Origin of the sequence: Marinomonas alcarazii (assembly GCF_003208215.1) — a bacterium.
In the GTDB taxonomy this organism is placed as follows: domain Bacteria; phylum Pseudomonadota; class Gammaproteobacteria; order Pseudomonadales; family Marinomonadaceae; genus Marinomonas; species Marinomonas alcarazii.
Genome location: NZ_QKLW01000013.1, coordinates 1 through 56,545 on the forward strand (window position 1 = coordinate 1; position 56,545 = coordinate 56,545).

The following is a 56,545-nucleotide window of genomic DNA, read 5'->3' on the forward strand; positions in this document are numbered from 1 at the left end:
GCTTGCGCCTGTCTCATTCTTCGACGCGTCTGCGCGGGTCATCAAAAGAGAACGCCTTATATCGTTTATCTGAGCGCGTCATCAAAAGAGAACGCTTTATATCGTCTATCTGATTTGCCCGAGCTATGAGCTACGCAGCAATGGCTTACCCTCTCGTACTCAGTTTGCGGTTGTCTCATCCTTTGATGTGCTAGTGCGCGTCATTAAAAGAGTGCGCCTTGTATCGTCTATCTGGGCGCTACTTGTGTCATTCGTTTGCGCCAGTTCTGCGTTAGCGTGAATCCACTACGAATATTGTTTAACCTGCTTTACATTATGAACGATCTAATTGCTAATATTGTTAGGTCTTAGATTTGATGAAAAGTTTGTCTAGTCACTAAAGGCTTTTAGCTTTTAGGAAGGGAATGTCGCAATGACATATCGCTACTGTTATTTCAGCGAAGGCGGGAAGCCATTAAAGATGGGAAGTATGCGAAAGCAGTCTATCTTCTGGTATTTCTTAATTGATCTTCTGCTGAGGTTGTTGTGGCATTTTATTTACTTGGTTTATCTATTTTACTGGTTTTTTTACCATTTAAACCTTCCATTATAAAAATCCCTGTATGGTGTGTATCCTTCTTAATCGCTGTGCTTTTGGGAGTCATTGAGGGGATTTTGAGTATCCAAGGGTTAGCGGTGATCTTTGTTTATTCAGTATTGTTATTGGCTTCTTTAGGGCTGCGCGTGGTTTGGCTCCGCAGAGTCGCTGTAGGCATTTTTGGGGTGTTCTCTCTTGCATTAGCGATGCATCTACTGCCGGGCTTCAGCAACTATGCCGTGCTGGTTAGAGAGCCAGTGAGTAGTGATGGAATCCCCTTTAGCTTGTATGCCAACTTTGATAAAGGCTTGGTTGGCTTATTCCTACTAGGCTACTTTTTTAGAGGACAAGCTAGAGTAGGTTACTTTATGGCTTTGCAGAATCCCAAGAAAGCGTTAGTGATATTCTTTGCTACGCCGTGTTTGGCTTTGGGGTTGGCTCTGTTATTCGGTTTGATTCACCTTGATGTTAAGCTGCCTCACTTTTGGTTGGCTTTTCTTGGTATTAATTTGCTTTTCACTTGTGTGGCCGAAGAAGCTTTCTTTCGTGGCTTTATTCAAAGAGGGTTATCTAATTGGTTGGAGGGGAAGCTATCTTTGTTTGTTGCCCCACTGATTACCGCTTTGCTTTTTGGTGTTGCCCATATTGGAGGAGGCGTTGAATATGCCGTCGTAGCGGGGGTGGCAGGTTTAGGTTATGGCTATCTATATTATCTGACCAAAAGAATTGAGTGGTCTATCCTGTGTCACTTTATCGTGAATATTTTGCATTTATTATTATTCACTTATCCCATGCTGGCTTAAAAAGCACTCCGGTGTCGTTAGCTTGATCATTAGTATAAAAAACGGTCCCAATAGGGACCGTTTTAGTTTGAAGCGTTTCTATTATCTAGAGTTATTCTTCCATTTGAGCGTTATCAACAATGTGGTTGTCGCCGATGTCTTTTGGCAGAATAAGGTTGAGAGTAATCGCTACGATACCGCATAGACTGATACCTTGAAGGCTGAACTCACCAATACCAAATGCCATGCCTCCGATGCCAAATACTAAGGTTACTCCGACAATGATTAGGTTGCGTGATTTGTGCAGGTCGACCTGATTTTTGATGAGAGTGTTTAGACCCACAGCAGCAATAGAGCCAAATAGTAAGATCATGATCCCGCCCATAACGGGTAATGGAATAGTTTGTAAAGCGGCGCCTAATTTACCAACCCAAGCGAGGATAATTGCAGCCACGGCGGCCCAAGTCATGATGACTGGGTTAAATGCTTTGGTCAGCATAACAGCGCCGGTAACTTCACTGTAAGTTGTATTTGGTGGTGCGCCGACCATAGCGGCTGCCATTGTGGCGACACCATCACCAGTGATTGTGCGGTGCAGGCCTGGTTTCTTAAGGTAATTTTTACCGGTGACATTGGAGATAGAAAGAATATCACCTACGTGCTCGACGGCAGGCGCGATAGCAACAGGCAGCATAAACAAGATGGCATTAATGTTGAATTCTGGTGCGGTGAAGTTAGGCATAGAAAACCATGCGGCACTGTATACCGGATCAAAATTGACGATGCCAAAGAATAGGCTCAAAACATAACCAACCAGAATACCACCCAATACTGGGAGAAGTTTGAACAAGCCTTTTGCGAAAACGCTTATTAATATGGTTGTTAATAAAGAGGCGATCGCAATGATGATCGAAATGTTCGGGTCAACAGCCTGTACATCGCCCGCTTTTCCAAGAGCCATATTCACTGCTGTTGGTGCTAAGCCTAGTCCGATAACCATGATGATGGGGCCAATAACGACGGGCGGTAAAAGCGTGTGGATGAAGCCTGCTCCTTTTAGTCTGATGGCACCACCTAAGATGACGTAAACAAATCCTGCTGCCATCAATCCACCCATCGTGGCGGGAATGCCCCATGTTTGCACGCCAAACATAATAGGTGCGATAAAGGCAAAGGAAGAAGCAAGAAAAATAGGTACAGTGCGGCGTGTAGTCAGCTGAAATAAAAGTGTACCGACACCTGCACCAAAGAGAGCAACGCTAGGATCAAGTCCTGTTAATAGTGGTACGAGTACCAAAGCGCCAAATGCAACAAATAGCATTTGAATGCCTACAATGGCATTTTTCATATTGTGAGTCCTATTAGGTGGGTTAGTAGATGGAATTTTATAGAGAACCGGTTTCAAGTACCAGACTTTGCTATTTTCGAGGCTAGAATGGGTAAAATCGTTAAGTTAGAAGCAAATGTTGTCTGTTTAAATGTTAAATGTTTACTCTATCTGAACACTCGCTGACATTGTTATTCGATAAGATAAGACGTAATTGTTCATAACTAGTAGAGTCGATAATATGCATCATCATTGTTTTTCAGAATCCATGACGGATTCAAACTTGGTCGGGGCGCAGGCTATGCGGAAATCCCGAAAAACAAAGGCATCTAGTCATTTTCAACGTTTAGCAAGTCGTTCTTTATTGGCCGTTGGCGTATTGTTCAGTCTTACTGCGTGTGCGGCTCCGTCATCTGACCTGGCATCCTCGTCTTCTGCGGCTCAACCGCAAAAGGGTGAAAAGTTTAGCTATGCCTGGTTAAAGGGTTACGCGCGCCAATTAGCGACTAAGCCTTATGAAAGCCACCAAGGCGAAATGCCAGAAAGCCTAAAAGGTTTGGACTGGGACGATTATCAGGAAATTCAATTTAATAAAGATGCCGCGCTATGGAAAGACGAAAATTCGGAATTCCGTACAGGGCTTTTCCATCTTGGTTTAGGGTTTGATACGCCTATCCATATGAATGAATTGGAGAATGGTCAATCTACTCCGATTGCTTATATGCCATCTGAATTTAATTACGGTAAGTCTAAGGTAAAAGGTGAAGACCTACCTAAAGACCTTGGCTTTGCTGGCTTTAGAATGCAGTTCGCAACAGATTGGCAGCGTGATGTTGTTGCGTTTTTAGGTGCGAGTTATTTCCGAGCAGTGGGTAGTGAGATGCAATATGGTCTTTCTGCGCGTGGCTTGGCTATTGATACGGCGATGCCTCATCCAGAAGAGTTTCCCGTATTTACAGATTTTTGGTTAGAGAAACCTAAGCCAGGTTCTGATGTGGTAACTGTTTACGCTTTAATGGATTCGCCTAGTGTAACAGGGGCTTATCGTTTTGATATGTCACCAGGCGAACCGTTCAAGATGAAAGTGGATTCTGCTATTTATCCACGTAAATCGGTTGAGCGTTTAGGGGTTGCACCAATGACGAGTATGTTTATGGTGGGTGAAAATGATCGCCGAACAAACTATGACTGGCGTGCAGAAATCCACGACTCTGATGGTCTAGCAATGCAAACAGGTAATGGCGAATGGATTTGGCGCCCGCTGAGTAATCCTGCCAATTTGCAGTTTAATGCTTACAGCGACGAAAATCCAAAAGGCTTTGGTTTGCTACAACGTGACCGTAATTTCGATCATTATCAAGATGATGGTGTCTTTTATGAGAAGCGTCCAAGTTTATGGATCGAGCCAATCGGTAATTGGGGTAAAGGTTCTGTGCAGTTGGTAGAGATTCCAACTTTGGATGAAACTTTCGATAACATCGTGGCATTCTGGAACCCAGAAGCGCCAGTTAAAGCCGGCCAAGAGCTGCTTTATAGCTATAACATGTATTGGGGAAGTCATCCTCCTGTGCAGTCTAACCGCGCTCGAGTGGTTGATACCTTCACAGGTATTGGCGGAGTAATTGGTAAGAAACGTCAATATTACAGCAAGCGCTTTGTGGTTGATTTTGCTGGAGGTTCTTTAGCTATGCTAGGTCAGGATACGAAAGTAAAAGCGGTAATTACTTCCTCTGACGGGCGAGTGGAGATTGAATCTGCACGACCACTTCATTCGATTGATGGCTATCGTGCGATGTTTGATTTAGTTCCGCCAAGTGGGAAAGATGCCACTAAGCCAATTAATCTACGCGTCTATTTGGAAGCGAACGGACAGCCTCTGAGTGAGACTTGGCAGTACCAATGGACGCCGCCAGCAGAAGAAGATAGAGAGCTTCACAATGCAGGTCACTTAAAGTAATTCGTAAAGTGATTTGTTTGCCAAGCTAACAAAAAACGCCTGATGTTATGCATCAGGCGTTTTTTTTTGCTTTATTAATATGACGTACAATATTAGCTTTTGCGGCTGTTCAAAAAGTCGCGGTAGGCATAACCACTACGTTTAATGGTTCTTTCCTGAGTTTGATAGTCTACGTAAGTTAGACCAAAACGTTTGCTGTAGCCTTCCGCCCATTCAAAGTTATCCATTAGGCTCCAGGCAAAGTAGCCACGAATATCCACGCCTTCCTCAATGGCTTGATGTAGGGCATTTAGGTGGTCATTTAAATACCGTACGCGTTGATCATCGTTTATGCCCCCATCGATAATATTATCGGCGCAGGCAATGCCGTTCTCAGTGATGTACATTGGCGGTAGGGTGTATTGTTTGTGTAGATTCACTAACAGTTCGGTAAAGGCGTGTGGCGCAACTTCCCAACCAATATCAGTGTATTCGACGGTTTTGCTGTTCTTTACATCTTTGAACATCTTTTCAGAGTCGAAGGCGTTGTGGTTGCAGGTATAGAAATTCATACCTAAGAAGTCCATCGGCTGACATATGATCTCCATATCACCCGGCAAAATGGTCGGCAAATACTGTGGCGCTACGGTTTTTAGAATCTGTGGGTACTGGCCTTTCATCAATGGCTCAATGAAAAATTGGTTGTCTAACGTTTCGCGCATTAAACCAGCAAATTGATCTTCGGCTTTTTCGCTGGCTGCGTAGGAGCGATTCATATTAAGCACAATACCCACTTGAGATTTTGGCGCGTTTTTACGAATTATCGGCAGTGCTAAACCATGTGCGAGTAAAATGTGGTGGGCGGCTTGTCTGCCATATTCTGGCTTGGTTAGCCCAGGTGCATGAATCCCTAATTCATAACCGAGTATGGCGGCACAAAAAGGTTCGTTAAAAGTCGCCCAGCTATCGACCCATTCGGCCAACTCTTTAGTTACTAAGTCTGCATATTGTTTAAATTGATACGCCGTTTCTCGATTAAGCCAGCCGCCTTTGTCCTCTAGATGTTGTGGTAGATCCCAATGATACAGGGTGACAAATACTGTTAGGCCTTCCGCTTTGAGTGTTTTGAGTAAGTTGCGGTAAAAATCCAATCCGGCTTGATTGGCTTCACCTTTCTCATTCATGACACGAGGCCATGCAATAGATAGTCGATAAGCGTCTACACTAAGGTCTTTGATGAGTTTGATGTCTTGTTCCCATAGATGATAATGGTCACAAGCGATTTCGCCATTGTCGGCGCCTTTCACTTTGCCTGGCGTGGCGCAGAACGTATCCCAAATGGAAGGGAGGCGGTTATCTGCCGTTGTTGCTCCTTCTATTTGAAAGGAGGCCGTTGCCACACCAAAGATAAAATCTGAGGTAAGCATTTTTGAATGTGGTGGTAAGGTGATTGACATGATGTCCTCAGTCTTTTTATTTATTGTCTTCACAAAGATAGGTAAGGTGATCAAAGGTACTGGAGGAAGCGGAAAAGCGTCAATAAAGGCGTGTCAGTTTTAGTAATTTAAGTGTTTTTAAGTGCATTTTAAGTGCATTTTAGCTGCGGATGTAACGCATTGGCGTCAGCTCTCGACCCTGTGCGGTATAAGCACGAAAGCGACTTGCGAGTTCTTCTGGTAACATTTCTGCTTCGATGGTCGTAAAATGATTCGCATTATAAAAGGGCACTAGGTGAGTAAAGGCGAAGCAGTAGGTCGGCATTGCATTAAGTGCTGGGTGTATGTCGTTGATAAGGTGGCTGCCGAGACCAAGGTTGCGGTGATTCGGCTCGGTGACCATGCTGGTGAGTAGCTGATTGTCGGCAATACGTTTGAGCCTAACCGCACAAAGAATAATGCCATTGTCTTTTATTACCCAAATAGGGTCTGCTTTGTTTGGTTTTCCACTTGGGTAATGAGCTTGATAAAACTTTTTTACCAAGGGAAACCAAAGAGAAGGGACTTGTTCTGCGTCGGGGTAAGGTTTTTTCATGATGGCGTATCAGACAAGGGAAGTGTTTAATAATAACATGATCTTGGGGGCTCCTAGGATGTTAGTTCAATTCAATTACTTACAACGAGAGGATTTATTTTGCAGCAGAAAATAGCGTTGTGGTGTTTTTTGGTATTGTCCTTACCTTTGTCTGAGACAGTCAATGCTATGCAGGATCAGATAGAGTTAATCTATGAGCCAGACGAGCCTTTTGCCCAATATATCGCTCGTGCAGAGCAGTATGTCAGTGAGAGAAAGGTATGGGTTAATGCCGATGATCAAGCGAGAGAGCTGTCTGCCGTTTTGCCTTTTGAGTTATTACCTGATGCGAAAAATTGTACCGGAGAAGCACGTATCGGTGTGTTGTTATCGCATGGTTTGTCGGATTCTCCTTTTTCGATGCGAGACCCAGCCAAAGCAATGCAAGCGGCTTGCTATCAAGTAAGGGTCGTTTTATTGCCTGGCCATGGTACGAAAGCAGAAGACCTGATTGATGTCTCCCGAGAGGATTGGCGTACCACGTTCCAAAATGCGGCGGATACATTCAGTAAAGAAGTGGATGTGATGTATGTTGGGGGCTTTTCTACTGGTGGCGCTTTAGCAGCGGAGTACGCATGGCAGCATTCAGATAGTGTCGCTGGTGCGGTATTGTTCTCGCCTGTCTTTAAAGTGAACAGTAGTATCGACTGGCTTTCTCCATGGTTGGCGATGTTCAAAGATTGGTTGGATAACTACCCAAGTGACGACTTCGCTAAATATGCCTCGATTCCTGTGCCTGCTATCGCTGAGGTGTATAAGCTTTCGAAAGAAGTGCGTAACTTAATTCTTGAAACCCCGAAAACATTACCGGTATTCATGGCGTTATCGGAAGATGATGGGACTGTTGATTCTACAGTGTCAGAAAAAGTATTTGATGCGGGTATGATTGGGTCAAAAAGTCAGATGGTGTTGTATAGCAAAGATCAAATGAGTGCCAATACGGATCGAATTAAAGTTTATAATACCCACTGGCCAGAGGATAGAATATTAGGTTTGTCGCACATGGCGGTTCACGGAAACCCAGAGAACCCTTATTACGGGGTGTCTGGGGAGTATAGGATTTGCGGTTGGCACCAAGCAGATGAGTCCTTGTATGAAGCGTGCCGAACGGATGATGAAAATTGGTATGGTGAAAATTTATCTGCCTTAACGGAAAGTAGCCCTCATGCGGCGCGCGTGTCTTGGAATCCAAACTTCAATGCATTGATGCAGGAAGTGGCTTATTTCATGAAGGCGAATGCAAACAGCAATAGATAAGGAAAGTGCATGTCAGAAAATATAGAGCTTAGTCTTGGGTCGATTAAAATCACGCAATCACAAATAGACCAGTATCATAATGATGGCTATTTGGTATTGGAGTCGATTGTTCCGGAGGCTATCTGTGATGCTCTTAAGTCGAGAATGACAGAGCTAATGGCGACCTTCGATCCCGCCTCTGTACGTTCAATTTTTACCACCAATGAGCAGTCTCGTCATACTGATAGTTACTTCATTGAGTCAGCTAACAAAGTGTCTTTCTTCTTTGAGGAGGAAGCCTTTAATGAGGTGGGTGATCTTAAACAACCACTAGAGCTGTCTATTAACAAGGTAGGGCACAGTCTTCATTTTCAGGATGCGGTCTTTGAGGCTTTTTCGTTGTCTCCTGCATGGGGAGAGTTATTGCAGCAGTTGGGTATGGTTGAGCCACGGGCTGCACAATCTATGTATATTTTTAAACAGCCTGGCATTGGAGGAGAGGTGAATTGTCATCAAGACAGTACTTTTCTTTACACCACGCCAATGAGCGTTATCGGTTTGTGGTTTGCCATTGAGGATGCAACGCTTGAAAATGGTTGTCTTTGGGGAGTGCCAGAAGGGCATCGTCATGGCTTGCTAAAGCGTTTTGAGCGTCATGCACCAGGTTCGATAGAAACAAGAATGGTGACATTAAAAGAGCATGCTTGGCACCAAAGTGAGCTGGTGGCTATGCCTGTGCCGAAAGGTTCTTTAGTTATCTTGAATGGTGAGTTCCCCCACCTTAGTTATGCTAATCGCTCTGCACGCTCGCGTCATGCGTATGCCATTCACGCTGTAGACAATACTTGTGATTACCCTGAATTAAATTGGCTTCAAGCGGCGAAAGGTCAATCCTTTGTGCCGTTTCGGGCAAAGTGAAAAATGAAATTGGAGAGCGTTGATGCAAGCTGTTTTGGCCCTGCTTAGTGATAATGAATTTCACTCTGGTGAAGAGTTAGGAGCCGCACTGGGGGTGACCCGCGCAGCGGTCTGGAAAAAGCTTAAGAAACTAGAGTCCATTGGTATGACTGTGCACTCTGTTAAAGGTCGTGGCTATCGTTTACCAACGCCTATTGAGTTGTTATCGGAAGAGAAGCTACGTGACAGTGGTGTGCCAAGTGATGTGACGGTCAAATTGACGTTCGAGACGGAGTCGACTAATGGTGATGCAAAACAATATATATCCGCTTGCCAGCCTTTGCCTGTATTGATTGCAACTGAACGTCAGACTAAGGGGAAAGGACGTCGGGGACGTCAGTGGGAGTCCGGCGTTGCGAAAAACCTTACTTTCTCATTCGCTTGGCGTTTTGATAATGGGCCGAGTGTAGTGGAAGGGTTGAGTCTTGCTGTGGGGGTTGCCGTCGCCCGTGTTTTGAAAAATGCAGGTATTCCTAATCCAGGTCTGAAGTGGCCCAATGATGTTCAAATTGATGGGCAAAAGGTGTGTGGCATTTTATTAGAAATGGTGGCGGATCAGGATGTTTGTCATGTGATTATTGGTGTGGGGCTAAATGTCGAGATGGATGATGGCTTTATGACCCATGTCGATCAGCCATGGACTGATTTGGTTTCACGTCTTCAATCTCGTCCGAGCCGAAATGTTATCTTGGCTGAATTAACCAAAGAGTTAATTGATATTTGTCAATTATTTGAAGATGGCAACGGTATGAAGCATTTCCAGCACCAGTGGCAAGCTTATGATGTGCTGTTTAATCAATCCGTTACCGTTAGTACGGTTTCCCAGCAACGCCAAGGGGTTGCCCGAGGCATTGATCAAAAAGGCGCTTTGTTGCTAGAAGAAAATGGAGAGCTGGTGGCTCTGCATGGGGGGGAGATAAGTGTCCGTCGCAACTAAGGTTTTGGTGGTTGATGCTGGTAATACCAGTATCAAGTTCACAGCATTCGAAGACGAGTCTGTGTTGTGGGTTCATCGTGGTGATCATTGCCCAACGGATAACGGGTTTGTGCCTGATGTGATTTACTTTGCTAGCGTGCGCTCTAAAGAGCAAAGTGCATTGATGCATGCGGATATTCAAGCCGAGTACCCGAATAGCAGATGGATGACGCTAACAAGTCAAGCGACAGCTTGTGGGGTTCATAACGCCTATTTTGAGCCAGAGAGATTGGGTGTGGATCGATGGCTTGGTGTCATTGCAGCGCATCATATCGAAGGGGGTGGTGTTGTTGTGGTGGATGCGGGTACCGCTATCAAGGTTGATGTGGTTGATAAGGCTGGGGTTCACCTTGGCGGATATATCACTCCAGGGCTTGCAATGATGGAAGAGTCATTACTTGTTAATACGGCGCGTATTCGTTACGACTCGAATGAAGTGGTTGTTGGGGAAGGTCTGCCTAACTCGACGGCGCGAGCTGTTACAGAAGGGTGTTATGAAATGGCTTTGGGCTTTTTGGAACGCATTTATCAGCAATACAAAGAGTACAAGTGGATTGCCACAGGTGGCGATGCCGAATCTTTGTTAAAGCGTTTGGGCGTGCCAGTTGAGCGAAAGCCGAATTTAGTGGCGATAGGTGCAAAGTTAGTGGGTGACGAGCAGTTAAGAGGCAATAAATGAAGTGGCTTTTTCTTTTTGTTGTGTTGTTAAATGCTGCCTTTTTAAGTTGGCATAGTTTTGTCCAAGATACGCCGGAAAAAAGCCGAGAGTCTATTTATGGGCCGCCTGTCAGTGAAAAAATTTATCTTTTGTCTGAGGCGCCAATTGAGCAATACCCTCAGGTCGATGAGGTCTCTAACGAAAGTCTTGAAAACGCACTTAACAAAGTGATTGAGCAAGCGACAGTCGATGCGCCGGAGTTGTTTTGTCCACGTCTTGAGACAGAGCGCAGTGAAGACAAGAAGCAAATTGTTCGAGTGTTGAAAGATTTCGGTTGGGGTTACCAAGATAGAGAGGTGACGGGCAAAAGACCTAAGTTCTGGCTTTATATAGCCGCGCCAGAAACGCCTGCGATAGCTGCGCGTATTGTAAAAGAGCTTGCCGCCAAGTCGATCGACAGCTTTGTAATCAATCGAGCTGAAATGAAGAACAGAATATCCTTGGGTTTGTATTCTTCCCAGGAGAGGGCGGATCAGGCAAGGCAGCGCATTCAAAGCGCCTCGGGCTATCCTGTTGATGTTTATGAACATATGCGAAATGTTCCACTCCAGCAGTTAGATATAGCCCAACCTGTTGATGAAAAAGACTGGGAACAGTTTATGTCACGTTTCGATCTGACAAAGATGATGATAAAAGTCGAAAAAAATCCTTGCTAGTGCTTGCAATTGGCAAGACGATTCATATAATGGCTCCCACCTTTTGGGGTGATGCGTTGTAGCGCTGAGTACGTGGAGGGGTTCCCGAGTGGCCAAAGGGAGCAGATTGTAAATCTGCCACGAAAGTTTCGGTGGTTCGAATCCACCTCCCTCCACCAATTGCGGGTATGGTATAGTGGCTATTACCTCAGCCTTCCAAGCTGAAGAGGCGGGTTCGATTCCCGCTACCCGCTCCAATGCTCATGTAGCTCAGTTGGTAGAGCACACCCTTGGTAAGGGTGAGGTCGGCAGTTCAAATCTGCTCATGAGCTCCAGCTTTCCAATGCAAAAGATAGGTGGTTAAGCCGCCTTTTTTATTGTCTGTTTTTTGGGCAGATACCCTTGCTAAACTTAGCTTGTTTAGGTATCATCCTCCGCCCATACGATTGTAGGCCAATAGTTCAATTGGTAGAGCACCGGTTTCCAAAACCGGCTGTTGGGGGTTCGAGTCCCTCTTGGCCTGCCATATTTCGTATCCTATTTCTTAGTTAGGGATTACCTAAAGTATGAGTTCGAGTACTGAAGCTCAAGCGTCTCGCGGAGACGTGTTTAAGTGGGCAATTGTTGTTCTACTAGTTGCGGTAGGCGTGATTGGTAATAACTTTTATTCTGCTGAGTCACCATTGTATCGCTTGATTGCTATTTTGGTGTTAGCTGGTGTTGCTGGCTTTGTTGCGTTGCAAACTGCGAAAGGTAAAGCTTTTTTCACTTTGGCAAAAGAGGCCAAAACTGAAATTCGTAGAGTTGTATGGCCAACTAGGCAAGAAACCACGCAAACAACTTTGATAGTGTTAGCGGTTGTTGTTTTTATGTCTCTCGTGCTATGGGGGGTGGATTCGTTCCTTGGTTGGATCGTTTCCTCGGTAATTAGTTAGGAGTTGCTCGTGACCAAACGATGGTATGTAGTACAGGCGTACTCAGGGTACGAAAAGCACGTAATGCGTTCGCTTATTGAGCGAGTGCAGGTTATGGGGCAGGAAGAGAATTTTGGTGACATCTTGGTTCCAACTGAAGAAGTGGTTGAAATCCGAGATGGCAAAAAGCGCAAGAGTGAAAGAAAGTTCTATCCAGGCTATGTATTGGTTCAAATGGATATGAATGACGCCTCTTGGCATTTGGTTAAAGGCACTTCTCGTGTATTAGGTTTTATCGGTGGTACGGCTGACAAGCCTTCTCCGATCACGAGTCGTGAAGCTGACGCTATTTTGCAACGTGTTAGTGATGGGGTTGATAAGCCGCGTCCTAAGACTTTATTTGAAGTGGGTGAAGTGGTTCGTGTTAACGAAGGTCCATTTGCTGACTTTAATGGCGTTGTAGAAGAAGTTGACTACGATAAAAGTCGAATCAAAGTGGCGGTGCTTATTTTTGGGCGCTCGACACCAGTTGATTTGGAATTTAGTCAGGTTGAGAAAGCCTGATTTTGTTGAACGGGTAGCCTTCGGGCGGTGACCCATTTGGAGTTGAAAATGGCTAAGAAAGTCCAAGCTTATATCAAGCTACAAGTTAAAGCGGGTCAAGCGAACCCAAGTCCACCAGTTGGTCCAGCACTTGGTCAACACGGTGTGAACATCATGGAATTCTGTAAAGCGTTTAATGCGAAAACTCAAGGTGTAGAGCCTGGTCTTCCAACGCCAGTAATCATTACTGTATACAGTGACCGTAGTTTTACATTTGAAACTAAATCTACTCCTGCCTCTGTTTTGCTTAAAAAAGCAGCTGGTTTGAAGAGTGGTTCTCCACGTCCAAATACTCAGAAAGTTGGTACGGTTACTCGTGCACAGCTAGAAGAGATTGTTGTTGCGAAGCAAGCTGATTTGACTGCTTCTGACATGGATGCAGCAGTTCGTACGATTGCTGGTAGCGCACGCGCTATGGGTCTAGAAGTTGAGGGTGTAAACTAATGGCTAAATTAACTAAACGCGCTCGTTTGATCGCTGAAAAAGTAGAAGCAACTAAGTTGTACACTGTAGAAGAAGCAGTTGCTCTATTGTCTGAGCTTTCTACTGTTAAGTTCAAAGAGTCTGTTGATGTATCTGTTAACCTAGGCGTTGACCCACGTAAATCTGATCAGGTTGTTCGTGGTTCTACTGTATTGCCTCACGGTGCTGGTAAAGATGTTCGCGTTGCTGTATTCGCACAAGGTGCAAATGCTGAAGCGGCGAAAGAAGCTGGTGCAGATGTTGTTGGTTTCGAAGATTTGGCTGAACAAGTTAAAGCTGGTAACCTAGATTTTGACGTTGTTATCGCATCTCCTGATGCAATGCGCATCGTTGGTCAACTAGGTCAGGTTCTAGGTCCTCGTGGTCTAATGCCTAACCCTAAAGTTGGCACAGTAACACCTGACGTTGCAACTGCAGTTAAAAATGCAAAAGCAGGTCAAGCTCGTTACCGTACAGATAAAAATGGTATCATCCACGCGGCTGTAGGCTCTATTGAGTTCGCTGCTGATGCTATCAAAGGAAACGTTGAAGCGCTTTTGGCTGACTTGCGTCGTGCTAAACCAGCATCTTCAAAAGGCGTTTACCTTAAGAAAGTGACTTTGTCCTCTACAATGGGACCTGGTCTACAAATTGATCTAGGCGCGCTTAACGCTACTAAGTAAGCATGTTTAGATCATGAGCTTTGGGGTCTGCCTTCATTTATTTGTTGAGCAGGCCGTCAAAGACCGCAGGAACCCAGAGGGTTTAATAATAACGTTGAAAAATGTTTGTCCTGCGCAGATGGTGTGGCCCGATTCAGATATACTGGATCTAACTCACCAGCAAGTACTTCGAGTAATCGAAGAGTTGGTAAAAATAAGAGAGTGATTCACTCTCTGCTAATCCAGGAGAAAACCAGTGGCATTAGGTCTAGAAGACAAAAAAGCCATTGTCGCCGAAGTTAGCGAAGTTGCTAAAACTGCATTGTCTGCAGTAGTTGCTGATTCTCGCGGTGTTACCGTGGGTAATATGACAGCACTACGTAAAGAAGCGCGTGAAGCAGGTGTTTATGTACGTGTAGTACGTAACACATTGGCTCGCCGTGCAGTTGAAGGTACTGACTTCGAGTGTCTAACTGAGAGCTTTGTTGGTCCTACGTTAATTGCTTTTTCTAACGAACACCCGGGTGCGGCTGCTCGTTTGTTGAAAGCTTTTGCTAAAACTAACACTAAGTTTGAAGTGAAGGCGTTGGCGTTCAACGGTGAGTTGATCCCAGCTGGCGACATTGATCGTTTGGCAACACTGCCTACATACGAAGAAGCGATTGCGAAACTGATGAGTGTTATTCAGGGCGCAACAAGCAAGTTTGTACGTACTCTTGCAGCGGTTCGCGATCAAAAAGAGCAAGAAGCGGCTTAATACGGTTTACCGTATCCCTTCTTGATAAATATTTTGTTTTATTACCTTCGGGTAATTATAAAGAATGCTAGGAATCTGAGTCATGGCTCTAACTAAAGAAGATATCATCAATGCAGTAGCAGAAATGTCTGTGATGGACGTTGTTGAACTAATTTCTGCAATGGAAGAAAAATTCGGCGTATCTGCAGCTGCTGCTGTAGCTGCAGGTCCTGCTGCTGAAGCTGGCGCTGCTGCTGAAGAACAAACTGAATTTGACGTTGTTCTTACTGCTGCTGGCGATAAGAAAGTAAACGTAATCAAAGCTGTACGTGCAGCGACTGGCCTAGGCTTGAAAGAAGCTAAAGCTATCGTTGACGGCGCTCCAATGACTGTTAAAGAAGGCGCTTCTAAAGATGACGCTGCCGCTCTTAAAGCAGCTCTTGAAGAAGCTGGTGCATCTGTCGAAATCAAGTAATGATACTTGTATTTCCAGATTTCGGCCAATAGTCGAAATGGCTGGTGACATTATTGTCACCGGCCTTTTTGGGTTTCTAAAACTCAAATAAAACCTTAGAAGAATTTTCAAATGGGAGATAATGCTCCCATATATGGTAAGGCCTGATTTGGGCCTTTTGCGTCAATGTGCACAAGCTGGGGAATGCTGATGGCTTACTCATACACTGAGAAAAAACGTATCCGTAAGGATTTCGGTAAACTGCCGCCCGTTTTGGATGTGCCATACTTGCTGGCAATTCAGCTTGAATCCTACCGTAATTTTCTGCAAGAAGGTAAAAGCCTTGCGGAGCGTGGGGAATTAGGTCTGCATGGGGCCTTTAAATCTGTCTTTCCAATGGTCAGCTTTTCCGGCAATGCGGCGCTAGAATACGTCGATTACCGTTTAGGCAAACCAGTCTTTGATGTTAAAGAGTGTCAGTTGCGTGGTGTTACTTACGCGGCACCTTTACGTGTTCGTGTGCGACTTATCATTTACGATAAAGAGTCATCGAATAAAGCAATCAAAGACATTCGCGAGCAAGAAGTCTACATGGGTGAAATTCCACTCATGACAGACAATGGTACCTTTGTAATTAACGGGACAGAGCGTGTTATCGTCTCTCAATTACACCGTTCTCCTGGTGTGTTTTTTGATCACGATCGTGGCAAAACTCACTCTTCAGGTAAATTACTGCATTCTGCTCGAGTTATTCCTTACCGTGGTTCTTGGTTGGACTTCGAGTTTGATCCAAAGGATTGCGTATTTGTTCGTATCGACCGTCGTCGTAAGCTGCCAGCAACGATTTTGCTGCGTGCTTTGGGTTATGGTACAGAACAAATTTTAGATACTTTCTTTGAAACGACACGTTTCTATTTGAAGCGCGATGGTTTTGAGATGGATCTAGTTGCTAATCGCCTACGTGGTGATACAGCGCTATTTAATATTGCTGATGCGAATGGCGAACTTATCGTTGAAGAAGGTCGTCGTATTACCGCTAAGCATATTCGTGTAATGGAAAAAGCAGGTCTAGAGCGTCTATCTGTGCCGCTTGAATACATGCTTGGTAAAGTGACTGCTAAGAATTTGGTTCACCCTTCAACGGGCGAATTGATTGCTGAAGCGAACACAGAACTTTCTGTTGATTTGTTGGAGGCGCTAGTTGCTTCAGGCATCACAGAAGTGGATACGCTTTACACGAATGATCTGGACCATGGTCCATTTATTTCTGACACACTTCGTATTGATCCGACCAGCAACCAGTTGGAAGCATTGGTTGAGATCTACCGCATGATGCGTCCTGGCGAGCCACCAACCAAAGAATCAGCAGAAGGCTTGTTCCAAGGTTTGTTCTTCTCAGAAGATCGTTATGACTTGTCTGGTGTTGGTCGAATGAAATTCAACCGTCGCTTGGGTCGTGAAGAAGATACAGGTGCTGGCGTTCTTGATCATGATGACATTGTTGATGTTCTAAAAACTTTGCTTGATATCCGTAACGGTAACGGCATGGTTGATGATATCGATCACTTGGGTAACCGTCGAGTTCGTTCTGTTGGTGAAATGGCCGAGAACCAATTCCGTGTTGGCCTTGTTCGTGTAGAACGAGCTGTAAAAGAACGTTTGTCAATGGCGGAAGCCGATGGCCTTATGCCACAAGATCTTTTGAATGCGAAGCCTGTTGCTGCCGCAATCAAAGAGTTCTTTGGTTCAAGCCAATTGTCTCAGTTCATGGACCAAAACAACCCGCTATCTGAAGTAACGCATAAGCGTCGTGTTTCAGCGTTAGGGCCTGGTGGTCTTACTCGTGAGCGTGCAGGCTTTGAAGTACGTGACGTACACGCTACTCACTATGGCCGTGTTTGTCCTATCGAAACGCCTGAGGGGCCAAACATCGGTTTGATCAACTCGCTATCTACTTATGCGCGTACTAACAGCTACGGCTTCTTAGAAACGCCATATCGTAAGATTATCGATGGCAAGATGACTGATGAAACAGTTTATATCTCTGCGATTGATGAAGCGAAATATGTTATTGCCCAGGCGTCAGCAAACGTTGATGCGGAAGGCCGTTTGGTTGATGAGTTGGTTCAGGTGCGTCATATGCACGAAACCACTTTGATTCCAAAAGAAAAAGTAAACCTAATGGACGTGTCACCTCGTCAGGTTGTTTCTGTTGCGGCATCTTTGATCCCGTTCCTAGAGCACGATGACGCTAACCGTGCATTGATGGGTTCCAACATGCAACGTCAAGCGGTACCTACGCTTAAGGCTGATAAGCCTGTAGTGGGTACTGGTATGGAAAAAAATGTAGCAAAAGACTCTGGTGTTTGTATCGTTGCGAATCGTGGCGGTGTGATTGAGTCTGTTGATGCAAGCCGTATCGTTGTACGTGTGAATTCGGAAGAGACTATTGCTGGTGAAGCGGGTGTGGATATCTACAACCTGACTAAATACGTACGTTCTAACCAGAACACATGTATTAACCAGCGTACATTGGTAATGAAAGGTGAGAGAGTTGCTTCTGGCGACATTATGGCCGATGGCCCTTCTGTTGATATGGGTGATTTGGCGCTTGGCCAAAACATGCGTATTGCTTTCATGCCTTGGAATGGTTTCAACTTCGAAGACTCGATTTTGGTTTCAGAGCGTGTTGTAGAGGAAGATCGATTTACTTCTATCCACATTCAAGAGTTAACGTGTGTTGCACGTGATACTAAGCTTGGGCCTGAAGAGATCACTGCCGATATCCCTAACGTGGGTGAGGGTGCACTTTCTAAGTTGGATCAATCCGGTATCGTTTATATCGGTGCAGAAGTTGAGCCGGGCGATATTCTAGTTGGTAAAGTGACACCAAAAGGTGAAACACAACTTACGCCTGAAGAGAAACTTTTGCGCGCTATTTTCGGTGAGAAAGCGTCTGACGTAAAAGATACGTCTCAACGTGTTAAAACTGGCACACGCGGTACTGTTATCGATGTGCAAGTGTTCACTCGTGATGGTATCGAAAAAGATGACCGTGCTAAGTTCATCGAGAAATCGCAGCTTGATCAAGTTCGTAAAGACTTGAACGAAGAGTTCCGTATTGTTGAGAAGGCAACGTTTGAACGTCTAGCTGAGGCCTTAATTGGTCAGCAAGCAGAAGGTGGTCCGGGTCTAGCTCGTAATGCGATTATTACGGAAGAATACTTGGCAAATCTGGATCACCCAGAATGGTTCAAGATTCGTGTTGCAAATGAAGAAGCCAGTGAGCAGCTTGAGAAAGCGCAAGCGGCTTTGATTGAGCGCCGTAAAGAGCTTGATGCGAAATTCGAAGATAAGAAACGTAAGTTACAAACAGGTGATGATCTAGCGCCTGGCGTTCTTAAAATCGTTAAGGTTTATGTTGCCATCAAACGTCGTATCCAGCCAGGTGATAAAATGGCCGGTCGTCATGGTAACAAGGGTGTAATTTCTAAAATTATGCCAGTTGAAGACATGCCGTACGATGAAAACGGTGATCCAGTTGATATCGTATTGAACCCGCTAGGTGTTCCTTCGCGTATGAACGTTGGTCAGGTTTTGGAGACTCACTTAGGTGCAGCATCTAAAGGCTTGGGTCGTAAGATCAACGAAATGCTTGTTGCAGAGCGTGAGAAAGCTGAAGCGGTTGCAGAACTGCGTAGCTTCCTTGATGAAATCTACAACGGCTACGAAGGCGACTTGCGTTGTGCTCGTACAGAAGATCTAGACAGCTTTACAGACGAAGAAATTTTAACCTTGGCATCCAACCTAACGGGTGGTGTTCCAATGGCGTCTGGTGCCTTTGATGGTGCGAAAGAAGCTGAGATCAAACGTATGTTGCGCCTAGCTGGAATCAACGAAAGCGGTCAAGTTAAATTGTTTAACGGCCGTACTGGTGATGCTTTTGAACGTCCTGTAACCGTTGGTTACATGTACATGCTTAAGTTGAACCACTTGGTTGATGACAAAATGCACGCACGTTCTACCGGCTCGTACAGCTTGGTTACTCAGCAGCCGCTGGGTGGTAAAGCTCAATTCGGTGGTCAGCGTTTCGGGGAGATGGAGGTATGGGCACTAGAAGCATACGGTGCTGCTTACACACTTCAAGAAATGTTGACTGTGAAGTCCGATGACGTGAATGGCCGTACTAAGATGTATAAAAACATCGTAGACGGTGACCACCGTATGGAACCTGGCATGCCTGAGTCCTTCAACGTGTTGGTGAAAGAGATTCGTTCTCTTGGTATCGATATCGAGCTGGAAAACGAATAAGCACGAATCACATTTGACCTGCTGGGGAGCAAGACTCCCCGGCCTTACGAGTGGGGCGAATATCCATGAAAGACTTATTAGGTCTTCTAAAATCACAGGGACAATCTGACGAGTTTGATGCGATCCGCATTGGCTTGGCATCACCAGATATGATTCGTTCATGGTCTTATGGTGAAGTTAAAAAGCCAGAGACCATCAACTACCGTACGTTCAAACCAGAACGTGACGGTTTGTTCTGTGCAAAAATCTTTGGTCCTATCAAGGACTACGAATGCTTGTGTGGTAAATACAAGCGTTTGAAACACCGCGGTGTTATCTGTGAGAAGTGTGGCGTTGAAGTGGCTCTGTCTAAAGTGCGCCGTGAACGCATGGGTCACATTGAGCTTGCATCGCCTGTTGCTCATATTTGGTTCTTGAAATCTCTACCATCACGTATCGGTCTTATCATGGATATGACACTGCGTGATATTGAGCGTGTTTTGTATTTTGAATCTTTCATCGTGATTGATCCAGGTATGACGACGCTTGAAAAGGGACAGTTGCTAAATGACGAGCAGTATTTTGAAGCGCTAGAAGAATTCGGTGACGAGTTTGATGCCCGCATGGGTGCGGAAGCGGTTCAGATGTTGCTTCGCGATTTAGACATGCCTGTAGAAATTAACAGCATGCGTGAAGAGCTAAACAGCACGAATTCTGAAACTCGTATTAAGAAGCTTTCTAAGCGTCTTAAGCTTGTTGAGGCATTCTATCATTCTGGCAACAACCCAGAGTGGATGGTGCTAGATGTGTTGCCAGTTCTTCCGCCAGATCTTCGTCCATTGGTACCTCTAGAAGGTGGCCGTTTTGCGACGTCTGATTTGAACGACCTTTACCGTCGTGTGATTAACCGTAACAACCGTCTGAAACGACTGCTAGAGCTGTCTGCTCCAGATATCATCGTACGCAACGAAAAGCGTATGTTGCAAGAATCTGTTGATGCTTTGCTTGATAATGGCCGTCGTGGTCGCGCTATTACGGGTTCTAACAAGCGTCCTCTGAAATCTTTGGCTGACATGATCAAAGGTAAGCAGGGTCGTTTCCGTCAGAACTTGCTAGGTAAGCGTGTTGACTATTCTGGTCGTTCTGTAATCACAGTAGGTCCATCACTGCGTCTACATCAGTGTGGTCTGCCTAAGAAAATGGCACTTGAGCTATTCAAGCCATTCATTTTCTCTAAGCTTGAACTTCGTGGCATGGCGACGACGATCAAAGCTGCTAAGAAAATGGTTGAGCGTGAAACGCCTGAAGTGTGGGATATCCTTGATGAGGTTATCCGCGAACATCCTGTGATGTTGAACCGTGCACCAACACTTCACCGTTTGGGTATCCAAGCGTTTGAGCCAATGTTGATCGAAGGTAAAGCGATTCAGTTGCACCCATTAGTGTGTGCGGCATACAACGCCGACTTCGATGGTGACCAAATGGCGGTTCACGTTCCGTTGACGATTGAAGCTCAGCTTGAAGCTCGTGCTTTGATGATGTCTACGAACAACATCCTATCGCCTGCAAATGGTGAGCCTATCATCGTTCCTTCTCAGGACGTTGTATTGGGTCTGTACTACATGACTCGTGAGAAAATCAATGCCAAAGGCGAAGGCATGGCATTTTCTGACATCAAAGAAGTACACCGTGCGTATGGCGCTAAACAAGTTGAATTGCATGCGAAAGTAAAAGTACGTATCAGCCAAGTTGATACGACGCTTGAAGGCGAAAAGGTTCCTTCTACTTTTATTGCAGACACAACGGTTGGTCGCGCTTTGTTGTTTGATATTGTTCCTGATGGCCTACCGTTCTCTGTGGTTAACCAAACCATGAAGAAGAAGGCGATCTCTAACTTGATCAACGAGTGTTACCGTAAAGTAGGCTTGAAAGAGAGCTGTATCTTTGCTGACCAATTGATGTACACAGGTTTTGCTTATGCAACTGCGTCTGGTTCTTCTGTTGGTGTTGATGACTTTGTTATCCCACCAGAGAAAGCCGCGATCATTGCGAAAGCGGAAGCGGAAGTTAAAGAAATCGAATATCAATACGCTGATGGTCTTGTAACCCAAGGCGAGAAGTACAACAAAGTAATCGATTTATGGTCTCGTACTAACGAAACCGTAACTGAAGCCATGATGAAAAACTTGGCAAAAGAGATGACAATCAATAAAGCGGGCGAAGAGGTTGAACAGCAATCTTTTAACTCGGTTTACATGATGGCTGACTCTGGTGCCCGTGGTAGTGTGGCTCAGATGCGTCAGTTGGGTGGTATGCGTGGTCTGATGGCGAAACCAGATGGTTCCATCATCGAGACACCGATCACTGCGAACTTCCGTGAAGGTCTATCAGTACTTCAGTACTTTACCTCTACACACGGTGCTCGTAAGGGTCTAGCCGATACGGCATTGAAAACAGCAAACTCTGGTTACTTGACTCGTCGTCTAGTAGACGTAGCGCAGGATTTGGTTATCACTGAAGTGGATTGTGGTTCTACAAACGGTATTTCCGTTGCGGCCATGATTGAAGGTGGTGACGTGGTTGTACCTCTTGGTCATCGTGTATTGGGTCGTGTTGTAGCTCAAGATGTGATTGATGCGAAAGGCAATCAGGTTCTAGCAGCGGGTACTTTGATCGATGAGCACGATGTTCGTACTATCGAAGCCGCTGGTGTGGATGAGATGATTATTCGCTCTGTTATCACTTGTAATACGCGTCATGGTGTATGTGCTAAGTGTTACGGACGTGATCTTGCTCGTGGTCATCAGGTTAATATTGGTGAAGCCATTGGTGTTGTAGCTGCGCAATCTATCGGTGAGCCAGGTACACAGTTAACAATGCGTACCTTCCACATCGGTGGTGCGGCATCTCGAGCATCGGCAATTGACAGTGTTCAAGTGAAGAGTGCAGGTACGGTACGTTTCAATAAGATGAAGAGTATCGAGCGCCACACTGGGCATCTAGTTGTTGCATCGCGTTCTTCTGAGTTGGCAATTGCTGATGAAGCGGGTCGTGAGAAAGAGCGTTATAAGCTTCCTTACGGTGCTGTATTGAGCGTGCGTGAAGGTGATCAGGTTACGGCAGGTCAAATCGTTGCTAACTGGGATCCACATACACACCCAATCGTATCGGAAATGGAAGGTCGCCTTGAATTTAGTGGTATGGAAGAGAACGTTACTATTCGTCGCCAATCTGACGAAATGACGGGTCTTACTACTATTGAGGTTATGGAAATTCGTGATCGTCCAGCGGCAGGTAAAGACCTTCGTCCGATGATTTCTGTTGTTGATGCAGAGGGTAACCCTGTGTTGATTCCAGGTACCGAATCGCCAGTACAGTATATGCTTCCTGAGAAAGCTTTGTTGAGCTTGGATCATGGTGCAACTGTGAAATCTGGTGAGGTTCTTGCGCGTATCCCACAAGAATCTATTGGTAACAAAGATATTACCGGTGGTTTGCCACGAGTGGCTGACCTATTTGAAGCGCGTCGCCCGAAAGATCCAGCTGTTATGGCTGAAACTAGCGGTGTGGTTAGCTTTGGTAAAGAGACAAAAGGTAAGATCCGTCTGGTTATCACACCACAAAATGGTGATGATCCAGTTGAGACTTTGATTCCTAAATGGCGTCAGATCAACATCTTTGATGGTGAAGAAGTGGCTAAAGGTGAGATTATCGCCGATGGTCCTTTAAGCCCTCATGACATTTTGCGTCTTCAAGGTGTAGAGGCTTTGGCTGATTACATCACTAACGAAGTGCAAGAAGTTTACCGCTTACAAGGCGTTGTGATTAACGATAAGCATATCGAAGTTATCGTTAACCAAATGTTGCGTAAAGTAGAGGTTGGTGAGTCTGGTGATACAGATCTTATCCAAGGTGATCAGGTTGAGTATACTCAACTTCTAGATGCTAACGAAAAAGCGGAAGCAGAAGGTAAATTCCCTGCTAAGTTTGAGCGTGTGCTACTAGGTATCACGAAGGCTTCCTTGGCTACTGAGTCCTTTATATCAGCAGCATCTTTCCAAGAGACTACTCGAGTTCTTACGGAAGGTGCGGTAACTGGTAAAAAAGATCACTTGCGTGGCTTGAAGGAAAACGTTGTTGTAGGTCGCTTGATACCAGCTGGTACAGGTTTGGCATACCACAATGAACGTAAGCGTAAGAAAGAGCTTGCGTTAGCAGCAAAAGAAGGAAGTTCTTCAGTAAGTGCCTCAGATGTTGAAGAAGCATTGAGTGCAGCACTGAAAGACTAGTTATTTGCTGTAAAATCGCGAGGGAGGTGATTTTTTAGTCGCCTCCCTATTGACTGTTTTATAGGCGCAAATTAAACTTGCGCCTCCTTAATTTTGGCGATTTCCGCCATAAGAATTGGATTTGTGGAGCTTGTCTAATGGCAACCGTTAACCAGTTGGTTCGTAAACCACGTAAACGTAAAGTGGCAAAGAGTGACGTTCCTGCGTTACAAGCTTGTCCGCAACGCCGCGGTGTCTGCACTCGCGTATATACTACTACACCTAAAAAGCCTAACTCGGCTTTGCGTAAAGTATGTCGTGTTCGCTTGACTAACGGCTTCGAAGTTACTTCCTACATCGGTGGTGAAGGTCACAACCTGCAAGAACACAGCGTAGTGCTGATTCGCGGCGGTCGTGTAAAAGACCTTCCAGGTGTTCGTTACCACACAGTACGTGGTAGCTTGGATACTTCAGGCGTACAAAATCGTAAGCAAGGCCGTTCTAAGTACGGTACTAAACGTCCTAAGTAAGCTAACGCTACTTAATTCATCGTTTAGACATAATTTTTTAATACAGTAAGGCCGAGCGATAATTATATTGTCTCGGACGAACCTGAAGAGGATATAGATATGCCTAGAAGACGCGTCGTCGCTAAGCGTGAGATCCTTCCGGATCCTAAACACGGAAGCCAACTTCTTGCGAAATTCATTAACCACGTAATGGTTAGTGGTAAAAAATCTGTAGCAGAAAGCATTGTTTACAATGCGCTAAACACTGTAGCAGCGCGTGCTAAAACTGAAGAGCCAATGGCTATCTTTGAAAAAGCACTAGAATCAATCCAACCAATGGTTGAGGTTAAATCTCGCCGTGTTGGTGGTGCGACTTACCAAGTACCTGTTGAAGTTCGTCCAGCTCGCCGCGCAGCACTATCTATGCGTTGGTTGGTTGATGCTTCTCGTAAGCGTGGTGAAAAATCCATGGCTTTGCGTCTAGCAGGTGAAATTCTAGATGCTGCTGAAAATAAAGGTTCTGCTGTTAAGAAACGTGAAGACGTTCATCGCATGGCAGAAGCTAACAAAGCATTCTCTCACTACCGTTTCTAATCATCCGGAGAAGGATACACAGTGGCACGTAAAACACCTATCAACCGCTACCGTAACATCGGTATTTGTGCGCATGTTGATGCAGGTAAGACAACGACAACTGAGCGCGTTCTTTTCTATACTGGTCTGTCTCACAAAATAGGGGAGGTGCACGATGGTGCTGCCACTATGGATTGGATGGAGCAAGAGCAAGAGCGTGGTATTACCATCACTTCAGCAGCGACAACATGCTTCTGGAGTGGGATGAATAAACAGTTTGACGAGCATCGTGTCAATATTATTGATACGCCTGGACACGTAGATTTTACTATTGAAGTAGAGCGTTCTCTGCGTGTTCTGGATGGTGCCGTTGTTGTGCTTTGTGGTTCTTCGGGTGTGCAGCCTCAGACTGAAACAGTTTGGCGTCAAGCAAATAAATATGAAGTTCCTCGTATGGTGTTCGTCAATAAGATGGACCGTACAGGGGCGGATTACTTTTCTGTTGTGCGTCAGCTGAAAACGCGACTAGGTGCTAATGCTGTGCCGATTCAAATCAATGTTGGCGCTGAAGAAGATTTCAGAGGCGTAGTAGACTTGGTTTTGATGAAAGTCATAATGTGGAATGAAGAAGATCAAGGTATGACATTCTCTTTGGAGGATATTCCTGCTGATCTACTTGATGACGCATTAGAGTGGCGTGAACTAATGGTTGAGGCGGCCGCTGAAGCGAGTGAGGAATTGATGGACAAGTACCTTGAAGAAGGTGAGTTGTCTATTGAGGATATAAAAAGCGGTCTGCGAGCCCGTACGCTTTCAAATGAAATAGTTTTGGTGACGTGTGGTTCTGCCTTTAAAAATAAAGGTGTGCAGGCTGTTTTGGATGCTGTTGTTGAATATTTACCTTCACCGCTTGAAGTTAAAGCGATAGAGGGTACGCTTGAAGATGGTGAGACTGTTGTGACACGAACAGCTGATGATGAGGCTAAGTTCTCTTCGTTGGCGTTTAAGATAGCGACAGACCCATTTGTAGGTACCTTGACGTTCATTCGTGTGTATTCTGGTGTGTTGCGTTCAGGTGATGCCGTTTATAATTCTGTTAAGCAGAAGCGTGAACGTGTTGGTCGAATGGTTCAGATGCACGCTAACAATCGCGAAGAGATCAAAGAAGTCTTGGCGGGTGATATTGCCGCCATCGTGGGTATGAAGTATGTAACCACGGGAGATACGCTTTGCGATATGAATGATGTTGTTGTGCTGGAGCGTATGGAGTTTCCAGAGCCTGTTATATCTGTTGCAGTGGAGCCTAAGTCTCAAGCTGATCAGGATAAAATGGCTGTTGCGCTGGGTAAATTGGCGCAAGAAGATCCATCTTTTCGAGTGGAGACGCATGAAGAGACGGGTCAAACAATTATTTCCGGTATGGGTGAGTTACACCTTGATATTCTTGTTGACCGTATGCGTCGCGAGTTTAAGGTGGAGGCAAACATTGGTAAGCCTCAAGTGTCCTACCGGGAGAAAATTCGCAAAGAAGTGGTGGTTAATCACAAATTTGTGCGTCAATCCGGTGGTCGTGGTCAATACGGTCACGTCGTAATGAAGTTAATCCCTACTGATAAAGATGGGCTTGAGTTTGTTAACGAGATTGTTGGTGGTGCTATTCCTAAAGAATACATCCCTGCGGTAGAAAAGGGCATTTCAGAGCAAATGAAGAATGGTGTGATCGGCGGCTTCCCTTTGTTGGGGCTGAAGGTTGTGTTGTTTGATGGTTCATTCCATGATGTTGACTCTAATGAAATGGCCTTTAAAATTGCAGCTTCTCAGGGATTAAGAAAAGGGGCAGTTGATGCTGATCCTTGTATTCTTGAACCTGTAATGAAAGTGGAAGTTGTGACTCCTGAGGAGTACATGGGTGACGTGATGGGAGACTTGAATCGTCGTCGTGGACTTGTTCAGGGGATGGACGATTCCCCGTCAGGGAAAATTATTCGTGCTGAAGTTCCTCTTGGGGAGATGTTCGGATATGCAACTGACGTGCGTAGCTTGTCGCAAGGGCGTGCAAGTTATGCGATGGAGTTTGAGAAATACGCTGAAGCACCGGCTAGTGTGGCAGACGCGATCATCAAAAATGAAGATTAATCATCATACTTACTAATTCTTAAGGTGTATGTATCATGGCAAAGAGTAAATTTGAACGTAGTAAACCGCACGTTAACGTTGGCACAATCGGTCACGTTGACCATGGTAAAACAACTTTAACTGCAGCATTGACTCGTGTATGTGCAGAAGTATTTGGCGGTACTGCCGTTGCTTTTGACGGTATCGATAACGCTCCTGAAGAGCGTGAGCGTGGTATCACTATCTCTACTTCTCACGTAGAGTATGATTCTCCAACTCGTCACTACGCACACGTAGACTGTCCTGGACACGCCGATTATGTTAAAAACATGATCACTGGTGCTGCTCAAATGGATGGCGCGATCCTTGTTTGTGGTGCAACTGACGGCCCTATGCCTCAGACTCGTGAGCACATCCTTCTTTCTCGTCAAGTAGGTGTACCTTACATCGTAGTTTTCCTAAACAAAGCTGACTTGTTGGCTGAAGACTGTGGCGGTGCGGATTCTGAAGAATACGCAGAAATGCTAGAGTTGGTTGAAATGGAATTGCGTGACCTTCTTTCTGAATACGACTTCCCAGGTGATGATACTCCAATCATCCCAGGTTCTGCTTTGATGGCATTGAACGGCGAAGACGACAACGAAATGGGTACTACAGCTGTTAAGAAGCTTGTAGAGACTCTTGATGCCTACATTCCTGAGCCAGAGCGTGCTATCGATGGTGCATTCTTGATGCCTATCGAGGACGTATTCTCTATCCAAGGTCGTGGTACGGTTGTTACTGGTCGTGTTGAGCGCGGTATCATCAAAATCCAGGAAGAAGTTGAGATCGTTGGTATCGTTGATACTACTAAAACAACTTGTACTGGTGTAGAGATGTTCCGTAAGCTTCTAGACGAAGGTCGTGCTGGTGAGAACTGTGGTATCCTTCTACGTGGTACTAAGCGTGAAGACGTACAGCGTGGTCAAGTATTGGCTAAGCCTGGTACTATCACTCCTCACACTGAGTTCGAAGCAGAAGTATACGTTCTAGGTAAAGATGAAGGTGGTCGTCACACTCCATTCTTCAAAGGCTACCGTCCACAGTTCTACTTCCGTACAACTGACGTAACTGGTGCTTGTTCTTTGCCTGAAGGTGTAGAAATGGTTATGCCTGGCGACAACGTTCAAATGACTGTTGAACTAATTCACCCAATCGCGATGGACGAAGGTCTACGTTTCGCGATCCGTGAAGGTGGTCGTACAGTTGGTGCTGGTGTTGTAGCTAAAATCCTTAAGTAATTAGATAGTAATATCTGATTGCTTTTGATTTAGAGAAAGGCCACTCGCATATCGGGTGGCCTTTTTATTTTATGGTTTATTTTGTTTGTTCAGAAATTGGTTACTTGACAACCAGTTTTTGAATGGCTAATATTCGCCGTCCTTAAAAAAGGATTGTGGCTTAATAAATGTACAGTTAAGTCATTACAACATTGTATTTGGAGTTGGAAATGCAAAGCCAAAAAATCCGTATTCGTCTGAAAGCATTTGATCATCGTCTGATTGATGCTTCAACACAAGAAATTGTGGATACAGCGAAACGTACAGGTGCGCAAGTGCGTGGACCGATTCCACTTCCTACTCGCAAAGAGCGTTATACAGTATTGATTTCTCCACACGTAAACAAAGATGCGCGTGATCAGTATGAAATCCGTACACACAAACGTGTTCTAGACATCGTTGAGCCAACTGAGAAAACTGTTGATGCTCTAATGAAGCTAGATCTTGCGGCAGGCGTGGAAGTACAAATTTCTTTGGGTTAATAGCTCAAAGTTTGGGGTGCGAGAACCGACTGGTTATCAGTCGGCTTATGCACATTAGTGGAATGATCTGGAATGGTCAGCCGTAGCGGGTGATAGCCCCATACACAACTGGCAAATGAGGTAAAAAATGGCTATTCAATTAGTCGGACGCAAAGCCGGAATGACACGTATCTTTAATGAAGATGGTGTATCCGTGCCAGTAACCGTCATCGAGGTTGAACCGAACCGCGTTACTCAGGTGAAAACAGCAGAAACTGACGGCTACCAAGCTGTTCAAGTGACTGTAGGTTCTCGCCGTTCGAGCCGCGTTAACAAAGCTGCTGCGGGTCATTATGCAAAAGCGAACGTTGAAGCAGGTCGTGGTTTGTGGGAGTTCCGCCTGGCAGGTGACGAAAAAGAAATCAATGTTGGTGATGAGCTAACTGTTGCTGATTTCGAATCTATCCAAATGGTTGATGTAACTGGTCAATCAAAGGGTAAAGGGTTTCAAGGTGCCATCAAGCGTCATAATTTCCGTACGCAAGATGCTACGCATGGTAACTCATTGTCTCACCGTGCACCTGGCTCCATCGGCCAATGTCAAACACCTGGTCGTGTTTGGAAAGGCAAGAAGATGGCTGGCCATATGGGTGCTGCACAAGTCACTACACAATCACTAGAAGTGGTTCGCGTAGATGCAGAACGTAACCTTATCCTTGTGAAAGGTGCCGTACCTGGTGCAGTAAATGGTGATGTTATTCTTCAATCAGCTGTTAAAGCTCGCTAAGAGGGGTAGACAATGAACTTGAATCTTACAGGCGCAGAAGGGACGGTAGAAGTTTCTGATGTAGCCTTTGCTCGTGAATACAACGAAGCGTTGGTACACCAAGTAGTTACATCTTACTTGGCTGGCGCTCGTCAAGGCTCACGCGCTCAAAAAACTCGCTCTGAAGTAGCAGGTGGTGGACGCAAACCTTGGAAACAAAAAGGTTCTGGTCGTGCACGCGCAGGTACTATCCGTAGCCCTCTATGGCGCTCTGGTGGTGTTACTTTCGCTGCGAAACCACAAGATCACTCTCAGAAAGTGAACAAGAAGATGTATCGTGCAGCAATGCGCACCATCTGGTCTGAATTAGTACGTCAAGACCGTCTTGTTGTGGTTGAAGATCTTAAATTGGAAGCTCCAAAAACTAAGCTCTTCATAGCAAAAATGACAGAATTGAATATTGAGAACGCTTTGATTGTTTCCGATAACTTGGATGACAATCTGTTTTTAGCAGCTCGTAATATTCCTAACGTAGATGTGCGTGATGCAGCGTCTATCGACCCTGTTAGCTTGATTGCTTACGACAAAGTGTTGGTGACAGTTGGTGCTCTGAAACAAGTTGAGGAGGCACTAGCATGATCGGCGAACGTATTTATAAAGTTCTGTTGGGTCCACACATTTCCGAAAAAGCTACTATCGTTGCCGAAGGTAATGGTCAGTACGTATTTCGTGTAACTGGTGATGCAACTAAACCTGAAATCAAACAAGCTATCGAAGCGCTTTTTGAAGTCAAAGTTGAGTCTGTTCGCACGTTGAACCATAAAGGTAAAACTAAGCGTACAGTTCGTGGTCTAGGTAAGCGTAAAGACGTGAAAAAAGCGTACGTACGTTTGGCTGAAGGTCAAGACATTGATTTCATGGTCGCTGAATAAGGGGAGATAGGTCAATGGCTGTTGTAAAAAGTAAGCCAACGTCTGCAGGCCGTCGTCACGTTGTTAAAGTTACTAACAACGATTTGCACAAAGGCGCACCATATGCACCTTTGCTTGATAAGAAAAGCAAATCGGGTGGACGTAATAATAACGGACGCATCACTACGCGTCACGTAGGTGGTGGTCATAAGCAGCATTATCGTATGGTTGATTTTCGTCGCAATAAAGATGGAATCCCAGCGGTAGTTGAGCGTTTGGAATATGATCCAAACCGTTCTGCAAATATTGCACTGATTAAATTTGCTGATGGTGAGCGTCGTTACATTATCGCTTCCAAAGGTATGGCTGCAGGCAATGTTGTTTTAAGTGGTGCAGATGCGCCTATCAAAGCGGGTAATACTTTGCCTCTGCAAAATATCCCAGTTGGTAGTACCGTACACTGTGTCGAGCTTAAGCCAGGTAAAGGTGCACAAGTTGCACGTTCAGCCGGTGCTTCTGCTCAGCTAGTTGCTCGTGAAGGTCGCTACGTTACTCTTCGCCTACGTTCAGGTGAAATGCGTAAAGTATTGACAGAATGTCGCGCTACTTTAGGTGAAGTATCAAACTCTGAGCACAGCTTAAGAGTTCTTGGTAAAGCTGGTGCTACGCGTTGGCGTGGTGTTCGTCCTACCGTTCGCGGTGCGGCGATGAACCCAGTGGATCACCCACATGGTGGTGGTGAAGGTCGTAGCAAAGGTGGTCGTCACCCAGTTACACCATGGGGTGTGCCTACTAAAGGTTACAAAACGCGCAGCAACAAGCGTACTGATAAACTTATTGTACGTCGCCGTACTAAGTAATAAGAGGAAACGACTGTGCCACGTTCACTAAAAAAAGGTCCTTTTATCGACCTTCATTTGTTGAAAAAGGTAGAGGCTGCGGTAGAGAAAAACGATCGTCGTCCAATTAAAACTTGGTCGCGCCGTTCTACTATCTTCCCTGATTTTGTAGGGTTGACTATCGCTGTCCATAATGGTCGCCAGCATGTTCCAGTTCTAGTAACTGAAGATATGGTCGGTCATAAATTGGGTGAGTTCGCTCCGACCCGTACATATCGTGGTCATGCTGCGGACAAGAAAGCCAAACGGTAATAAGGGGTATTAACATGAGTGAAGTAAGCGCTTCATTGAAGGGTGCTCGCCTCTCAGCGCAGAAGGCCCGTTTGGTTGTAGATCAAATCCGCGGCAAATCTGTTAGCGAAGCACTGAACATTTTAACGTTCAGTCCTAAAAAGGCGGCAGTAATTGTCAAGAAAGTACTAGAGTCTGCTATAGCTAACGCTGAGCATAACGAAGGTGCTGATGTAGATGACTTGCGTGTGTCTACGGCTTACGTTGATGAGGCTATGACTCTGAAACGTATTATGCCACGTGCCAAAGGCCGTGCTGACCGTATTCTAAAACGCGGTTGCCATATTACAGTTAAAGTCGCTGACTAATTAGGAGAAACCCAATGGGTCAGAAGGTTCATCCAACTGGTATACGCCTAGGGATAGTTAAAGATCATACTTCTACTTGGTATGCTAATAATCAAAACTACTCTAAGCTGTTATTAAACGATCTTCAGGTTCGTGAGTACTTGGAGAAAAAATTGGTCCAGGCTTCTGTTTCTCGTATCGAGATTCAGCGTCCTGCTCAGACAGCCCGTATTACAATTCACACTGCCCGTCCGGGTATCGTGATCGGTAAGAAAGGTGAAGATGTTGAGAAACTACGTAACGCAGTTTCTGAAATGATGGGCGTACCTGTCCACATTAACATCGAAGAAATTCGTAAGCCTGAAATGGATGCGAAATTGGTTGCGCAAAATATTGCAAGCCAACTTGAGCGTCGTGTTATGTTCCGTCGTGCTATGAAGCGCGCAGTACAGAATGCTATGCGTGCAGGCGCGAAAGGTATCAAGGTTCAGGTAAGTGGTCGTTTGGGCGGTGCAGAAATTGCACGTGCTGAGTGGTACCGTGAAGGTCGTGTACCTCTACACACTCTACGCGCTGACATTGACTACGCTACTTATGAAGCAGCTACAACTTACGGCATCATTGGCGTAAAAGTGTGGATCTTCAAAGGCGAAATCTTGGGCGGTATTGAACAAGTGCGAGCTGATAAAGGCGCACAAAAGAAGAAGTCTAAGTAGGGGGTAAGTCATGTTACAACCGAAACGTACTAAGTTCCGCAAAATGCAGAAAGGCCGTAACCGCGGTCTTGCTCTTCGCGGAAACCAAGTTAGCTTTGGTGAATTCGGATTGAAGTCCACTGAACGTGGTCGTCTTACTGCTCGTCAAATTGAAGCGGCGCGTCGTGCAATGACTCGTCACATCAAACGTGGTGGTAAAATCTGGATTCGTGTGTTCCCTGATAAGCCGATTACCCAAAAACCTCTTGAGGTTCGTCAGGGTAAAGGTAAGGGTAGCGTAGAATACTGGGTTGCACAGATTCAACCTGGAAAAATGCTTTATGAAGTTGAGGGTGTATCAGAACAGCTAGCTCGCGAAGCGTTCGCGTTGGCTGCTGCTAAGCTTCCTCTGTCCACAACTTTCGTAACGCGTACGGTGATGTAGATGAAAGCAAAAGAACTGCAAGAAAAGTCTGTAGCAGAGCTACAAGCGACCTTGATTGAACTACTACGTGAGCAATTTACTCTGCGCATGCAGAAAGCCACTGGTCAGTTAGCGCAAACTCATTTGCTCTCGCAAGTTCGCCGCAATATCGCACGTGTTAAAACCGTGCTAAATGATAAGGCAGGTAACTAAGATGGCAGAAACAAAAGCGCGTACAGCTACTGGTAAAGTAGTCAGCGATAAGATGGATAAAACCATCACGGTACTAGTTGAGCGTACAGAGAAACATCCGCTATACGGTAAGTTCATTCGTCGTTCTACTAAACTACACGCTCACGATGAAAACAATGAGTGTCAGATCGGTGATACCGTTAAGGTCGTAGAAACACGTCCTTACTCTAAGTCTAAGACTTGGAATCTGGTTCAAGTTGTCGAGAAAGCTGCAGCTGTATAAGCTGCACCTTCCTTCGTGAGACTTGTTATCTAATTTGATTGGAGAGCAGTAATGATTCAAACAGAATCGATGCTTGATGTTGCAGATAACAGCGGCGCAAAGCGTGTTCAGTGTATTAAAGTACTGGGTGGCTCACATCGTCGTTATGCTGCTATCGGTGACATTATTAAGGTCACAGTGAAAGAAGCGATCCCACGTGGTCGTGTTAAAAAAGGGCAGGTTCTAAACGCAGTAGTTGTTAGAACTAAGAAAGGTGTTCGTCGTTCTGATGGCTCAGTGATCCGTTTTGATGTAAACTCAGCGGTTCTATTGAATGCTTCAGGACAGCCTATTGGTACTCGTATCTTTGGCCCTGTAACACGTGAGTTGCGTACTGAGCAATTCATGAAAATTGTTTCTCTTGCACCTGAAGTGCTGTAAGAGAGAGAGGGGACATTATGCGTAAAATCAAACGTAACGACGAAATTATCGTGATTGCTGGGAAAGACAAAGGCAAGCGCGGCAAAGTTGTTAAGGTAGTAGACGAAAACCGAGTTCTAGTTTCTGGCATTAATACTGTTAAGAAACACGAGAAACCAAACCCTATGAAGGGTTCAACTGGCGGTATCGTTGAACAAGAAGCACCTATCCAGGTTTCTAATGTAGCCATTTTTAACAGTGCTACGGGTAAAGCGGATCGCGTCGGCTTTAAATTGAATGAAGATGGTACGAAAGTGCGTATCTTTAAATCAAATAGTGAAGCGATCGACGCCTAAGAGCGAGAATTATAGCCATGGCGAGACTTAAGCAAGTTTATAAAGATCAAGTTGTAGCAAAACTTACTGAAGAGTTTAGTTACAAAAACGTGATGGAAGTGCCGAAAATCACTAAAATCACACTAAATATGGGTGTTGGTGAAGCTATCGCAGACAAGAAACTTCTTGAGCATGCGGTAAATGATCTTGAAGCACTTAGCGGCCAAAAAGTTGTAGTGACTAAGGCTCGTAAATCAGTAGCAGGCTTTAAAATCCGTGACGGTTACCCGATCGGTTGTAAAGTAACTCTACGTGGTGAGCGTATGTGGGATTTCTTCGACCGTTTGGTTGATGTTGCTATTCCACGTATCCGTGACTTCCGTGGACTTAATCCTAAGTCTTTCGACGGTCGTGGTAACTACAGCATGGGTGTTAAAGAGCAGATTATCTTCCCTGAAATCGATTACGATAAAGTTGATCGTGTACGTGGTATGGATATTACCATCACAACGACAGCTCGTACCGACGAAGAAGGTCGTGCTTTGCTAGCCGCCTTTAGTTTCCCTTTCAAGAAATAAGAGGTAGGAATCATGGCTAAAATATCAATGATTCAGCGCGAAGCAAAACGCACCAAATTAGTAGCTAAGTTCGCTGAAAAGCGTGCTGCTCTAAAGGCGATCATTAGTGACGTTAATGCATCGGACGATGAAAAGTGGGAAGCAACGCTTAAATTGCAAGCGCTTCCACGCGATTCATCTTCTTCACGCCAGCGTAACCGTTGCCAAATCACAGGTCGTCCGCACGGTGTATACCGTCGCTTCGGTCTGTCTCGTATCAAACTGCGTGAAGCAGCGATGCGTGGTGACGTACCAGGCTTGAAGAAAGCTAGTTGGTAAGCAAGTAGAGCGCGATCATAATACATGGCAGTGAGTGGGGTGTCTAAATACTGGACATTCTGCTCGCTGCTGTGTACTATGCGCGAGCTCTATTTGCTGCACAATGGTTTTTTAAATTAGGAGCTCTTAAATGAGTATGCAAGATACCCTTGCGGATATGTTTACACGTATTCGTAATGCACAGATGGCCTCTAAGACATCTGTGAGTATGCCTTCATCTAAAATGAAAGCATCGATTGCTGCTGTGCTACGCGAAGAAGGTTACGTAGGTGACTTTTCTGTAGACGAAGCAGTAAAACCAACGCTTACTATCGAGTTGAAATACTACGAAGGTAAGCCAGTTATCGAACAAATCAAACGCGCATCTCGCCCAAGCTTGCGTCAATACAAAGGCACTAGTGCACTACCTAAAGTAGAAGCTGGCCTTGGTGTTGCTATCATCTCTACCTCTAAAGGTGTGATGACAGACCGTGCAGCTCGTGCTGCTGGTATCGGTGGCGAAGTAATCTGCACAGTATTCTAGGAGTTAGTATGTCTCGAGTTGCTAATAGTCCCGTGACGCTTCCTAGTGGTGTAGATTTGACCCTAAATGGCCAAAATGTTGTTGTAAAAGGCGGCAAAGGTTCTTTAGAGTTTAATGTTCACTCAAGCGTTCAAGTGTCTAAAGAAGAAAATGTTATTACCTTCGCTGCGCGCGATGGTGCAAAACAAAGCCGTGCCTTAGCTGGTACTACTCGTGCTTTGATCAACAACATGGTTGTTGGTGTTAGTCAGGGCTTCGAGAAAAGATTATATCTTCAAGGTGTTGGTTACCGTGCTGTGCTTAAAGGCAACGTACTTAACCTATCTCTGGGTTTCTCTCACCCAGTAGATTACGAATTACCTGAAGGTATAACAGCTGAATGCGCTTCTCAAACAGAAGTTGTGATCCGTGGCATTGATAAGCAAGCCGTGGGACAAGTTGCTGCAGAAGTTCGCGGTTTCCGTCCACCAGAGCCATACAAAGGCAAGGGTGTTCGCTATTCTGACGAAGTAATTCGCCGTAAAGAAGCTAAGAAGAAGTAGGTAGGCATTCATGAACACTAAAAAACAATCTCGGATTCGTCGTGCACGTCGTGCTCGTTTGCATATTCGTGACTTAGGTGCGAATCGTCTTACTGTACATCGCACACCACGCCATATGTATGCTCAAGTGATTTCTCCTTGTGGTAGCAAAGTACTAGCTAGTGCTTCTACTCTTGAAGAGGCTCTTCGTGGCACAGCGACTGGCAACAAAGCAGCGGCTAAAGAAGTCGGTACTTTGATTGCTGCACGCGCTAAAGAAGCAGGTGTCACTTCGGTCGCTTTCGACCGTTCTGGCTTCAAATACCATGGCCGCGTTCAGGTTCTTGCTGACGCTGCACGTGAAGCCGGTCTAGAGTTCTAAGGGGTAGCAAATGGCAGTTAATGATCAACAAACTAGCGACCTCCAAGAGAAGCTAGTTCAAGTAAACCGCGTTGCTAAAGTTGTAAAGGGTGGTCGTATCTTCTCTTTCACAGCTTTGACAGTCGTTGGTGATGGTAATGGTAAAGTTGGCTTTGGTCGTGGTAAAGCGCGTGAAGTTCCTCAAGCTATTCAAAAAGCAATGGAACAAGCTCGTCGCAACATGGTTTCTGTGAAGCTTGATGGCGATACTCTTCAGTATCCAGTTAAAGCTAACCACGGTGCGTCTAAAGTTTACATGCAGCCTGCGTCTCAAGGTACTGGTATCATCGCCGGTGGTGCAATGCGTGCGGTTCTAGAAATCGCTGGCGTTCACAACGTATTGGCTAAATGTTACGGTTCTACAAACCCAGTAAACGTAGTTCGCGCTACGATCAAAGGTTTGCAGGATATGAAAGCACCTGAACAAATCGCAGCTAAACGCGGTAAGTCAGTCGATCAAATTTTGGGGTAATGTGTTATGGCGAATAATACCATCACAGTTCAACTAACCCGCAGCCCGATCGGTCGTCTTCCAAAGCACCGTGAAACTGTAAAAGGCTTGGGTTTGCGTAAAGTTGGCCAAACTCGTCAGTTGGAAGATACTCCAGCTGTACGTGGCATGGTTAATAAAGTTTATTATATGGTTAAAGTGGTAGGGGAATAACATGTTCTTAAATACACTTCGTCCTGGCGAAGGTAGCAAACATGCTCCTAAACGTGTTGGTCGCGGCATTGGTAGCGGCTTGGGTAAAACTGGCGGACGTGGCCATAAAGGTCTTAAGTCTCGTTCCGGTGGCTCAGTAAAACCTGGTTTTGAAGGTGGTCAAATGCCTTTGCAGCGTCGTCTGCCAAAATTCGGTTTTACTTCACGTCAGGCAAAGTATGTTGCTGAAGTTCGTTTAAACGAGCTTGCTGCTGTAAATGCTGAAGTTGTAGATTTGGCTGCTTTGAAAGGCGCCGACATTCTAGGTCATCAAATTAAGACTGCACGTGTAATCTTGTCTGGTTCTATCGACAAAGCGATTACTGTACGTGGTCTTAAAGTGACTAAAGGTGCTCGTGCTGCTATCGAAGCTGCTGGCGGAAAAGTCGAGGAATAAATGGCAAAGCGTGGCTCACTACCTGCTGGTATACAAAACGGATTAAGCGAGCTTTGGTCTCGTATTCGTTTTGTGTTCCTAGCAATTATTGTATATCGAATTGGTGCACACATTCCTGTTCCAGGTATTAACCCTGATAGGTTGTCTGCTTTATTTGATCAAAATGAAGGCACTATTCTGAGTTTATTTAACGTATTCTCAGGGGGCGCGCTTGAGCGCATGAGTATTTTTGCGCTTGGGATTTTGCCCTATATTTCTGCCTCTATTATTATGCAGTTATTGACGGTTGTGAGTCCTCAGCTAGAGCAGCTAAAGAAAGAGGGTGAGGCGGGGCGTCGTAAGATTACTCAATACACTCGTTACGGCACTGTTTTACTTGCTTTGGTTCAGTCTGCCAGTATGGCAGTTGGCTTAGCAAGCCAAGGGATTTCTTTCAGTAGTGGCATAGAATTCTATGCGGTTGCTGTTGTTACTCTTGTTGCTGGAACTGTTTTCTTGATGTGGTTGGGTGAGCAGGTAACAGAGAAAGGTATTGGTAATGGTATTTCCATTCTTATCTTCGCTGGTATCGTTGCAGGCCTTCCATCTGCTCTAGGCCGTTCGTTTGAGTCGGCTCGTCAAGGCGATATAAATATTTTGGCTTTGTTGCTGATTGGTATTTTGGCCATTGCGACTATCGCGTTCGTTGTTTTTATCGAGCGTGGTCAGCGTCGTATTACGGTTAATTATGCTAAGCGTCAACAAGGCAAAAAGGTGTTTGCCGCACAAAAGAGTCATTTGCCTCTTAAAGTGAATATGGCTGGTGTAATACCACCTATCTTTGCTTCAAGTATCCTTCTGTTCCCTGCTTCGATCGGCCAATGGTTTGGTCAAGGTGAAGGAATGGAATGGTTGCAAAATATCTCTTTGGCTCTAGCTCCTGGGCAACCGCTCTATGTGTTGTTATTTGCGATAGCAATTGTTTTCTTTTGCTTCTTCTATACAGCACTAGTGTTCAACCCTAAAGATGTGGCAGATAACTTGAAAAAATCCGGTGCTTTTTTGCCGGGTATTCGTCCAGGCGATCATACAGCTCGATATATTGATGGTGTAATGACCCGTTTGACATTGTTTGGTGCTTTATACATCACTCTAGTGTCTTTGATGCCTCAATTCTTTGTTGTTGCGTGGAATGTTCCATTCTACTTTGGCGGTACTTCTATGTTGATCGTAGTAGTGGTTGTCATGGACTTTATGTCGCAAGTTCAAAGTCATTTGATGAGTCAGCAATACGAGTCATTAATGAAGAAATCTAATCTGACTGGTTATGGTCCAAATGGCCTAATGCGTTAAGCGTAGGTTGGAGTTGAACATGAAAGTACGTGCATCTGTAAAGAAAATCTGTCGTAACTGCAAAATCGTTCGTCGTAACGGTTCAGTTCGAGTGATTTGCATTGAGCCTCGTCACAAACAGCGTCAAGGTTAATCGCGAGTTCGCTCGATGATGGGTAAGGGTGGTTGATTTATGTCCTAAAGATAGGCATAATCAGCCGCCCTCATGAAAGTAAAATGATGAATTAACATTTAATCATCAATAACAACGGAGTAAAGTGAATGGCTCGTATAGCCGGTGTCAATATTCCTGACAATAAACATGCGGTCATTTCTCTGACTTACATCTTCGGAATTGGTCGCACTCGTTCGCGCGCTATTTGCGCTGCTACAGGTGTTGCAGAAACTGCGAAAATCGGTTCATTAAGTGATGAAATCCTTGATGAACTTCGTGGCGAAGTTGCTAAGTATACTGTAGAGGGTGACTTGCGTCGTGAAGTCAGTATGTCTATCAAACGCTTGATGGACTTGGGTTGCAACCGCGGGATTCGTCATCGCCGCAGCCTACCAGTTCGTGGTCAACGTACCAAAACGAACGCTCGTACACGAAAAGGTCCTCGTAAACCTATTCGTAAGTAATTTAAACGCGTTTCGCTCTAGCCACTAAGTTTGCTAGAGCTGAGCATTAAATAGGAAAGTGCAATATGGCTAAGCCAGCTACGCGCAACACCAAGAAGAAAGTCAAAAAGACGGTCGTCGACGGTGTTGCTCATGTACACGCGTCATTTAATAACACGATCGTGACTATCACTGACCGCCAAGGCAACGCTTTGTCTTGGGCTACTGCCGGTGGTTCTGGTTTTCGCGGTTCTCGTAAAAGTACTCCTTTCGCAGCTCAAGTAGCAGCGGAACGTGCCGGTGCTGTCGCACAAGAGTTCGGCCTTAAAAACGTTGACGTAATGATCAAGGGCCCAGGTCCTGGTCGTGAGTCCGCAGTTCGTGCATTGAATGCATTGGGCTTGCGTATCAATAACATCACAGATGTGACGCCAATCCCGCACAATGGTTGCCGTCCACCTAAGAAACGTCGCGTTTAATTGAGGAGACAGATACATGGCTCGTTATATAGGTCCAACTTGTAAGTTGTCTCGTCGTGAAGGTACCGACTTGCAATTGAAGAGCGGTTCACGCGCTCTTGAGTCGAAATGTAAAGTAGAGACAGTTCCTGGTGTGCATGGCGCACGTCGCGGACGTCTTTCTGACTACGGCTTGCAGTTACGTGAGAAACAAAAAGTACGTCGTATGTACGGCGTTCTTGAAAAGCAATTTCGTAATTACTACAAATCTGCTGCTCGTCTAAAAGGTGCTACTGGTGAAAACCTTCTGCAACTTTTGGAATCACGTTTAGATAACGTTGTATACCGCGCAGGTTTTGGTTCTACACGTGCAGAAGCTCGCCAGTTAGTAGGCCATAAAGGCATTCTAGTAAATGGCGCAACGGTTAACATTCCGTCTTACCAAGTTAAAGCTGGTGACGTTGTGTCTATCCGTGAAAAAGCTAAGAAGCAATTGCGTGTACAAAACGCACTAGAGCTATCTAAAGGTCGTGCACCGATCCATTGGATCGAAGTTGATTCAACTAAACTGGAAGCAACTTACAAAGCTGTTCCAGAGCGTGCCGATTTATCAGCTGAAATTAATGAGAACCTAATTGTCGAACTTTACTCTAAGTAAGTCGGTAATTAGGATTAAGAAATAGGTGGATCTATGCAGCGTTCAGTGAGCGAATTGTTAACCCCACGCAACATTGAAGTACAGGAACTAGGCAAGACTCGTGCTAAAGTGACACTGCAACCGCTAGAACGTGGTTTTGGTCACACTTTGGGTAACGCGTTACGCCGCATTCTTCTATCTTCAATGCCAGGTTGTGCGATTGTTGAAGTTGAAATCGACGGTGTATTACACGAATACAGCGCAATCGAAGGGGTTAAAGAAGATGTAATTGAAATTCTTCTTAACCTGAAAGGAGTTGCGATCGCTCTACACGGGCAAGATGAGGCAACTCTTACTTTAAGTAAAAAAGGTCCTGGTATCGTAACAGCTGGTGATATCCAGTTGGTTGCTGATGCAGAGATCGCTAACCCAGATCATGTTATTGCGCACTTAGATGATACTGCTGAGTTAACTATGCAGATCAAAGTCGCTCGTGGTCGTGGTTATGAGCCTGCTGATGCTCGTGTTGCTGGCGACGATGAGACTCGTCCAATTGGTCGCTTGCAACTGGATGCCTCATTCAGCCCTGTTCGTCGTGTGGCTTACAGTGTCGATAATGCTCGTGTAGAGCAGCGTACAGATTTGGATAAACTTGTCATTGACATCGAATCCAATGGTACGATCGATCCTGAAGAAGCAATACGTCGCGCAGCGACTATTCTACAACAACAAATTGCTGTATTCGTCGCCCTTGAAAGCGAGAGTGAAGCACCAGTTGTAGAAGAAGAGGATGAGATTGATCCAATTTTGCTACGCCCGGTTGATGATCTTGAATTGACCGTTCGCAGTGCTAACTGTTTAAAAGCAGAGAACATTTATTACATCGGTGATTTGATTCAACGTACTGAGGTTGAGCTTCTTAAGACGCCTAACCTAGGTAAGAAGTCGTTAACTGAAATCAAAGATGTTTTAGCACAGCGTGGTTTGTCTTTGGGAATGCGTCTAGAAAACTGGCCACCAGCTAGTTTGAAAGACGATAGCAAAGTTCTAGCTCGCTAGGTCATTGTTCCCTGACCACCGTAGTTTGGTAAGGAATGTAAAATGCGTCATCGTAAGAGTGGACGTCACTTAAACCGTACTAGCTCACATCGTAAAGCGATGTTTAAAAACATGGCTGCTTCTTTGTTCGAACACGAAGTTATTAAAACTACGTTGCCGAAAGCGAAAGAATTGCGTCGTGTTGCTGAGCCGTTAATCACATTGGCGAAAGTTGATTCTGTTGCGAATCGTCGCCTTGCCTTTGCTCGTACTCGTAGCAAAGATGCAGTAGGTAAATTGTTCTCTGAACTTGGTCCTCGTTACCAAGCTCGTCCTGGCGGTTATGTTCGCATTCTAAAATGTGGCTTCCGTGCAGGTGACAACGCACCTATGGCTTATGTTGAATTGGTCGATCGTCCAGTTGCAGAAGCTGCTGAGTAATATCAGTTTGTAATAAAAAGCCGAGCTAATAGCTCGGCTTTTTTTTGTGAAAAATAAATGAAAAGGCAGTTATAAAAAAACACCTGTAAAGCTGGGCTCTACAGGTGTTTTTTGTTTCTATCTAAACCGGCTATTTAAGCATGTCTTTAAGAAATCGTCCGGTATGTGATTTATCTGCCTTACTAATTTCTTCAGGTGTCCCTTCGGCGATGATATAGCCACCACCACTACCGCCTTCTGGGCCTAAGTCGACAATCCAATCAGCTGTCTTTATAACGTCTAGGTTATGTTCGATGACCACGACGGTGTTGCCATGGTCTCTTAGTCGATGAAGAACTTTCAGTAGCTGCTCAATATCAGCAAAGTGTAGACCCGTTGTTGGTTCGTCCAAAATGTACAGAGTGGTACCTGTGTCACGTTTAGACAGTTCTTTTGCCAGTTTGACACGTTGTGCTTCACCGCCTGAAAGTGTTGTTGCTGCTTGCCCAAGGCGTATATAGCCTAAGCCAACATCCATTAATGTTTGCAGCTTTCTGGCAATAGAGGGTACAGGATCAAAAAATTCTCGCGCATCCTCAATAGTCATCTCTAGGCATTCGTGAATATTCTTACCCTTGTAATTGATTTCTAACGTTTCACGATTGTAGCGCTTACCTTTACAGGTATCACATGGCACATAGATGTCGGGTAAGAAGTGCATTTCAACCTTGATTACGCCATCGCCTTGGCAAGCTTCGCAGCGACCACCTTTGACGTTAAAGCTAAATCGACCAGGCTTATAGCCTCGAGAACGGGATTCTTGAGTGGCCGAGAATAATTCTCTCATTGGCGTGAAGATCCCAGTGTATGTCGCAGGGTTTGATCTTGGCGTTCGACCTATTGGGCTTTGATCGATGTCGACACATTTATCGAATAAATCTAAACCTTCTATACGTTCGTGTGGTGCCGCTTTTAATGTGGTTGCACCGTTTAGAGCTGTCGCAGCAAGCGGATACAAAGTGCCATTAATTAGAGTTGATTTGCCCGAACCTGAAACGCCAGTAATGCAAGTCATAACGCCAACTGGAATACTTAGATCAACCGTATTTAGGTTGTTTCCTGTCGCGCCAATCAGTTTAAGAAATTGTTTATCTTTAGCTTGATGGCGTATAGCTGGGATGTCAATTTTACGTTTTCCGGTTAAAAACTGCCCGGTTACTGATTCCGGACAATTCATAATATCTTGAGGCGTTCCACTGGCAATAATTTGACCTCCGTGAACGCCTGCGCCAGGCCCAATATCAACAACAAAATCAGCTACGCGGATCGCATCTTCATCGTGTTCAACCACAATGACTGTGTTGCCTAGGTCACGTAAGCGAGTTAGCGTGGCTATTAAGCGTTCATTGTCACGCTGATGTAAGCCGATGGATGGTTCATCAAGAATGTACATTACACCAACTAAACCTGCGCCAATTTGGCTGGCTAGGCGAATACGCTGTGCTTCACCGCCAGACAAAGAGTCGGCTTTGCGGTCAAGCGTCAGATATTCAAGTCCAACATTGACCAGGAAGGTTAATCGATCGCGGATTTCTTTTAGAATCTTTGAAGCGATTTCGCCTCTGGCTCCTGGCAGTTCAAGTGTCTCGAAATACTTCAAGCAATCTATGATTGGGTAGGTGACTACTTCTGGTAGAGTCTCGTTGGCAATAAAGACATTCCGTGCAGATCGGTTTAGTCGTGAGCCATGGCAATCAGGGCAAGGCTGAATGCTGATGTACTGTGAAAGGTCATCACGTACGCTATCGGATTCGGTTTCATGGTAGCGGCGCTGTAGGTTAGGGATAACGCCTTCAAACGCATGGGACCGTGTCATCTTGTCGCCGCGTTCATTTATATAGATGAAGTCTATTTTGTCTTTGCCTGATCCTTGCAGAATGCGCTTTTTGAATTCGTTCGGGATATCTTTGTATTTGGCTTCAATGTCAAAGCCATAGTGTTTTGCTAAGGCGTTGAGTTGTTGGTAGTAAAAAATGCTGCGTCTACCCCAGCCGCGTATGGCACCTTCAGCAAGAGTCAGTGTCTCATCTTGAATAATTCGATCTGGATCAAACATTTGATGAGTGCCTAAACCATCACAGGTTTGGCAGGCGCCATTCGGGTTATTAAAAGAAAATAGCCGAGGTTCTAGTTCGGTTAAGCTGTATCCGCAAACAGGGCACGCGAATTTACTAGAAAAAATATATTCTTCTTTTTCGTCATCCATGTTGATGACTTTGGCGATACCATCGGATAAGCCTAGGCAAGTTTCAAATGACTCAGCCAAACGAAGCTGTAGGTCAGAGCGCACCTTAAAACGGTCAATGACAACTTCGATGGTATGTTTCTTATTTTTTTCTAATATTGGTGCATCGTCCAAATCGACAACAATGCCATCGATTCGTGCACGAATAAAACCTTTAGATAGCAAGTCGCTAATGGTGTGTAAGTGCTCACCTTTACGATCCTTAATGATGGGAGCAAGCAGCATCATTTTAGATTCTTCAGGCAGCGATATAACTTTATCAACCATTTGTGATATGGTTTGCGCCTCTAGTGGCTCACCATGATCGGGGCAGCGAGGCTGACCTGCTCGAGCAAATAACAATCGTAGGTAATCGTAGATTTCTGTTATTGTACCCACTGTTGATCGTGGGTTATGAGAAGTGGACTTTTGTTCGATAGAGATGGCAGGAGAGAGACCTTCAATGTGGTCTATGTCTGGTTTTTCCATCATGGACAAAAACTGTCTAGCGTATGTTGAAAGTGATTCTACATAGCGACGTTGTCCTTCAGCGTATAGAGTATCGAACGCGAGGGAGGATTTACCTGAGCCGGATAGGCCAGTAATCACCACAAGTTTGTCTCTTGGGATGTCTAGGTCCACATTTTTTAAATTGTGAGTGCGGGCCCCGCGTATGGTAATGGTATCCATGTGTCTCCAATGTGAAGTCGATCAACAGAAGAAATCTGCCAGTAAATTAAATAACTGTCTATTTTTACAGTAGTTGAAATGGAGCTTCAACGGTATTTTTTGTAAAATTGACATCTTTTTTCCTAACCTTCAAAGTTAAACGGTTAAAACCTCTTTATGGATCTACTTGAACGCCGCTCTGTTTCTGCTTTAGCGCTGATCTATTTATTCAGAATGTTAGGCCTGTTCCTGATTATGCCCGTTATCAGCGTTGCAGCTGATGGACTGGACGGAGCCGACGCCGCTCTGATAGGCACCGCCATTGGTATTTATGGCCTCACGCAAGCCAGTTTACAAATTCCGATGGGCATGTGGTCCGACAAAATCGGCCGTAAGCGCGTCATCGTAATTGGTCTTTTGTTGTTTGCCGTAGGGAGCTTGATTTGCGCCAATGCCCATGACATTACGACCTTAATTGTTGGGCGAGCAGTGCAAGGGGCAGGGGCTATTGCGAGTACTTTGATGGCCCTATTGAGTGATGTAACAAGAGAGCAAAACCGCACTAAGGCTATGGCGCTGGTCGGTGTGAGTATTGGCGCGTCTTTTATGTTGTCCTTGGTTTTAGGGCCATGGTTATTTGCTCTGATAGGCCTTTCTGGCCTGTTTTATTTGTCTTTTGCACTATCTTTACTGGGCATACTCTTGATCCTTTTTGCTGTGCCGAATATCGTCCAGCATACTTTTCGACGTGATACGACACCAAGTCTTACCGCTTTGGGTTTGGTATTAAAAGATTCCAAGCTGCGCTTTCTTAATGTGAGTGTCTTGTTGCTGCATGCAAGCTTGACGGCGATGTTTGTGACGGTGCCCAACTTATTAATTGAGCAGTTTGGTTTACCCTTATCTGAACACAGTTTGTTATACTTGGCGATCATGGGTTTTGCCTTTGTTGGTATGCTACCATTAGTGATTATTGGCGAATCAAAAGGCAAAATGAAAGGCGTCTTAATCGCTGTATTCATTTTGTTAGGGGTAAGTGCAATAGCGTTGCAATGGACGCCTTATTTGTGGGCTTTTTCAGTCTTACTGTGCGTCTATTTTGTTGGCTTTAATTCACTAGAAGCGATTTTACCATCCCTAGTGAGTAAACTGGCTCCAGTAGGTTATCGTGGAACGGCCATGGGTGTGTTTTCTACTCACCAATTTATGGGGTCGTTTCTAGGCGGTATTGGTGGCGGCTGGTTGTTACAACACCATTCTAATGGTGGTGTTTTTTGGGTAGTGGGTGTTGTATTTTTGGCTTGGTCTCTCGTTTGTTTGACTCAGCCAGCGCCTCGTCAATTGAGTGGTTTGGCGTTTAGCTTACCTAATATGAATAATGAAGAAATAGCAAAGTTAGCGGATCAACTTGCGGAAATCCAAGGAGTGGAAGGCATGCAAATTTTTAAAGATGAGCAAACGGCTTATCTGAAAGTCGATAAAAAATTATTAGACAAAGATGCGTTGAGGCGAATAGCACCTCAGGTTCATCTTTAATAACACCTATTTATCTTTTAGTTGGAGAAAAGCCTCATGGCACGTGGAATTAACAAAGTCATCTTAATCGGTAACGCAGGCAATGATGCTGAAGTGCGTTTTATGCCTTCAGGTGCAGCCGTTGCTAATGTTAACTTAGCAACAACAGAAAGCTGGCGTGACAAGCAAACAGGGCAAATGCAAGAACGTACAGAATGGCACCGAGTGTCTTTTATGGATCGTGGTAATTTCCGTCTTGGTCAAATTGCTGGCGACTTCATCAAAAAAGGCTCTAAAGTCTATGTAGAAGGCTCTTTGCGTACACGTGAGTGGGAAAAAGATGGCATCAAACGTTATACGACTGAAATCATAGCGAATGAAATGCAATTGCTAGATGGTCGTGGTGATAACGCCGGCCAACAGCAGCAAGGCGGTTACGATTCTATGCAGGGCGGCGGCTATGGCCAAGCGCCACAGCAATCTGCACCACAACAAGGCGGCTACAATCAAGCGCCAGCTCAGCAACCTGCAGCGCCAGGCGGATTCAATCAGCCGCAAGGTGGATACGGTCAAGCGCCACAGCAAGCCGCGCCGCAACAAGCGGCCCCTCAGCAAGCAGCGCCACAGTCTTTTGGTAGTTGGGGCAATGCGCCACAGCAGGCGCCTGCTCAACCAGCACCACAACAGCGTGCGCCACAGCAACCAGCGCAACAGCCAAAGCCACAGCAAGCGCCAAACTTTGATGACTTTGATGATGATATTCCATTTTAAAACAGGAATGTTTTACCACCATTAAAGTGATAAAGGCTCCTTTTAGGGGCCTTTATTGCTCTATAGTGGTGTGCTAAATATGATGGTTAAATCAAAGAGGGTATAAGTTGTGAACGACGAAGATGAAACGTCTTTGTTCGCGCAAGAAGTGGCGGGTATTAAGCCACTTAAAAAAAGCGAAGTGTATCTGGGTAAGAAAGGCCCTCAGGTCGACTTCTCCGCTCGCCAAAAGGCAGCGTTGATCGCTAAAGAGGCGGACAGGAATCATTTGTCGCAAGACTATGTTGAACGAGTTGAGCCCAATGATGTGCTTGAATATAAGCGCTCTGGTGTGCAAGACGGGGTGTTCAAGCGTCTTAGGCAAGGAAAATACGGTGTCGAGGCGCGCTTAGATTTGCATCGACATACCGTTGCTCAGGCACGAGAGCAGGTGTTTCAGTTTGTAGATGACTGTATGCGCAATGATATTCGTGTTGCGATTATTGTGCATGGGAAAGGAGATCGTACGCCAGATCCTGATGGCCGTGCCATGATTAAAAGCCATATTAACAAGTGGTTACAAGAGCTTGATGCTGTGATGGCGTTTCATAGTGCACAACGTCACCACGGTGGCTTGGGGGCGGTGTATGTACTTTTTAAAAAGACGGAAAAAGCACGTATAGATGACTGGGAAAAACATCAAAAACGCTAAGGTCTTATTTCGTTTTACAAAGGGCGGCCTACGTTAGTTCGTGCAGTAAATGCCATATTTTTGCTATAATCCCGCCACTTTGCTGTCTTGAGTTTATCCAAGCTGCCCTAAAATAATGTAATTATCGTATTCTGATTCTATCGAGGTAGAGAATGGCAAATAGCACCGCGCACCATCCTGCATTTACGTTTCTTCGCAGTGAGTTTATCGATGCTCTGAACGTTACCGTTCAAGAGTTTGAGCACACAGTTACGGGAGCTAAACATTTTCACATCGCGTCTGAGAATGACGAAAACGTATTTCTAGTTGGTCTAAAAACCGTACCAACAGATTCTTGCGGCGTCGCACATATTCTTGAACACACGGTGTTGTGTGGCTCTGAGCGTTTTCCGGTTCGCGATCCATTCTTTATGATGATTCGACGTTCATTGAATACCTTCATGAATGCTTTTACTTCTTCTGATTGGACGGCTTATCCGTTTGCCAGTAAGAATAAAAAAGACTTCCATAACCTGTTGGGTGTGTATCTGGATGCGGTGTTTTTTTCCCGCTTAGATGAATTGGATTTTTCTCAGGAAGGTCACCGTTTAGAATTTGCTGAACCCGATAATGCAGAGTCTGAATTGACGTTCAAAGGCGTTGTGTTTAATGAAATGAAAGGCGCGATGAGTTCCACCACATCCGTCTTGTGGCAAACGCTAACCAAATACTTATTCCCGAATAATACTTACCATTTTAACTCTGGTGGTGAGCCATCTGATATCCCTGATTTATCTTACCAAGATTTGTTGGCGTTTTATCGCAAGCACTACCATCCTTCGAATGCAGTCTTCATGACCTTTGGTGATATTCCAGCGCAAACACTACAAGCTGAGTTCGAAGAAAAGGTATTGAGCCGCTTTGAGCGTTTAGACGAGCAAGTCAGTGTGCCGAATGTGAAGCGTTATTTCTCTCCTGTACGAGTGGAAGAAGGTTACGCTGCCGATGAAGTGAAAGAAGACGGCAGCCACGTGGTTGTTGGTTGGCTGTTGGGCGAAAGCACCGATCTAAATCAGCAGTTCGAAGCGCAACTTTTGTCTAGTGTCTTGCTAGATAACAGTGCGTCGCCTTTGATGCGCGTATTAGAAAATAGCGAGCTTGGTCGTGCGCCATCGCCTTTGTGTGGTCTTGAAGACAGCAACAAAGAAATGAGCTTTATGTGTGGGTTGGAAGGTGTAAAACGCGAAGATGCGCCAAAAGTAGAAGCTTTGGTCTTATCGACACTGGAGTCCATTGCAGAGACTGGTATCCCACAAGATATGGTTGATGCCATGCTGCACCAATTGGAACTCAGCCAGCGGGAAATCGGTGGTGGTAGCTATCCATATGGTTTGCAATTGATTTTGGCAGGTTTGTCGACTGCGGTTCATGCTGGTGATGTGATTGCGCAGCTTGATCTTGACCCTGTTATCACTGCGATGCGAGAGAAAGTGCAAGATCCACAGTATATCCCGAATTTAATCAAACACTTGCTGCTGAATAATGCACACCGAGTCACGATCACATTAAGCCCTGATGATGCTTTAGAAGCGCGTCGAAATCAGGCAGAGAAAGATCGCCTTAGCCAAATTAAAGCGGCTTTGTCTGATGCTGATAAGCAACAAATTATTGACCGCAGTGCGGCTTTAAAAGCACGTCAGTCACAAGTTGATGACATGAGTATTCTGCCAAAAGTAGGTCTAGAAGATGTGCCTGCGCGCTTGCCTGAGTACGAAAATGAGAAGGTAGAGGGGGATTTACCTATCACCTTTTACCCTCAAGGGACAAACGGCTTGGTTTACCAGCAATTAGTGATTGATCTGCCTGAACTGGACGAAGAAGAAACGGAATATTTGCCTTTGTTCTCTTCAATGATGACAGAGCTGGGGGTTGGAGAAGACGATTATCTTGCTGTTCAAGAGCGTCAAGCTCAAGTGTGTGGCGGTTTAGGCGCTTCTAATTCGATTCGCGCCACCATCAAAGACCGTCAGGACTTGAACGGTTACTTCATCTTGTCATCGAAAGCCTTGGTTCCCAATGTTAAGGCGATGAGTGATTTGTTGAAAGATACTATACTTAATGTGCGCTTTGATGAGGCAAGCCGAGTGAAAGAGCTGGTGGCTCAACGTCGTGCTCGTCGCGAACAGTCTATTACGGGCCAAGGTCATTCATTGGCGATGGCGGCAGCGTCCAGTGGTATTTCTGGCTTAGCTGCGCAGCAAGAGAAGTGGAGCGGCATGTCTGGTATTCGTTCGGCGATTGCGCTAGATGATGCGATGAAAGCCGACAGCAGCACTGTTGAAAATGTTTTGGCGATTTTCAAGCGTTTGCATACTAAGTTGTTGCAAGCGAAGAAACAGCTTTTACTGGTTGCAGAGCCACAGCATGAAGCGAATGTCTTGAGCGAAGTGCAGGCTGTTTTTGCAGATCTTCCTATGGGGAATGAGCAGACAGCATTCTCAATAGCCCCAGTAGACTCTAAAGTAAATGTCGCTTGGTTGACATCGACGCAAGTGAACTTCTGTAGTAAGGCGTTCCGCACGGTGTTTGGAGAGCATCCTGATGTTGCAGCACTGACTGTATTGGGTGGCTTCTTGCGTAACGGTTTCTTGCATCGAGTGATTCGAGAGCAGGGTGGTGCTTATGGCGGTGGCGCAACGTTTGATGGAAGTACAGGGTCGTTCCGCTTCTATTCATACCGTGATCCACGTTTGACCGAAACCTTGTCAGATTTTGATGCATCTATTGAATGGATGATAAATGAAGAGCACACAGAAGATGCGCTTGAAGAGGCGATTTTAGGTGTGATTGGTTCCATGGACAAGCCTAGTTCGCCTGCGGGAGAAGCGCAAAGCGACTTCTATGTGCAATTGCATGGCCGCAGTTTGGCTTACAGAGAAGCGTTCCGAGCCAAGGTCTTGGCGGTCACGGTTGAGCAGCTACAGCAAGTTGCCAAGAAATATTTGATTAAAGAAAATGAAAGTGTCGCGGTAGTAACGTCCACATCAAAGCGTGCGGAACTCGAAGCGTTAGGGTTTGATATCCAAACCCTTTAAAAATAATTTAATAACAAAAATATAAAGCAGTTTTTACTGACGGAAAATTAAATGGATCAGTTTCACGATATACGCCCCTACAACGACGATGAGGTCGCCGAGGTGTTGAATAATCTGGTTAACACTCCAGATTTTATTAATACAATTATTGGTTTTCGCTTTGCGCAATGGCCTAAGTTTTTGAAGGCGCCTTTGGCCTTTGCTGTTAAATTGGCTTTAAAGCGTCAAATTGCCAATATCTCAAATGTTCATGAATTCCAAATGCGCGTTGCAAGCTATATGGAGCGCATGATCAAAACGACAACAACGAATGTCGAGTATCGAGGTATTGAAAAACTAGAGAAAGGCGTAGGCTATTTGTTCTTATCAAACCACAGAGACATTGCTATGGATCCGGCTTTTGTCAATTATGGTCTTTACTTAGCAGGTCTGGACACAGTGCGCATTGCCATAGGTGATAACTTATTGCGTCGTCCTTTTGTGTCCGATCTCATGCGTCTAAATAAAAGCTTCATCGTGAAGCGTTCTGCGAATGGTATCCGAGAAATGATGGCGGCGTTTGGCCAGCTGTCTGCTTATATCACTGAGTCGTTAATGAAAGATCAGGCCAATATTTGGATTGCTCAAAAAGAAGGGCGCGCCAAAGATGGCTTGGACCAAACGGACCCTGCGATCATAAAAATGTTTTTCATGGGGCAGAAAAAAGAGAAAGTGCCTTTTCCTGAAGCGATGGCAAATCTGAAAGTGGTTCCAGTATCGATTGCTTATGAATATGATCCATGTGCGTTTGATAAAGCGCGTGAATTGCATCAGAAATCCACTACTGGGAATTACGAAAAGGCAGAATTTGAAGATATCGATAGTATCAAAAACGGCATTGTCGGCCAAAAAGGCAAAGTAGTCGTCACTTTTGGCGATGTTATAAAAGATGGCTTTGAAACGCCTGAAGAGTTTGTTGCCGAGGTGGATCGTCAGATTATTACTAATTACGCGATTCAGTCTTCAAATGAGGCCGCGTTGGCGTTACAGCAAGGCTTACCCACAACAGACAGTGCATTCAAGAGTTACCTTGAGCGTTGCCCTGAGAACCTAAGAGAGACTGTGTTAGCAATGTATGCAAATCCATTGAAGCAACAGCAAAGATATCTGAATAAATAAACATAGGGAGTAAGCTGTCAATGAGTGCATGCGTGTCGGTAAGGTCTTGGATCGGCTCAACAATATTTGCCATTTATTACATGATGTCCACCGTTCTATTTGGTGTGCTTGCGCCTTTGGCAACGATTTTGTTGCCAAAGAATTACCGCCAGCCAGTATTGAATCTGCATAACAAAGGTCTGTTGTTTGTTTTTCGGATTTTTTGCGGTGTGAAAGTCGAGATTATTGGTCTAGAGAACATTAATAAAGACCGTCCTGTTGTGCTGGTGGCGAACCATCAAAGTGAATGGGAAACCTATGTGCTGCAAGTGCTAATGGCTCCCGTATCAACGGTTTTGAAAAAAGAGCTTTTATCCGTGCCTTTCTTTGGTTGGGGTTTGCGTATGGTTCAGCCCATTGCCATTGATCGTTCTCAACGCACTAATGCGTTGAAGCAAATTATCAGTCAGGGTAAAGAGCGTTTAGATGATGGTCGCTCTGTGCTGATTTTTCCGGAAGGAACGCGTATTGCACCAAATAAAGAGCAGGCATTTAATAAAGGAGCGGCTATGCTTGCTACTTCTGCCGGCGTGCCAATTCTTCCGGTTGTGCATAATGCTGGTTACACTTGGCCTGGAAAGAAGTGGCGTAAGTATCCAGGTTCCATTCGAGTGGTTATTGGTCCTATTATTGAATCTGAAGGGAAGAAAACGTCTGCGTTGCATGATGAGATGGATGTGTGGATGAGAGCTGAAATGGCGAAGCTTCCACGCGGAAATGATTTTTTGTATTAGCCGAATAGACGTCATAAAAAAGCCGCATCATTTGATGCGGCTTTTTTTTTTGCTTAGGTTTTATTTATGCAGAGTATTTTTTGAATACTAGGCTGGCGTTAGTGCCGCCAAAACCAAAGCTGTTAGACATGATTAGGTTCAAGTCTGCATTATCTTTGCGAGTTGTAACAACAGGGATGTTGCCTGCTGCTGGATCCAGCTCATCTACGTTTGCTGACGCTGTGATGAAGTTGTTTTCCATCATTAGTAAGCAGTAGATAGCTTCATGAACGCCTGCAGCACCCAAAGAGTGACCAGACAAAGACTTAGTAGAGCTAATCAGTGGGATCTTATCACCGAATGTTTCGTTGACAGCTTGAAGCTCTTTCATGTCGCCAGCAGGTGTACTTGTGCCGTGAGTATTGATGTAATCAATATCGCCATCAATTGTGCTCATTGCCATCTGCATGCAGCGTACAGCGCCTTCGCCTGAAGGGGCAACCATGTCGTAGCCATCAGAAGTAGCGCCGTAGCCTACTAGTTCAGCGTAGATTTTTGCACCGCGTGCTTTGGCGTGTTCTAGCTCTTCAATAACAAGCATACCGCCACCGCCAGCAATAACGAAACCATCACGGTTTGCATCATAAGCGCGTGACGCTTTTTCTGGTGTATCGTTGTACTTTGAAGATAAGGCGCCCATGGCGTCAAACATACAAGTTTGAGTCCAGCTCTCTTCTTCGCCACCACCAGCAAACACGATGTCTTGTTTGCCAAGTTGAATCAGCTCCATAGCGTTACCAATACAGTGAGCACTAGTAGAGCAAGCTGAAGTGATTGAGTAGTTAACGCCTTTGATCTTGAATGGTGTTGCCAAACAAGCAGAGACAGTGCTTCCCATAGTTTGGGTTACACGGTATGGACCTACGCGCTTAACACCTTTCTCGCGAAGTGTGTCAGCAGAGTCAACAAGGTTTTTAGCGGAAGCGCCGCCAGACCCTGCTACTAAGCCTGTGCGAATATTGGACACTTGGTCTTCTGTTAAGCCCGCATCTAAAATAGCTTGTTGCATAGAAACGTAAGCGTACGTTGCTGCGTCGCCCATGAAACGGCGTACTTTGCGGTCAATGCTTTCAGCATCTAAGTCAATGCGACCACAAACGTGGCTGCGAAAGCCATGTTCTTTATAGTCCTCAGCAAAACGAATGCCGGAACGGCCTTCGCGCAAGGAGTTTAGAACGCTATCTTTGTCATTGCCTAGGCAGCTGACAATGCCAAGACCTGTTACTACTACACGACGCATAAATGTGCCTCTTTCATTCTTAATCTTTAGAAGTTATCAGTTGAAGTAAATAAGCCTACACGCAAGTCTTTTGCAGTGTAAATTTCACGACCATCAACTTTAACGCTTCCGTCTGCAATTCCCATCACTAGTTTGCGTTCAATAACACGCTTCAAATGAATGTGAAAGGTAACCTTTTTTGCTGTTGGAAGGATTTGTCCAGTGAATTTTACTTCGCCAGAACCTAGTGCGCGCCCGCGCCCTTTGTTACCTTTCCAGCCAAGAAAGAATCCTACTAGCTGCCACATCGCATCTAAGCCAAGGCAGCCAGGCATAACTGGGTCGCCAGGGAAGTGGCATGCAAAAAACCATAAGTCAGGGTGTATATCTAACTCAGCAATGATTTCGCCCTTGCCGTGTTCCCCGCCTTCAGTTGAGATGTGAGTAATGCGATCCATCATTAGCATATTGCCGACAGGAAGCTGGGCATTACCTGCACCAAACATTTCACCGTGGCCGCATTTTAATAGTTCGTCTTTTTCAAAAGATGAAGCTGTAGTCATTATAGTCCTATATCCACATCCAGCCGGTGACTCAAAATAGTCTGGTGGATTGTCGTGGTCCAGTTTGCAGTAGAAAATCCAGCTGATTATATCGGTTTGGAGCTGTAATATGAATGTTTGAACGGAAAAAAACCAAATTACCTGCATGAAAAATGATCATATTTACGTTCTTTAGAGGGTTTGGCTAGGATAAAGCTGACAAAAAGCGACTTTTTAAAGTGGTTTGTTGTTTCCTGTTAGGAGGCTTTTTTCTGCTAATATGCTTCTGCTTATTCTATTTTGGTTGTCTGGGTGCCTTTATGAGTTCGAAAAGAAATATAGATCTGTCTGTTTGGCGCTACGAATTTGATGGTGGCCATATTCAGGGGTATGTGGGGGAGGTTGATGAAAGTAGGCCAACGCTGCATTTTTTGCATGGTAATGGTTTCTCGGTAAGAACCTACCAGTCTTTTTTGGCGAAGCTCGAAGGCTATAACCTTATTATGCAGGATGCTGCTGGTCATGGTGGGTCGACAGCTGGGCATAAATTTATTGGCTGGAATAAGACCGCATCGCGCTTTGTTGACTCATTAAACGCACAGCGACCATTGTTACCGAAAAAGGAAGTGATTGGCATCGGACATAGCTTCGGTGGCTGTATGACAGCACTAATGAGTAATCAGGAACCTTCACTTTTTGATCGATTGGTTTTGTTGGATCCGGCTTTGTTTCCTCCTCGCTTAATTTGGATGATGCGCGGTGTAACGCTTTCAGGACTGAAAAGCCAAATACCGTTGGCGCGACAAGCCCGTCGTCGTCGAACTCAGTGGGAAAGTCTTGCTCAGGTAAAAAGCAGTTTTTATGAAAGAGGGACATTTAAAGGTTGGGAGCCAGATTGCTTAGAAGATTATATTGCTTCGTCTATTAAGTGTGATGAAAAAGGGCACTATCAACTGGGTTGTCCTTCCTGGATGGAGGCGGAAATTTTCTCTAGTTACCCTAAAAAACTGTGGAGCTCAATTTCGAACATTTCTGTGCCTACCTATATTATTCAAGGCAAGGATACCTTTGATTATTTTAAAGAGGCATATCGGCTAGCGGCCAGACTCAACCCAAACATTCAGGTGATTGAGGTGGAGGGCGGTCATTGCTTTATGCAGCAGCATTCTGCGAAGGCAGCATTGGCTGTAATGGATGTTTTAAGACAAAAATGACAGAAGACCAAGCTCGAGGTGAGCGGGCTTGGTCTTTTTTGATATAGGCTAGTTTCGGCGTTTAACGGAAGCATTGGCCAAGGCAATAAGTGCTGCCTTGTAGTCTGATTCTGGCAGTGACTCGATTGCTGAAATTGCTAGGTCGGCTTGTTCCTGAGCTTGTTGTTGAGTGTATTCAATCGCACCGCAGCTCTGCACGTCCCCGATAATGGTCTCTAATTGCTCAAGCCCACCGGTTAAAATGGCTTGTCTTACTCGTGCTACCGCTTCTGGCGAGCCATGTTTCATCGTGAAGATAAGTGGCAGGGTAGGTTTGCCTTCAGCAAGATCATCGCCAACGCTTTTGCCCATTTCTTCGGCTGTGCTGGTGTAATCCATTACATCATCTATTAGCTGAAAAGCTGTGCCAACGTGCATGCCAAACTGTCTCAACGCTTCTTGATGCTCTTGAGTAGCGCCAGCAATTACGGCTCCACAAAGTGCCGCGCCCTCAAACAGTTTTGCTGTTTTATACTGAATAACTTTTAGATAGCTTTCTTCTGTTGTGTCTGGATCGCCACAATTTATCAGCTGCTGAACTTCGCCTTCAGC

General features: G+C 45.2%; 61 protein-coding genes and 4 tRNA genes (1 of these 65 cut by a window edge). 58 read left to right on the forward strand and 7 right to left on the reverse strand.

From position 1 onward, the window contains the following. The first annotated feature begins 525 nt into the window (after positions 1-525). Positions 526-1,380 carry a CPBP family intramembrane glutamic endopeptidase gene (locus DFP75_RS17480; RefSeq protein WP_110577344.1) on the forward strand — a complete coding sequence of 285 codons (855 nt, stop codon included), beginning with the start codon at positions 526-528 and terminating at the stop codon, positions 1,378-1,380. Positions 1,381-1,471: 91 nt separating this feature from the next. Here DFP75_RS17480 and DFP75_RS17485 read toward each other — a convergent pair whose 3' ends face one another. Next, positions 1,472-2,707, reverse strand: coding sequence for a uracil-xanthine permease family protein (locus tag DFP75_RS17485; RefSeq protein ID WP_110577345.1), 1,236 nt, complete (start codon positions 2,705-2,707; stop codon positions 1,472-1,474). Positions 2,708-2,927: 220 nt separating this feature from the next. Here DFP75_RS17485 and DFP75_RS17490 point away from each other — a divergent pair, with 220 nt between their 5' ends. Next, the gene (locus DFP75_RS17490; RefSeq protein ID WP_110577346.1) at positions 2,928-4,643 is read left to right on the forward strand and encodes an OpgD/OpgG family glucan biosynthesis protein; all 1,716 of its coding nucleotides are present in this window, start codon (positions 2,928-2,930) and stop codon (positions 4,641-4,643) included. A gap of 92 nt (positions 4,644-4,735) precedes the next feature. On the opposite strand, the gene DFP75_RS17495 is transcribed toward DFP75_RS17490, so the two are convergent. Further along, positions 4,736-6,079 carry a GH1 family beta-glucosidase gene (locus tag DFP75_RS17495; RefSeq protein WP_110577347.1) on the reverse strand — a complete coding sequence of 448 codons (1,344 nt, stop codon included), beginning with the start codon at positions 6,077-6,079 and terminating at the stop codon, positions 4,736-4,738. Positions 6,080-6,218: 139 nt separating this feature from the next. Next, positions 6,219-6,653 (reverse strand): GNAT family N-acetyltransferase, encoded by a 435-nt coding sequence (locus DFP75_RS17500; RefSeq protein ID WP_110577348.1) that lies wholly within the window; start codon positions 6,651-6,653, stop codon positions 6,219-6,221. Positions 6,654-6,752: 99 nt separating this feature from the next. On the opposite strand from DFP75_RS17500, the gene DFP75_RS17505 reads away from it, so the two are divergent. From DFP75_RS17505 to rplQ, 49 genes are all read left to right on the forward strand, one after another. Continuing rightward, positions 6,753-7,949 carry an alpha/beta hydrolase gene (locus DFP75_RS17505; RefSeq protein WP_110577349.1) on the forward strand — a complete coding sequence of 399 codons (1,197 nt, stop codon included), beginning with the start codon at positions 6,753-6,755 and terminating at the stop codon, positions 7,947-7,949. Between the two features lie 9 nt (positions 7,950-7,958). After that, the gene (locus DFP75_RS17510) at positions 7,959-8,846 is read left to right on the forward strand and encodes a phytanoyl-CoA dioxygenase family protein (protein ID WP_181417048.1); all 888 of its coding nucleotides are present in this window, start codon (positions 7,959-7,961) and stop codon (positions 8,844-8,846) included. Between the two features lie 22 nt (positions 8,847-8,868). Further along, entirely contained in the window at positions 8,869-9,822 is a 954-nt protein-coding gene (locus DFP75_RS17515; protein ID WP_110577350.1) for a biotin--[acetyl-CoA-carboxylase] ligase, read from the forward strand. Beyond that, positions 9,806-10,540: a type III pantothenate kinase gene (locus tag DFP75_RS17520; RefSeq protein WP_110577351.1), complete on the forward strand. Its 735-nt coding sequence runs from the start codon at positions 9,806-9,808 to the stop codon at positions 10,538-10,540. Before DFP75_RS17515 ends, DFP75_RS17520 begins: the two co-directional genes overlap by 17 nt. Beyond that, the gene (locus DFP75_RS17525; RefSeq protein ID WP_110577352.1) at positions 10,537-11,235 is read left to right on the forward strand and encodes an SPOR domain-containing protein; all 699 of its coding nucleotides are present in this window, start codon (positions 10,537-10,539) and stop codon (positions 11,233-11,235) included. Before DFP75_RS17520 ends, DFP75_RS17525 begins: the two co-directional genes overlap by 4 nt. A 74-nt stretch (positions 11,236-11,309) precedes the next feature. Continuing rightward, a tRNA-Tyr gene (locus DFP75_RS17530) sits at positions 11,310-11,393 on the forward strand. Positions 11,394-11,396: 3 nt separating this feature from the next. Continuing rightward, positions 11,397-11,471, forward strand: a tRNA-Gly gene (locus DFP75_RS17535). Positions 11,472-11,473: 2 nt separating this feature from the next. Continuing rightward, positions 11,474-11,549 (forward strand) — tRNA-Thr (locus tag DFP75_RS17540). Between the two features lie 115 nt (positions 11,550-11,664). After that, positions 11,665-11,740: transfer RNA gene (locus DFP75_RS17545), tRNA-Trp, on the forward strand. Between the two features lie 40 nt (positions 11,741-11,780). Beyond that, positions 11,781-12,149 (forward strand): preprotein translocase subunit SecE, encoded by a 369-nt coding sequence (secE, locus tag DFP75_RS17550; RefSeq protein WP_110577353.1) that lies wholly within the window; start codon positions 11,781-11,783, stop codon positions 12,147-12,149. Positions 12,150-12,158: 9 nt separating this feature from the next. Further along, positions 12,159-12,692, forward strand: coding sequence for a transcription termination/antitermination protein NusG (gene nusG / locus DFP75_RS17555; RefSeq protein WP_012071948.1), 534 nt, complete (start codon positions 12,159-12,161; stop codon positions 12,690-12,692). Positions 12,693-12,740: 48 nt separating this feature from the next. Next, complete coding sequence (gene rplK, locus DFP75_RS17560; protein ID WP_110577354.1) at positions 12,741-13,175, forward strand: 50S ribosomal protein L11; 435 nt, start codon at positions 12,741-12,743, stop codon at positions 13,173-13,175. Continuing rightward, positions 13,175-13,876, forward strand: coding sequence for a 50S ribosomal protein L1 (gene rplA / locus DFP75_RS17565; protein WP_110577355.1), 702 nt, complete (start codon positions 13,175-13,177; stop codon positions 13,874-13,876). The genes rplK and rplA overlap by 1 nt, the downstream gene beginning before the upstream one ends. Before the next feature lie 235 nt (positions 13,877-14,111). Next, positions 14,112-14,612, forward strand: coding sequence for a 50S ribosomal protein L10 (gene rplJ, locus DFP75_RS17575; protein ID WP_110577357.1), 501 nt, complete (start codon positions 14,112-14,114; stop codon positions 14,610-14,612). 82 nt (positions 14,613-14,694) lie between these two features. Further along, positions 14,695-15,066, forward strand: coding sequence for a 50S ribosomal protein L7/L12 (gene rplL, locus DFP75_RS17580; RefSeq protein ID WP_110577358.1), 372 nt, complete (start codon positions 14,695-14,697; stop codon positions 15,064-15,066). Between the two features lie 189 nt (positions 15,067-15,255). Beyond that, entirely contained in the window at positions 15,256-19,356 is a 4,101-nt protein-coding gene (rpoB, locus tag DFP75_RS17585) for a DNA-directed RNA polymerase subunit beta (protein ID WP_110577359.1), read from the forward strand. 65 nt (positions 19,357-19,421) lie between these two features. Continuing rightward, positions 19,422-23,624, forward strand: coding sequence for a DNA-directed RNA polymerase subunit beta' (gene rpoC, locus DFP75_RS17590; RefSeq protein ID WP_110577360.1), 4,203 nt, complete (start codon positions 19,422-19,424; stop codon positions 23,622-23,624). A 137-nt stretch (positions 23,625-23,761) separates the two neighbouring features. Further along, entirely contained in the window at positions 23,762-24,133 is a 372-nt protein-coding gene (gene rpsL, locus DFP75_RS17595; protein ID WP_013659444.1) for a 30S ribosomal protein S12, read from the forward strand. A gap of 99 nt (positions 24,134-24,232) precedes the next feature. Beyond that, the gene (gene rpsG, locus DFP75_RS17600; RefSeq protein WP_110577361.1) at positions 24,233-24,706 is read left to right on the forward strand and encodes a 30S ribosomal protein S7; all 474 of its coding nucleotides are present in this window, start codon (positions 24,233-24,235) and stop codon (positions 24,704-24,706) included. Between the two features lie 21 nt (positions 24,707-24,727). Beyond that, positions 24,728-26,821, forward strand: coding sequence for an elongation factor G (fusA, locus tag DFP75_RS17605; protein ID WP_110577362.1), 2,094 nt, complete (start codon positions 24,728-24,730; stop codon positions 26,819-26,821). A gap of 35 nt (positions 26,822-26,856) precedes the next feature. After that, a complete protein-coding gene (gene tuf, locus DFP75_RS17610; protein ID WP_110577363.1) occupies positions 26,857-28,080 on the forward strand; it encodes an elongation factor Tu in 1,224 nt (407 codons plus the stop codon). Between the two features lie 209 nt (positions 28,081-28,289). Then, positions 28,290-28,601: a 30S ribosomal protein S10 gene (rpsJ, locus tag DFP75_RS17615; protein ID WP_012071937.1), complete on the forward strand. Its 312-nt coding sequence runs from the start codon at positions 28,290-28,292 to the stop codon at positions 28,599-28,601. Between the two features lie 127 nt (positions 28,602-28,728). Beyond that, positions 28,729-29,367 carry a 50S ribosomal protein L3 gene (gene rplC, locus DFP75_RS17620; RefSeq protein ID WP_110577364.1) on the forward strand — a complete coding sequence of 213 codons (639 nt, stop codon included), beginning with the start codon at positions 28,729-28,731 and terminating at the stop codon, positions 29,365-29,367. Between the two features lie 12 nt (positions 29,368-29,379). Then, positions 29,380-29,985, forward strand: a complete 606-nt coding sequence (rplD, locus tag DFP75_RS17625; RefSeq protein ID WP_110577365.1) for a 50S ribosomal protein L4 — start codon at positions 29,380-29,382, stop codon at positions 29,983-29,985. Continuing rightward, complete coding sequence (gene rplW / locus DFP75_RS17630) at positions 29,982-30,278, forward strand: 50S ribosomal protein L23 (RefSeq protein ID WP_012071934.1); 297 nt, start codon at positions 29,982-29,984, stop codon at positions 30,276-30,278. The genes rplD and rplW overlap by 4 nt, the downstream gene beginning before the upstream one ends. 14 nt (positions 30,279-30,292) lie before the next feature. Then, on the forward strand, positions 30,293-31,117 hold the full coding sequence (rplB, locus tag DFP75_RS17635) for a 50S ribosomal protein L2 (RefSeq protein ID WP_110577366.1): 825 nt from the start codon (positions 30,293-30,295) through the stop codon (positions 31,115-31,117). Positions 31,118-31,132: 15 nt separating this feature from the next. Continuing rightward, positions 31,133-31,408, forward strand: coding sequence for a 30S ribosomal protein S19 (rpsS, locus tag DFP75_RS17640; RefSeq protein ID WP_012071932.1), 276 nt, complete (start codon positions 31,133-31,135; stop codon positions 31,406-31,408). Between the two features lie 14 nt (positions 31,409-31,422). Continuing rightward, the gene (rplV, locus tag DFP75_RS17645) at positions 31,423-31,755 is read left to right on the forward strand and encodes a 50S ribosomal protein L22 (RefSeq protein WP_110577367.1); all 333 of its coding nucleotides are present in this window, start codon (positions 31,423-31,425) and stop codon (positions 31,753-31,755) included. A 14-nt stretch (positions 31,756-31,769) separates the two neighbouring features. After that, the gene (gene rpsC, locus DFP75_RS17650; RefSeq protein WP_110577368.1) at positions 31,770-32,450 is read left to right on the forward strand and encodes a 30S ribosomal protein S3; all 681 of its coding nucleotides are present in this window, start codon (positions 31,770-31,772) and stop codon (positions 32,448-32,450) included. Between the two features lie 10 nt (positions 32,451-32,460). Beyond that, a complete protein-coding gene (gene rplP / locus DFP75_RS17655) occupies positions 32,461-32,874 on the forward strand; it encodes a 50S ribosomal protein L16 (RefSeq protein ID WP_110577369.1) in 414 nt (137 codons plus the stop codon). After that, entirely contained in the window at positions 32,875-33,066 is a 192-nt protein-coding gene (rpmC, locus tag DFP75_RS17660) for a 50S ribosomal protein L29 (RefSeq protein ID WP_110577370.1), read from the forward strand. Position 33,067: 1 nt separating this feature from the next. Next, on the forward strand, positions 33,068-33,328 hold the full coding sequence (gene rpsQ, locus DFP75_RS17665) for a 30S ribosomal protein S17 (RefSeq protein WP_110577371.1): 261 nt from the start codon (positions 33,068-33,070) through the stop codon (positions 33,326-33,328). A gap of 51 nt (positions 33,329-33,379) precedes the next feature. Further along, the gene (gene rplN, locus DFP75_RS17670; RefSeq protein ID WP_067020125.1) at positions 33,380-33,748 is read left to right on the forward strand and encodes a 50S ribosomal protein L14; all 369 of its coding nucleotides are present in this window, start codon (positions 33,380-33,382) and stop codon (positions 33,746-33,748) included. Positions 33,749-33,765: 17 nt separating this feature from the next. Further along, the gene (gene rplX, locus DFP75_RS17675) at positions 33,766-34,083 is read left to right on the forward strand and encodes a 50S ribosomal protein L24 (RefSeq protein WP_110577372.1); all 318 of its coding nucleotides are present in this window, start codon (positions 33,766-33,768) and stop codon (positions 34,081-34,083) included. 17 nt (positions 34,084-34,100) lie between these two features. Then, positions 34,101-34,640, forward strand: a complete 540-nt coding sequence (gene rplE / locus DFP75_RS17680) for a 50S ribosomal protein L5 (protein ID WP_012071924.1) — start codon at positions 34,101-34,103, stop codon at positions 34,638-34,640. 12 nt (positions 34,641-34,652) lie between these two features. Then, complete coding sequence (gene rpsN / locus DFP75_RS17685) at positions 34,653-34,958, forward strand: 30S ribosomal protein S14 (protein ID WP_110577373.1); 306 nt, start codon at positions 34,653-34,655, stop codon at positions 34,956-34,958. A 130-nt stretch (positions 34,959-35,088) separates the two neighbouring features. Next, positions 35,089-35,481, forward strand: a complete 393-nt coding sequence (rpsH, locus tag DFP75_RS17690; RefSeq protein WP_110577374.1) for a 30S ribosomal protein S8 — start codon at positions 35,089-35,091, stop codon at positions 35,479-35,481. A gap of 8 nt (positions 35,482-35,489) precedes the next feature. Next, positions 35,490-36,023 (forward strand): 50S ribosomal protein L6, encoded by a 534-nt coding sequence (gene rplF, locus DFP75_RS17695; RefSeq protein ID WP_110577375.1) that lies wholly within the window; start codon positions 35,490-35,492, stop codon positions 36,021-36,023. A gap of 10 nt (positions 36,024-36,033) precedes the next feature. Next, positions 36,034-36,384, forward strand: a complete 351-nt coding sequence (rplR, locus tag DFP75_RS17700) for a 50S ribosomal protein L18 (protein WP_110577376.1) — start codon at positions 36,034-36,036, stop codon at positions 36,382-36,384. Between the two features lie 10 nt (positions 36,385-36,394). Further along, entirely contained in the window at positions 36,395-36,895 is a 501-nt protein-coding gene (rpsE, locus tag DFP75_RS17705; RefSeq protein ID WP_110577377.1) for a 30S ribosomal protein S5, read from the forward strand. A gap of 6 nt (positions 36,896-36,901) precedes the next feature. Then, complete coding sequence (gene rpmD / locus DFP75_RS17710; RefSeq protein ID WP_110577378.1) at positions 36,902-37,087, forward strand: 50S ribosomal protein L30; 186 nt, start codon at positions 36,902-36,904, stop codon at positions 37,085-37,087. A 1-nt stretch (position 37,088) separates the two neighbouring features. Then, positions 37,089-37,523 (forward strand): 50S ribosomal protein L15, encoded by a 435-nt coding sequence (gene rplO / locus DFP75_RS17715; RefSeq protein ID WP_072841824.1) that lies wholly within the window; start codon positions 37,089-37,091, stop codon positions 37,521-37,523. Beyond that, positions 37,524-38,855, forward strand: coding sequence for a preprotein translocase subunit SecY (gene secY, locus DFP75_RS17720; RefSeq protein ID WP_110577379.1), 1,332 nt, complete (start codon positions 37,524-37,526; stop codon positions 38,853-38,855). Between the two features lie 19 nt (positions 38,856-38,874). Continuing rightward, positions 38,875-38,988, forward strand: coding sequence for a 50S ribosomal protein L36 (rpmJ, locus tag DFP75_RS17725; RefSeq protein WP_110577380.1), 114 nt, complete (start codon positions 38,875-38,877; stop codon positions 38,986-38,988). 128 nt (positions 38,989-39,116) lie between these two features. Continuing rightward, the gene (gene rpsM, locus DFP75_RS17730) at positions 39,117-39,473 is read left to right on the forward strand and encodes a 30S ribosomal protein S13 (protein ID WP_110577381.1); all 357 of its coding nucleotides are present in this window, start codon (positions 39,117-39,119) and stop codon (positions 39,471-39,473) included. Between the two features lie 65 nt (positions 39,474-39,538). Then, a complete protein-coding gene (gene rpsK, locus DFP75_RS17735; protein WP_009836290.1) occupies positions 39,539-39,931 on the forward strand; it encodes a 30S ribosomal protein S11 in 393 nt (130 codons plus the stop codon). Positions 39,932-39,947: 16 nt separating this feature from the next. Then, complete coding sequence (gene rpsD / locus DFP75_RS17740; protein ID WP_110577382.1) at positions 39,948-40,568, forward strand: 30S ribosomal protein S4; 621 nt, start codon at positions 39,948-39,950, stop codon at positions 40,566-40,568. A gap of 33 nt (positions 40,569-40,601) precedes the next feature. Further along, positions 40,602-41,606 (forward strand): DNA-directed RNA polymerase subunit alpha, encoded by a 1,005-nt coding sequence (locus tag DFP75_RS17745; protein WP_110577383.1) that lies wholly within the window; start codon positions 40,602-40,604, stop codon positions 41,604-41,606. 42 nt (positions 41,607-41,648) lie between these two features. Beyond that, a complete protein-coding gene (rplQ, locus tag DFP75_RS17750; RefSeq protein ID WP_110577384.1) occupies positions 41,649-42,026 on the forward strand; it encodes a 50S ribosomal protein L17 in 378 nt (125 codons plus the stop codon). A gap of 130 nt (positions 42,027-42,156) precedes the next feature. Here the strand turns inward: rplQ and uvrA are convergent, their stop codons facing one another. Continuing rightward, complete coding sequence (gene uvrA / locus DFP75_RS17755; RefSeq protein WP_110577385.1) at positions 42,157-44,979, reverse strand: excinuclease ABC subunit UvrA; 2,823 nt, start codon at positions 44,977-44,979, stop codon at positions 42,157-42,159. A 156-nt stretch (positions 44,980-45,135) separates the two neighbouring features. Here uvrA and DFP75_RS17760 point away from each other — a divergent pair, with 156 nt between their 5' ends. The 6 genes from DFP75_RS17760 to DFP75_RS17785 all read left to right on the forward strand — a co-directional run bounded on the left by DFP75_RS17760 (position 45,136) and on the right by DFP75_RS17785 (position 52,940). Beyond that, positions 45,136-46,494: an MFS transporter gene (locus DFP75_RS17760; RefSeq protein WP_110577386.1), complete on the forward strand. Its 1,359-nt coding sequence runs from the start codon at positions 45,136-45,138 to the stop codon at positions 46,492-46,494. A gap of 36 nt (positions 46,495-46,530) precedes the next feature. Further along, positions 46,531-47,244 (forward strand): single-stranded DNA-binding protein, encoded by a 714-nt coding sequence (gene ssb, locus DFP75_RS17765; RefSeq protein ID WP_110577387.1) that lies wholly within the window; start codon positions 46,531-46,533, stop codon positions 47,242-47,244. A gap of 109 nt (positions 47,245-47,353) precedes the next feature. Further along, entirely contained in the window at positions 47,354-47,935 is a 582-nt protein-coding gene (gene smrA / locus DFP75_RS17770) for a DNA endonuclease SmrA (RefSeq protein WP_110577388.1), read from the forward strand. Positions 47,936-48,087: 152 nt separating this feature from the next. Then, entirely contained in the window at positions 48,088-51,009 is a 2,922-nt protein-coding gene (locus tag DFP75_RS17775; RefSeq protein WP_110577389.1) for an insulinase family protein, read from the forward strand. 51 nt (positions 51,010-51,060) lie between these two features. Further along, complete coding sequence (locus tag DFP75_RS17780; RefSeq protein ID WP_110577390.1) at positions 51,061-52,167, forward strand: 1-acyl-sn-glycerol-3-phosphate acyltransferase; 1,107 nt, start codon at positions 51,061-51,063, stop codon at positions 52,165-52,167. 20 nt (positions 52,168-52,187) lie between these two features. After that, positions 52,188-52,940, forward strand: coding sequence for a lysophospholipid acyltransferase family protein (locus DFP75_RS17785; RefSeq protein WP_110577391.1), 753 nt, complete (start codon positions 52,188-52,190; stop codon positions 52,938-52,940). A gap of 64 nt (positions 52,941-53,004) precedes the next feature. Here DFP75_RS17785 and fabB read toward each other — a convergent pair whose 3' ends face one another. Together fabB and fabA are read right to left on the reverse strand one after the other, a co-directional pair. Next, positions 53,005-54,219 (reverse strand): beta-ketoacyl-ACP synthase I, encoded by a 1,215-nt coding sequence (gene fabB / locus DFP75_RS17790; protein ID WP_110577392.1) that lies wholly within the window; start codon positions 54,217-54,219, stop codon positions 53,005-53,007. Between the two features lie 26 nt (positions 54,220-54,245). Further along, positions 54,246-54,761, reverse strand: a complete 516-nt coding sequence (gene fabA / locus DFP75_RS17795) for a 3-hydroxyacyl-[acyl-carrier-protein] dehydratase FabA (RefSeq protein ID WP_110577393.1) — start codon at positions 54,759-54,761, stop codon at positions 54,246-54,248. Between the two features lie 299 nt (positions 54,762-55,060). On the opposite strand from fabA, the gene DFP75_RS17800 reads away from it, so the two are divergent. Further along, the gene (locus tag DFP75_RS17800; RefSeq protein WP_110577394.1) at positions 55,061-55,954 is read left to right on the forward strand and encodes an alpha/beta fold hydrolase; all 894 of its coding nucleotides are present in this window, start codon (positions 55,061-55,063) and stop codon (positions 55,952-55,954) included. 48 nt (positions 55,955-56,002) lie between these two features. On the opposite strand, the gene ispB is transcribed toward DFP75_RS17800, so the two are convergent. Further along, on the reverse strand, positions 56,003-56,545 hold the 3' portion of the coding sequence (ispB, locus tag DFP75_RS17805; protein ID WP_110577395.1) for an octaprenyl diphosphate synthase. Its footprint extends 438 nt past the window's final position; 543 of the gene's 981 nt are visible here — the last part of the coding sequence; its start codon lies beyond the right edge, outside the window; the stop codon is at positions 56,003-56,005.

What these genes read in the sequence shown, in the direction of transcription:
- DFP75_RS17785 (WP_110577391.1), top strand. Translation starts at nt 52,188, where the DNA reads ATGAGTGCATGCGTGTCGGTAAGGTCTTGGATCGGCTCAACAATATTT.
- DFP75_RS17525 (WP_110577352.1), top strand. Translation starts at nt 10,537, where the DNA reads ATGAAGTGGCTTTTTCTTTTTGTTGTGTTGTTAAATGCTGCCTTTTTA.
- rplQ (WP_110577384.1), top strand. Translation starts at nt 41,649, where the DNA reads ATGCGTCATCGTAAGAGTGGACGTCACTTAAACCGTACTAGCTCACAT.
- rpsD (WP_110577382.1), top strand. Translation starts at nt 39,948, where the DNA reads ATGGCTCGTTATATAGGTCCAACTTGTAAGTTGTCTCGTCGTGAAGGT.
- fabB (WP_110577392.1), bottom strand. Translation starts at nt 54,219, where the DNA reads ATGCGTCGTGTAGTAGTAACAGGTCTTGGCATTGTCAGCTGCCTAGGC.
- DFP75_RS17760 (WP_110577386.1), top strand. Translation starts at nt 45,136, where the DNA reads ATGGATCTACTTGAACGCCGCTCTGTTTCTGCTTTAGCGCTGATCTAT.
- rpsL (WP_013659444.1), top strand. Translation starts at nt 23,762, where the DNA reads ATGGCAACCGTTAACCAGTTGGTTCGTAAACCACGTAAACGTAAAGTG.
- rplD (WP_110577365.1), top strand. Translation starts at nt 29,380, where the DNA reads ATGAACTTGAATCTTACAGGCGCAGAAGGGACGGTAGAAGTTTCTGAT.
- rpoC (WP_110577360.1), top strand. Translation starts at nt 19,422, where the DNA reads ATGAAAGACTTATTAGGTCTTCTAAAATCACAGGGACAATCTGACGAG.
- secY (WP_110577379.1), top strand. Translation starts at nt 37,524, where the DNA reads ATGGCAAAGCGTGGCTCACTACCTGCTGGTATACAAAACGGATTAAGC.
- rplR (WP_110577376.1), top strand. Translation starts at nt 36,034, where the DNA reads ATGAACACTAAAAAACAATCTCGGATTCGTCGTGCACGTCGTGCTCGT.
- rpsK (WP_009836290.1), top strand. Translation starts at nt 39,539, where the DNA reads ATGGCTAAGCCAGCTACGCGCAACACCAAGAAGAAAGTCAAAAAGACG.
- rplK (WP_110577354.1), top strand. Translation starts at nt 12,741, where the DNA reads ATGGCTAAGAAAGTCCAAGCTTATATCAAGCTACAAGTTAAAGCGGGT.
- rplE (WP_012071924.1), top strand. Translation starts at nt 34,101, where the DNA reads ATGGCGAGACTTAAGCAAGTTTATAAAGATCAAGTTGTAGCAAAACTT.
- rplX (WP_110577372.1), top strand. Translation starts at nt 33,766, where the DNA reads ATGCGTAAAATCAAACGTAACGACGAAATTATCGTGATTGCTGGGAAA.
- ssb (WP_110577387.1), top strand. Translation starts at nt 46,531, where the DNA reads ATGGCACGTGGAATTAACAAAGTCATCTTAATCGGTAACGCAGGCAAT.
- rpsE (WP_110577377.1), top strand. Translation starts at nt 36,395, where the DNA reads ATGGCAGTTAATGATCAACAAACTAGCGACCTCCAAGAGAAGCTAGTT.
- rplC (WP_110577364.1), top strand. Translation starts at nt 28,729, where the DNA reads ATGGCTATTCAATTAGTCGGACGCAAAGCCGGAATGACACGTATCTTT.
- rpsH (WP_110577374.1), top strand. Translation starts at nt 35,089, where the DNA reads ATGAGTATGCAAGATACCCTTGCGGATATGTTTACACGTATTCGTAAT.
- rplA (WP_110577355.1), top strand. Translation starts at nt 13,175, where the DNA reads ATGGCTAAATTAACTAAACGCGCTCGTTTGATCGCTGAAAAAGTAGAA.
- rplP (WP_110577369.1), top strand. Translation starts at nt 32,461, where the DNA reads ATGTTACAACCGAAACGTACTAAGTTCCGCAAAATGCAGAAAGGCCGT.
- rpoB (WP_110577359.1), top strand. Translation starts at nt 15,256, where the DNA reads ATGGCTTACTCATACACTGAGAAAAAACGTATCCGTAAGGATTTCGGT.
- DFP75_RS17775 (WP_110577389.1), top strand. Translation starts at nt 48,088, where the DNA reads ATGGCAAATAGCACCGCGCACCATCCTGCATTTACGTTTCTTCGCAGT.
- secE (WP_110577353.1), top strand. Translation starts at nt 11,781, where the DNA reads ATGAGTTCGAGTACTGAAGCTCAAGCGTCTCGCGGAGACGTGTTTAAG.
- rplW (WP_012071934.1), top strand. Translation starts at nt 29,982, where the DNA reads ATGATCGGCGAACGTATTTATAAAGTTCTGTTGGGTCCACACATTTCC.
- rpsG (WP_110577361.1), top strand. Translation starts at nt 24,233, where the DNA reads ATGCCTAGAAGACGCGTCGTCGCTAAGCGTGAGATCCTTCCGGATCCT.
- rpmJ (WP_110577380.1), top strand. Translation starts at nt 38,875, where the DNA reads ATGAAAGTACGTGCATCTGTAAAGAAAATCTGTCGTAACTGCAAAATC.
- DFP75_RS17800 (WP_110577394.1), top strand. Translation starts at nt 55,061, where the DNA reads ATGAGTTCGAAAAGAAATATAGATCTGTCTGTTTGGCGCTACGAATTT.
- tuf (WP_110577363.1), top strand. Translation starts at nt 26,857, where the DNA reads ATGGCAAAGAGTAAATTTGAACGTAGTAAACCGCACGTTAACGTTGGC.
- DFP75_RS17745 (WP_110577383.1), top strand. Translation starts at nt 40,602, where the DNA reads ATGCAGCGTTCAGTGAGCGAATTGTTAACCCCACGCAACATTGAAGTA.
- rpsQ (WP_110577371.1), top strand. Translation starts at nt 33,068, where the DNA reads ATGGCAGAAACAAAAGCGCGTACAGCTACTGGTAAAGTAGTCAGCGAT.
- rplV (WP_110577367.1), top strand. Translation starts at nt 31,423, where the DNA reads ATGAGTGAAGTAAGCGCTTCATTGAAGGGTGCTCGCCTCTCAGCGCAG.
- DFP75_RS17515 (WP_110577350.1), top strand. Translation starts at nt 8,869, where the DNA reads ATGCAAGCTGTTTTGGCCCTGCTTAGTGATAATGAATTTCACTCTGGT.
- fabA (WP_110577393.1), bottom strand. Translation starts at nt 54,761, where the DNA reads ATGACTACAGCTTCATCTTTTGAAAAAGACGAACTATTAAAATGCGGC.
- DFP75_RS17485 (WP_110577345.1), bottom strand. Translation starts at nt 2,707, where the DNA reads ATGAAAAATGCCATTGTAGGCATTCAAATGCTATTTGTTGCATTTGGC.
- rpsJ (WP_012071937.1), top strand. Translation starts at nt 28,290, where the DNA reads ATGCAAAGCCAAAAAATCCGTATTCGTCTGAAAGCATTTGATCATCGT.
- rplL (WP_110577358.1), top strand. Translation starts at nt 14,695, where the DNA reads ATGGCTCTAACTAAAGAAGATATCATCAATGCAGTAGCAGAAATGTCT.
- rpsN (WP_110577373.1), top strand. Translation starts at nt 34,653, where the DNA reads ATGGCTAAAATATCAATGATTCAGCGCGAAGCAAAACGCACCAAATTA.
- rplF (WP_110577375.1), top strand. Translation starts at nt 35,490, where the DNA reads ATGTCTCGAGTTGCTAATAGTCCCGTGACGCTTCCTAGTGGTGTAGAT.
- rpmC (WP_110577370.1), top strand. Translation starts at nt 32,875, where the DNA reads ATGAAAGCAAAAGAACTGCAAGAAAAGTCTGTAGCAGAGCTACAAGCG.
- DFP75_RS17490 (WP_110577346.1), top strand. Translation starts at nt 2,928, where the DNA reads ATGCATCATCATTGTTTTTCAGAATCCATGACGGATTCAAACTTGGTC.
- DFP75_RS17495 (WP_110577347.1), bottom strand. Translation starts at nt 6,079, where the DNA reads ATGTCAATCACCTTACCACCACATTCAAAAATGCTTACCTCAGATTTT.
- DFP75_RS17780 (WP_110577390.1), top strand. Translation starts at nt 51,061, where the DNA reads ATGGATCAGTTTCACGATATACGCCCCTACAACGACGATGAGGTCGCC.
- rpsM (WP_110577381.1), top strand. Translation starts at nt 39,117, where the DNA reads ATGGCTCGTATAGCCGGTGTCAATATTCCTGACAATAAACATGCGGTC.
- rpsC (WP_110577368.1), top strand. Translation starts at nt 31,770, where the DNA reads ATGGGTCAGAAGGTTCATCCAACTGGTATACGCCTAGGGATAGTTAAA.
- DFP75_RS17510 (WP_181417048.1), top strand. Translation starts at nt 7,959, where the DNA reads ATGTCAGAAAATATAGAGCTTAGTCTTGGGTCGATTAAAATCACGCAA.
- rpmD (WP_110577378.1), top strand. Translation starts at nt 36,902, where the DNA reads ATGGCGAATAATACCATCACAGTTCAACTAACCCGCAGCCCGATCGGT.
- uvrA (WP_110577385.1), bottom strand. Translation starts at nt 44,979, where the DNA reads ATGGATACCATTACCATACGCGGGGCCCGCACTCACAATTTAAAAAAT.
- rplO (WP_072841824.1), top strand. Translation starts at nt 37,089, where the DNA reads ATGTTCTTAAATACACTTCGTCCTGGCGAAGGTAGCAAACATGCTCCT.
- rplB (WP_110577366.1), top strand. Translation starts at nt 30,293, where the DNA reads ATGGCTGTTGTAAAAAGTAAGCCAACGTCTGCAGGCCGTCGTCACGTT.
- rplN (WP_067020125.1), top strand. Translation starts at nt 33,380, where the DNA reads ATGATTCAAACAGAATCGATGCTTGATGTTGCAGATAACAGCGGCGCA.
- DFP75_RS17500 (WP_110577348.1), bottom strand. Translation starts at nt 6,653, where the DNA reads ATGAAAAAACCTTACCCCGACGCAGAACAAGTCCCTTCTCTTTGGTTT.